This is a genomic window from Mucilaginibacter inviolabilis (genome assembly GCF_011089895.1).
GTDB lineage: Bacteria > Bacteroidota > Bacteroidia > Sphingobacteriales > Sphingobacteriaceae > Mucilaginibacter > Mucilaginibacter inviolabilis.
Genome location: NZ_JAANAT010000002.1, coordinates 574,947 through 632,617, shown reverse-complemented (window position 1 = coordinate 632,617; position 57,671 = coordinate 574,947). Strand labels below are relative to the sequence as shown.

Here is a 57,671-nt window from a genome sequence, read left to right as displayed (position 1 = left end):
GCCTTAGCATCCGCAGCCCCACCAACATGAAACAAGGTATTCAGCAGCGGGCTCAGCAAACCTAAAACAGAAGTACTAAATACAACATATAGCAGGGTAAAGATGATATAGGGAATTGCAAATTTCTCGATTGGTTTTGCAAACGACAATAGTCTGAAATATGTTTTCATTTAAAAAGTTAAGCTGCAAAATTAAGTAAATGGCAGCTATTATGCGTACAGTGTTTTTATAAGGACTAAACGTCCCGGTTTTTATCTTATTATTATTTATTAACTAAGCCAAGCATTTATCCGCTCCAAAACCATATCAACGGTAATGCTGCTCAGATCATCAGAGTTGCTTTCTATATGCTCTGCTTTTATACCTAATGGCGCCCAGCGGGTAGCATGTATACCTATGGTAATGGGGAATAAACCCAAAGTATGTATTCCCGAAGCGGCTGCCACATGCAGTGGTCCTGTTCCGGAAGCCAGCAAGCCATCGGCATGGTAAATGAATGCGATAAGCTCATCCAGTGTCAGTTTTCCGCTTAAATCAATCACAGATGCTGGTAATTGAGGCATCCATGTTTTAAAAAGTTCATGTTCTTTTTGTGATCCTGTTATAAAAACCCGGAAATTATCGTGAGGTAAAAGCTTAATAAGATCGGTGAAATTATCCAGATCCCACTCTTTACCATTACCGTTTGATTTAGCGTGAATAATCAGGTTGAATTTATCATCTTTCAACTGATCTTTAATTTGTGCAGGCAGCTCCGTTGTTGGCTTAAAATTACCTTTGAACAAATTGGAGAGAGTCCCCAATGTAGGTACATGCGTAACCCCAAGCGGTTTACACAGATAAACATCCTGCTGTGCTTCATGCAGGTTTGACCGTCTGCGGCTTAATCTTACTAATTTATTACAGGTAAAAAAATGATAGTTCCTGCTTGTTACGCCAATCCTGATTTTTATGCCAGCTTTTTTCGCGGCTTCAGCAATTTCCCTTTGGGGGAATTCATGTACAATGGCATCGATAGCTTTTTCCTTAAAAATATCGGCAATTTGATTTATGGATAAATCTTTAAGCTCATCATAATTGATAAAATGATCAACAGCCTTACAGGCATCTATAACAGGTTTGGTATAGCTGCGCCCCAGGAAGCTGATGATTACATCCGGAAATAGCTGTTTTAAATAAATACAGGCTGGCAGTTGGAGCACAACGTCGCCCATGGCATCAATCCTGTTTATTAAAATGTGGGTTATTTTTTTGTTATCAACTATTGGCATTTAACTTTTATATAGCATATCAATAAGGCAAAAATAGAACAATAGTTTATTAAAGGCTATAGTACCTCTTTATTGCAGCCAGCCTTCAATTTTCTCTTTAACCATATCAACAGAAATGCTGCTCAAATCGTCGGAATTACTTTCTATATGTTCGGCCTTTATACCTAGCGGAGCCCATCTGGTAGCATTGATTGATTTGGAAACCGGGAATAAACCGAGCGTATAGATACCCGAAGCGGCGGCTACATGCAGTGGACCAGTACCTGAAGCAAGTAAACCATCAGCGTGATATATAAACGCTATAAATTCATCAAGATCCATTTTTCCGCTCAGATCAATTACAGAAGCTGGTAACTGAGGTATCCAGGATTTAAATAGCTGATGCTCTTTGAACGAGCCCGTTATAAAAACACGAAATTTATCCGGGGGTAAACTATTAATTAACGCTGTAAAATTATCCATATCCCATTCGCGCCCGTTACCTCCCGATTTGGTATGAACAATCAGGTTAAATTTATCATTCTGAAGCAGGTTTTTAAATTGGGGCGGCAACTCCACCAAAGGTTTAAAGTTATCCTTATAATAACGGGCAATAGTGCCAATGGTTGGTATATGGGTAACTCCCAAAGGTTCGCACATGTAAATATCCTGCTGTGCCTCATGCAAATTTGATTCTGCCCGGTTTAGTCTGATTAGCCTGTTGCAGTTAAAAAGGTGATGAATCTTACTGGTTGCCCCTATCCTTATTTTGATGCCCGCCATTTTAGCAGCTTCGGCAATCTGGCTTTTAGGGAATTCATGCACAATGGCATCAATATGCTTTTCTTTAAACAGCGTGGCTATTTCTTTTTTTGATAAAGGCTTAATGTCATCATAATTGATAAAATGATCAACAGCTTTGCATGCATCAATAATAGGCTTGGTATAGCTTCGCCCCAGGAAACTGATGATCACATCGGGATATAATTGTTTTAAATAAATGCAGGCAGGCAGTTGCAGCACTACATCGCCAATGGCGTCAATCCTGCTTATTAAAACGTGCTTTATATCTTTATGATCAATTATTGGCATCTATCTTTATTAAAATAATGGTTTCAATCTGCAAAAATACAACAATAGAATTTAGGGGATTAACTCATATTTAGTAGTTACAAGCCCAGGCATTCGGTATACAGATCAAGATATTGCCGGGCTGTTTTTTCCCAATCAAATTTAGCTGCATGTTGCATGATACTTTCGGCCATATTATTTGTTGTGTATTCATCCATGCCCCTGGCAAAAGTTGACTGCATGGTTTCGGGCTCAAAATTATCAAAATACCAGGCCGCGTCGCCGCCAATTTCTGGCAGGGAGGTGTATCTTGATAAAAAAACAGGTTTACCAAAATGCATGGCCTCAATAACAGGTAATCCAAAGCCTTCGGCTATAGACGGAAATGCAAATGCTTCACAATTTTTGTAATACCAGGCCTTGTCGTCATCACTAATAAGACCTATTAGTTTTACCCGGCTGGTACAATTGTATTTATTTGCCTCCTCCATGATTCGCTGCTCATAATCGGTTATTTTACCGGCAATAATCAGTTCCAGCTCGTTATTCTCCAGCAAAGCCGGTAAAACATGAAAATTCTTTTTAGGAGCAAGGCTACCGATGGTGAATATAAATTTACGCGCTGGTTTATACGGAGGTTCATGATGTTGTGGTAAAATAAGCTTATCCGCACCATTATAAATAACTGTTAACTTACTTGCTGCCTGCGGATAATATTTAACAATATCACCTGCTACAAAATTAGATATGGTTACTATCTTATCGCAGTTATCTATATAACCACCCAGGCGAGTTAGATATTTTTTATAACGTGCCGGTGAGCGCGTTTTTTCATGAACCGGGTTCATATCATGAATAGTAAGTACTTTTTTTGCTTTTACCCGCGCAGGCTTTAGTTTGCAATACTGATTGGTAAAATGTACCAGGTCAAACTGTTTATATGCCGGGAAAAAGACCTTGTGCAAAGGCGACATTAAAATAGTACCTGCAAGTTGTTGAAACCAGTAAATAGACTTTTTATGCAGGTATCCAAATATGGTGAAGCGGCCTTTATTCTCCTTCAGGATCTCCTCGCCTAAACTTCTTTCAAAAAAAAACATGCCTGATGTTGCACGTTTTAACGAATCGAAGGTAATGAGAATAGTGGGTTTCAAATGGCGATGATCTTTTATACTAAACCAAAAACTACAACAACAATTATCCTAATTTATACCGGGTTATCTGCTATCAGCAAAGCTCAATAAGCGCAAATATACGATTTTGGTGAATTACGTACTTTTTACATTGCTTTATTAAAATAACAAATCCGGTGGCAAACCACCGGATTTGTTATTTTGTACTAATAATTAATTGCCACCCATTTTTATATAATGAATATTTTGATTTTACAAATCACAGTTAATAAACAAAACTAACACCACCAGCACCACCTGATGTAGTATAGTTTTTAAAAAAGCTACCATCATTGGGGCTGTGTACACCACCAATGGTCCTGGTTGAGGCTAGAATTACAGTTACTGGTCCAAACGTAGCCATTCCATCAGCTATTATTTCTAAATCTCCGTCATTGGTTAGTACCAACTTAGTGTTTCTTGGATTTTTAGTGCCGCATTTGTAAAAGTAGGTTTGGGATTCAAAAAGTCCAACGCCATTAGGATCGTATGCAACCAAATTAAGATCATCTTGTAACTGAACTTTTGTTTGCTTGCCAAAGGTGTTGCTGCTTCCCCATAATGCCTCGTTTCCGTGATAAACTACCAAATTGCCATCAGGCTGGTTATTAAATGCATAAGCACCTGCATGCCACGTGCTTTTGGGTATAACTACCCCACCCCCATTGAAACCAGGAAAATTGGCTATTACAGTATAATAACTTGATGCATAAGGCGAGGCATAAGTTTTTGAATAGGCACATGAAACATTGTTTATAACTTTGTTTCTTCCGTTTTTAGTTGTGTCGGTTTTACTTAAAGTATCAGCATCAACCTTTGCTGTAATATTCAAATCATTCGATTTCTTCTGATCTGCATTAGTTGGTGTATTAGTATTTTTGGTGCAACCAAATAGCGCAACAAAGCAGGTAATTATTAAAAGATTTTTTTTCATGGGATAATAAGGTTAATCTATGGGCAGGATATAATTATTAGCGTTCAAAAATAACGTTTATATCATCTAAATAGCATTATTTTATATTATATAATTATAAATAACGCTTAAAATTAAACAGGAGCAAACATATTAACCTTATTACTAATAATAGCTTTCGTGATATTATTTGCACCTAAGCCGTTTTTGAAAATAACCTAGAAAGAAGTATTGAATTATTAAGAAATTAAAAATTTAACAAAACCACACATGTAATTAGATACAGCCGTGGATTACTAATCAATCTGCTTTTAGCCGATGACAGCAAAATAGCAATTTCAGCTATCATTGATCTAGCTTTGCCTTATCTTTGGATTGTACCGGATTACAAGATCAGGATGACCATGCCTTTTAACAGTTCACAAGTGGTTCTTTAGGTGCCCGTCGCCCAAAACCATATTCTTGCAAGCCGCAAGTGTTCAAAAGAGTTGCATATTCATTAATCAATTGCCCGGAATTACTACTGACCGAAAAAGCATACAAGCTGATCTGTTAAAATTTAACGCAACATATTGATAAAAAAAGCTTCAGCAGAATATTGCTGAAGCTTTTTAAGATGAAAAATTCAATCTGTATAGTTTTGTAGATACTTATGTATAGTTTATGATGAATTAACAATTCAATAACAATTGAAAGATGTGATTAAATTACTTTCATTGTAAAATAATTGTCAAAATCACCTTTAACTATTCATAATTTCTTCAATATGGGCGGCCTCTACCGGGATGTTGGCCATCAAATCGCGGTTACCATCCTGGGTAATTAAAATATTGTTCTCAATCCTGATACCTAAACCTTCTTCGGGTATATATATTCCCGGTTCGCAGGTGAGTATATTACCTACTTCAAATGGTTTATAGCGGCTTGCAAAATCATGCACATCCAAACCTAAGTGATGTGAGGTACCGTGCATAAAATATTTTTTATAAAGAGGCAGATTCGGGTCTTGTTTTTCTACATCGTGCTTATCCAGCAGCCTCAAGCCTATTAGTTCGCTGGTCATTATTTTGCCAACCTCTTCCTGATAATCATTCAGGCTGGTTCCGGATACTATCATTTTAGTAGCCTCACGCATAACCCTTAAAACAGCATCATAAACAGCACGCTGCCGTGCAGTAAAACGCCCGTTTACAGGTACAGAACGGCTCATATCAGCATTATAGTTAGCGTATTCGGCACCAAAATCAAAAAGTATCACATCGCCATCCTTACAAACCTGGTTATTATCGGTATAATGTAACACTATAGCATTTTTACCTGAGGCCAAAATGGGATGATAGGCGTGCCCTGTTGCCCTCTGCCGCAAAAATTCATGCGTAATTTCGGCTTCAATTTCATATTCGGTAACGCCAGGCTTCAGAAATTTCAGCACACGCACAAACGCATCATGAGTAATATCACATGCTTTTTGGGTTAGTGCTATTTCAACGGGCGATTTGATAACGCGGAGGTCGCGCATAATTACCGCCGAACGCTCATATTTATGCAGCGGATATTTTGCTTTTAATGCTTCATACATCCGTAAATCGCGGTAGGGTACCTGGTGGCTATAGCGGTCATTTTCGTTTGTGTTAATGTATACATACTCTGCATGATATATAATACTTTGCAAAATAGTTTCATATTCGCTCAACCAATAAACGCTTTCAATACCCGAAGCTGCCCTGGCTTCTTCTTTAGTATATTTATGCCCTTCCCATATAGCGATATGTTCATTGGTTTGTCTTAAAAAAAGTACTTCTTTGTATGCTTTATTAGGACAATCGGGAAATAAAACCAGAATGCTCTGTTCCTGATCTATACCTGTCAGATAAAAAAAATCGGAATTTTGCTTAAATAAGAAGGATTGATCGCCGCTTCTTGGAAATTCATCACTTGCATGGAAAATAGCTATGGAGTTATGTTTTGTTCCTGAGACGAAATTTTTTCTATTATTAATAAATAAACAATTATCAATTGCTGGATATTTCATATTTATCTGCTGATTATCTTTTTTTTTTCTTTATTTGTATAACTATTACAATTTTTGGAACAATGTTTGGTCAGGGTTTCAAACATAATTACTAAATTTGAAAAAAATCACAATTAAAATCGTTTAATCTTAAAAACTATGAATTATTCTACATTAAAGAAAACAGTCGCATTGTCATTTGCTTCTTTGATGGTTGTGGGAATCGTAAATGCACAAACGGATTCTACCAAAACAGCCACAGCAACTACAACGTCGTCTGAAACTACTACCCCCAAGGTATTTGGTGGTTTAGGACAGTACAAAAAGTTTAGCATCGGTGTAAACGTTGGCGCTACCGCTCCTTCAGTTGCAACTGGTGGTTCAAACGACTTTACCCACAATAAAGTTCAGTTAGGTTACGGCCTTTCATTCAGAGAGCAACTTGCACACTCTTTTGGTTTACAATTGGATTTCCATGGTGGTAAAGTAGAAGGTGATAACTCTAAAGCACCTGGTCAAGGTTACTCTGCAGCATCTTTCCAAACTAAATTTTGGTCAGGTACTTTAAGCGGTGTAGTAAATGTTGCTACAATCGACTTCTTAAGACGCAAAAATTCAGTTAACTTCTTCGTTACAGCCGGTGGTGGTTTAGCTTTATACGCTCCTAAAGTTACTTACAAAAACGGTACTGTAGTTGATTATGAAGGACACGCAGGTAACTCTGATGGTTCTGGAACAAACAAATACGTTAAAGAACTGATCATCCCTGTTGGTGCAGGTGTTAAATTCAGATTAAGTGATGTTGTTGCCTTAAACTTAGGTTACACTGAAACATTTACTGATGGTGACAACTTTGACGGTGTTAAAAGAGCTTATTTACACAAAGATAAATACAGCTACGGATACGCTGGCTTAGAGTTCACTTTAGGTTCAAAATCAAAACCAAGCTTAGAGTGGGTTAACCCTGTAGCTTTAATGTATGACGAATTGTACGATGCTGCATTACGTCAGGAAGTTGAAGCTTTAAAAGGTCGTGTTACCAATGTTGAAAATGCTGTTAATGATCTGAAAAAAGATTCAGACGGTGACGGTGTTGCTGATCAATTTGACAAATGCCCAGGTACTGCTGCTGGTAGCGTAGTTGACGGTTCAGGTTGCGTTATCGTATTCCCTAAAGCGGATACTGTTGCTGCTGCTAAAGCTGATGCTTACTCAAACATCCAGTTTGAATTTGATAGCTCAGTATTACGTACTTCATCTTACCCAGTGTTAGATGCAACTTCAGCTGACTTACGTTCATCTGGTAAATCTGTTGAAGTAGATGGTTACGCTTCATCTGAAGGTACTGCTGCTCACAACATGGCTTTATCAAAAGACCGCGCTAACTCAGTAAAAACTTACTTAGTTAACTCTGGTGTTGATGCTAAAAAAGTTAAAGTAAAAGGTTACGGTGAAACCAACCCAATTGCTGATAACTCAACTGAAGAAGGCCGCGTATTAAACCGTCGCGTTCAATTCAAACAAAAATAATATCAATTAAATATTATTGCGAAGGCTCCGGATAACCCGGAGCCTTCTTTGTTTGTACAGGTTTTGTATAACCCAAATCAATACCTTTCTTATTGGGCTGTAACATCAGGATGAATGTCTGCTCATTTATTAAATAAAGCCCGGCTATGTTTTAACCGCCAATCGGTGTACCCGTCGCAATGTACGTACAAGCATAAATAAGCCTTACGAAGGCCATTCCCTGATATTAGTCAATTGAGCCGATATAAAAAGAATGGATAAGTTCCTCTCCCTGTGTTTGAACTTTGATTAAACGAATGACAGGATTCCGGATCTGTAGTAGAGTATAGATATAGAGAATATGCCCTTGATCAGGAAATCAAAACATATCCGCACATTTGCATATCTGCAAATCCGCACATCTATTTTACGCTCTTTTTAAGCACAATAAAATATCCGCCAATAAAAACAAGCACGGAGATGCTAATACCAACAAAGATGTCCTTTGTAAAAATATCAATGATTATTTGAGGAGCCTCACCTCTATTGGTATTATGCGGCATTAATTTTAACGCCAGCATAGGATGTGAGTACGGGTATAAATAACAATACTCCCAGCCCTTTGATGCAGTTATAACACCAATAATGGTAGCTAAAAAGCCAACACCCATCGGCTTTAAAAAATCCGACCATAGTAAGCTGAGTAAAAACTGAATGGATAATATACCCAGTGAAGATAAGAAAAGCTTAAAATAAAGTTTGGCCAGCGTATCCTCCATATGGTAGTTATCAAAGCGTAGTTCGGGCTTTACCAAACTCAGCAAATTACCAAACCCTATGGTAAATAATACAAAAAGGGTAAGACACATAAATATCAGAAACAGGGCATAAAAATATTTGGCTGCATATACGCTCAGGCGCGAAATAGGGAGGCTAAACAAGTTTTTCCAGGTATCGGCTTTGTGCTCTATGCTATTTACCGAATAAGCAATGAAAACAACAAACATGGGTAACAGCAATGATCCCATTATAGACAGAATGGCGCCGGAAAACTGAAGCCATAGCATCATAGGGGACATACCTGCCAAACGTTCGCTTTTGGTGTAAAAACCCACAAACAGCAGCAGGCATATAAGCAATGGCAATAATATAGCCGCCCAAAAGCCTAGTGTTTTACGACTTTTAAAAAACTCTGACCGGAATGATAAAATAAATCCTTTCATATCGATCAGGCATTTTGAGTAATAGATAAAAACAATTTTTCCAGATCTTTTTGCTGCTTGCCGATACTGAATACAGCATATTCGTTTTGGATAAGAAGCGCATTGATATCACCCATCTGTTCTTTTGAAGTATAGGGCACATACACATAATCGTCCGTCACATCTGCAACCGGATAATTCTTGCGTTTCAATAAATTGGCAGCGTCAACAGTATTATCGGCCTCAATACGTATTAAAGGCTGACTTAACGCCTCCAGCTCAGTAATGCTACCCTGAAACAATAATTGCCCGCCATCAATAATACCTACATGCGTTGCCATGCGTTCAACCTCGGCCAGCAAATGGCTTGATATGAACACTGTTTTACCATGTTGCTTAACCAGTTTCAGCAGCAGCTCACGTACTTCAATAATGCCATTGGGATCAAGGCCATTGGTGGGTTCGTCCAGTATCAATAATTTAGGGTTGGTAAGCAGGGCCAGCGCTATGCCCAGGCGCTGTTTCATCCCCAATGAGTATTGGCCCGCTTTTTTATTAGCAGCAGCGCCCAGATGCACCAGGTTAAGCATCTCATCAACACGTTTAGCGGGTACCTGTAGCAGTAAAGCCCGGTTTAATAGATTTTCTCTTCCGCTCAGATGGTGATAAATGGCCGGCTGTTCAATAAGCGCCCCCACCTGGGCTAGTATGCTGATACGATTTTTTTGGAGTTCCTGTTCAAAAATGTGGATGCTACCGTGTTGGGTTTGGAGCAGGTTTAAGAGGAGTTTGATAGTAGTGGTTTTCCCGGCGCCGTTAGGGCCAAGAAAACCATATATACTTCCTTCGGGTACCTGCAGGTTTAATGATTTAATAACCTGCTGACTGCCGAAGTTGAAGGATAACCCTTCAGTACGAATTACCATACATGGTTATCCTTGGCTACTGAGCAAACAGTTTTAACAAGGGTAACACCTTTGTAAAACAATGATGTGGCATGAACGGATGCCCCAACAATTGCCGATTCCTTCTTTTGTTCAAACTGATAGCTTACACCTAATATAAGGGCAAACATTACCGGTATCAGTAACATGATAAAAGGATTCGAATTTTTGATAAGCGTTTTCATCGTGAGTGTTTTGATACAACAAAGGAATATTAATTATTTTACCTGCTAAAAAGTATTAGACCAACGGTCTGTGTTTATAGATGAACGGTCAATTAACCGTATTAACCCGTTCATCGATTTTAAATGCCCGTTCATCGATAAAATGAAATACTATATATAAATGTATCAGCATATCCCCGTCAAAATATTAAATTAGACGGTGGGTTGAGAGACAAGAAATAAAGAAGCAGGAATCAAGACAAGCTGCAATCAAACTGATTAAATTACTGTCTTGATTCTTGGTTCTTGAATTCCTGATTCCGCTTAGCTCTTGATTCTAAAGAAATGTCATCAGATAAACAAACACGTATTATAAAAAGGGGCTGGCAAATATTTTGGCATTTACTTTTTTGGCTGGGTATCATCTCCCTCTTTTTGTCCCTCGCGCACAGCAATACCAAACTGAGCAATACGGAACTGATGATCCTGTTTTTGCTATATCCTGCCATCAACATCAGTTTATTTTATATTAACTTCCTAGTTTATATACCCCGGTTTTTAGATAAAAAGCGTTACTGGGCCTACGCCTTGTTTATTATTGTTACCATTATTGCTTATGGCCTGGGAAAATACGGTGTGGGCCTGATGTTTAAGCAATATGTACTGGTACGTCAGCATGGCGAGGTTATCTCTTTTCCATCATATTTTTTAAGTACCGTTTTCACCAGTTTAATATTCATTTTTTTAAGTACCGTACTTAAATTTACTACCGACTGGTTTTTGAATGAACGCATCCAGCACGACCTGGAAAACCAACGCCTGAGTGCCGAACTGGCCTTTCTAAAATCGCAGATTAACCCCCACTTTTTATTTAATTCACTCAACAGCATCTATTCCCTGGCTTACCAACGCTCCGAAACCACGCCCGAAGCTATTCTGAAATTATCCGAAATTATGCGGTATATGCTGTATGAATGTAATGATAACAAAGTTGATTTAAGTAAGGAGCTGCAATACTTGCATAACTACATCGACCTGCAAAAAATACGGTTTGGCAACAAAGCTTTTATTGATTTTAAAGTAATGGGTGAGGTAACCAACCAGCAAATTGTGCCCTTACTATTAATAGCGTTTATCGAAAATGCTTTTAAACATGGCGTGGCCAGTGATGTAACATCGCCCATTAAACTATTGATCAATGTGGATGAGAGCAAGCTTCATTTTTACATACAGAACAAAAAGCATACACACAATCGTGATACAATAGGTGGCATTGGTTTAAACAATGTACAAAGACGGCTTAACCTGCTTTATCCATATAAACATACCCTGAACATCAGGGATGAAGCTGATACGTATACCTGCGAATTATCCATCGTATTATAACAAGGCATTACTGCGTTATTGAACAGGAAACAAAAAAATTAACGATAAATCATTAGAACACTTATTTTTACAACATGATCCGATGCCTGGTAGTTGATGATGAGCCTTTAGCGCTGCATATATTGGAAGATTATATTTCCAAAATGCCTTTCCTGCAATTGGTAAAAGCCACCACCAATCCTATCGAAGCGCTAACCATTGTACAGGGTGGCAATGTTGACCTCGTGTTTTTAGATGTGCAAATGCCAGAACTTACCGGCATCCAGTTTTTAAAAATATCTAATGGTAAAGCCAAAGTAATTTTAACCACAGCCTACCCACAATATGCCTTAGAGGGTTACGAACTGGATGTGGTTGACTACCTGCTTAAACCGATAGCACTCGACCGTTTTTTTAAATCGGTTCAAAAAGCACAAAGTATTATACAACCGGTTATTAAAACTGTTCAACAGGCCGAGCCCGTTCAGATGGATGATTTTTCGACCGATTTTATTTTTGTTAAAACCGAGCACAAGATCCAAAAAGTTTACCTGCACGATATTTTATTTATTGAAGGCCTCAAAGATTATATCTCCATTTTTACTACTGCCGAGCGTATCATTACCCTGCAGGGAATGAAAAAAATGGAGGATGCCCTGCCCGAAAAACATTTTATCCGCGTACACAAATCATATATCGTGGCCCTCAACAAGATCGACAGCATCGAACGCAGCCGCATCCAAATAGGCGACAAGATCATCCCCGTGGGTGACACTTACCGCGACGATTTCTTCCGGATGATTGAGGATAAGAATATTTGAGCCCCCTGGGATTAATTATTGAATTAGTGATTTATTGATTTTTTTTCTGTCAGTAGATAAGCCTCTATTAATTATTGAATTAATGATTTAGTGAATTATTGATTTTTTTTCGTCAGCAGATAAGCCTCTATTAATTATTGAATTAATGATTTAGTGAATTATTGATTTTTTTTCGTCAGCAGATAAGCTTCGGGTGAAAGTGGGCAGAACAATGGTGGGCGGTGCGGTTGCAAGGGCATAGCAAGTTTTTGCTGAAGCCTGGGGCTGGAGCGAACGAAGTAGGGCAAAATAATTGCAGCCCTGGTTCTGCCTGCTTTGCTGGGCAAAGGCCACGTGCGGCAAAGAAGCATTTCTGCTGACTTGATTTTTGGTTACTTTTCATCAAGGAAAAGTAACAGCCTCAGCGGCAATTGAGCGCTCTACGATATGCGTTCTTCGCCCTGTATAGTATAGAGATTGCTTCGTCGTTCCTCCTCGCAATGACATGATTCTATTTTTCCTCTCCCCCGTCAGCAGATAAGCTCCATTTAAGTCCCCATTTATGCAAGTCATCAATAACTTTTAATAATTCAAGGCCCTTATCCGAAATATAGTAATTGATACGTTGCGGAGGTTTTTCCTTAATAATCATTTTAAGGATCAATTCATCACTAACTAATTCTCCAAGCCTTTTACCCAGGATCTGATCAGAAAGAGAGGGGAAAGCATGCTTCAATGTGCTAAATTGACCAACCCCAGCTGCTATCTTATGCAAAATTTGCATTTTCCATCTCGGGCTAATATCTCTTAACACGTCATTTACCTCACAGGCCAGGCTTAATGCAGTAATATTACAGGCGTTGGATGTACCTGGTTTTAGTTCAGTTGACATAATCTCATTTTTCAGATGTTCCTCACTTTGGGGTGAGTTATTGGATTGCAAGTCATCTTGAGTCACTTTTGCACAAAAATAACAGATTATGAAATCATATATCATTAGTAAAAAGTCATTTTACATCCTACTGATCCTCATTGTATCAGTATTCAACGTTAATGCACAATCCGCGGGTAAGCAACCTATTTTTGTTTTGGTACATGGAGCATTCCATGGAGGCTGGTGCTGGCAGAGGGTAAGTAAGGAATTGCGTGCCAAGGGCGACCTTGTTTATACCCCGACTTTAACCGGACTTGCAGAACATAAAAATACATTAAACGATAAAATCGATTTAAATACCCATATAGATGACATCGTAAACTTCATTATTGCCGAGGACCTCCACAACGTTATTCTTGTGGGCCATAGTTATGCAGGAGCGGTAATAGCAGGCGTAGCGGACAGAATACCGGAAAGACTATCAAAATTGATTTTTCTTGATGCGATGCTTATGGAAAACGGCCAAAGTGCCCTCGATGTAAGTCCGGACGATATCAGAGCCTATTTTATTAAGGCGACAACCGACTATGATAAAGGGCTAAGCATCCCATTTTTTACCAGCGATTTTTTCGGTGTAACAAATGCCACCGACATTAAATGGGTAAATGAGCGCCTTACCAATCAGCCATTCAAAACTTTCTCTCAGCCTTTGGTCCTAAAACACGCTTATGGTAATCACTTACCCTTAGTCTATATTGCTTGTACCCAACCTGAGCTTCGGGCAATCAAACCTTTTGCTGACAAAACAAAAAGCAGCAAGGACTGGAAATATCTTGAACTTAAAACAGGGCATGATGCAATGATCACTATGCCGGTTGAATTATCCAATATGCTACAATCATTAAACTAATGATCTAAAAGATCACCGCTTAACTAATTTCCCGTCCCTCTAAAACTATATCATTGCGAGCGTCACGAGGACAACCAACTGAAGGGAGCTCATCAATACCTTAAAAGATCCCGTCCCCTCAGGGTCTCTCGTAGAGGACCCTGAGGCTCTTCGCCATACATGTTCATGACCAGATCCTTCACTGCGTTCAGGATGACAAATTAAAAGGTATACCCTACTTCACCCCTATCTCTTCAACCGTATCCTTCTCTCCTATTTGCTGGCGCCACATGGCATAATAAAGCCCTTTCTGGCTCAACAGATCATGATGCTTGCCCGATTCAATGATGCGGCCTTTCTCCAGCACGTAAATACTATCGGCATGCATAATGGTCGACAAGCGGTGGGCGATCAATATAGTGATGTGATTTTCCAGCTCAGATACATTGCGGATGGTTTCGGTGATCTCCTCCTCGGTGATGGAATCCAGCGAAGAGGTAGCCTCATCAAACACCAGGATATCGGGCCTACGCAGCAGTGCACGGGCTATCGAGAGGCGTTGCTTTTCGCCGCCGGATACTTTTACACCTCCTTCACCAATTACAGTGCTCAAGCCTTTATCGGCACGCGCCAGCAAGGTTTGACAGGCGGCACGCTGTAACACGTTCATACATTCCTCATCGGTAGCATCCGGACGAACAAACAGCAGATTTTCGCGAATAGTTCCGGAAAACAGTTGGGTATCCTGTGTTACAAAACCAATTTTTTCGCGCAGCTGATCAAGGTCAATGTCCCGGCTTAAAACATTGTTGTATAAAACATCACCATCCAAAGGTTGATACAAGCCCACCAATAATTTTACCAGTGTAGTTTTACCAGATCCTGACGGACCAACAAAGGCAATGGTTTCGCCGGTATTGGTTTCAAAACTGATATGATTAAGGGCATTGCGGTTGGCGGTTAAATGTTTAAAGGTAACATCCTTAAAGGTTAAAGTATTTACCTTTTCCAAAAGCACCGGTTTCTCGGGCTTTTTATCAATAGGCGTACTTAATATCCCCTTAAAATTACCCAATGACACTTCGGCCTCGCGCCATGATAAAATCACGTTGCCTAACTCCTGCAATGGGTTGAACAGGAAGAAGGAATAAAACAAAAAGCTGAAATATTGCCCGGGCGAAATGGTTTGTTTAAAAATAAGCAGCAATAGCACCACTACCATTACACTCCGCACCAGGTTTACCGTAGTACCCTGCACAAAGCTCATGCTGCGCACATATTTTACCTTTTTAAGCTCCAGATCCAATATCTTATAAGTGGTATTGTTTAAACGGGCAATTTCCTGTTTGGCTAAGCCTAAACTTTTTACCAGTTCAATGTTCCTTAACGATTCGGTAGTTGAGCCAGCCAAAGCGGTGGTTTCTGTTACTATCTTTTTTTGAATGGTTTTTATTTTGCGGCTCATGGCCATACTCACAAAAGTGATAATAGGTATGGCGGCAAAATATACTAATGTAACCTGGTAGCTTACACTTACCGAGTACACGATAACAAATACCATCCCGATGAGCGATACAAAAAGAATAGAGATAAACGAGGTGATAAACTTTTCGCAATCGAGCCTTACTTTTTGTAAAATGCCCAATGTTTCCCCACTTCGCTGATCTTCAAATACCTGGTAAGGCAATTCCAGCGAATGTTTCAGTCCATCGGCATACATTTCGGCACCAACCTTTTGGGTAATGATATTGGTAAAATAATCCTGAAAGTTTTTGGCTATACGCGATACCATAGCAACGCCAATAGCCGCGCCGATGAGTATAAGCACCTGGTGCAGGTATTCCTGATATTGAAGCGTATTACGCTTTTCAATAACACGGTCAACAATGCGGCCGGTTATCCAGGGGTCGAGCAGTGAAAACCCTATATTCATAGCCGCCAGGAAGAGTGCCAGCACAACTATCCAGCGGTGTTTTTTTAAGTAAGAAAGTAGTATATTCATGTTTTATGTAAGCGTATCAAGTAGTTAGTATCAAGTATCAAGACCGATACTGTTAAGTTCAGATATTAAGGACAGGTAAAATCTTGATACTTGATACTCGCTACTTGATACTAACCTGGTCAAAAATAAAAAAAGGGAATGGCTAAGTAGCTCATTCCCTTTTAATTTGACATAAGGTTAATATTTAAACCGTCATGATATCTTTTTCTTTAGCTTCTGAAAGCTGATCGATCTTGATAATATAGGCATCTGTTAGTTTTTGAACATCAGCTTCACCTACTTTTATCTCATCTTCAGAAACACCTTCTGATTTTAATTTTTTGATCTTTTCGTTAGCATCTTTGCGGATGTTACGGATGGCTATTTTACCGGTTTCGGCTTCGCCTTTTGCTTTTTTAACCAAGTCACGACGACGCTCTTCGGTCAACGGCGGTACATTGATACGAATGATAACACCATCATTTTGAGGATTAAAACCAAGATTTGATTCTTTAATGGCTTTTTCGATAGCACTTAATAATGATTTTTCCCAGGGTTGTACAATAATAGTACGCGCATCGGGTGTGTTAACGTTACCTACCTGGCTTAACGGGGTTGGGGTACCGTAGTAATCAACCATAATATCATCCAATAAAGATGGGTTTGCTTTACCGGCACGTATCTTATTTAATTCACTATCGGCATGCTCAATGGCTTTGTCCATTAAAGCCTTTGCATCAGTCACTTGTTTTTTAATGAGTTCGCTCATTGGTTTTAAATTTTCACAAAAGTAATAAAATCTATCATTTTCCTGAGTTTTGGTGCAAATCTATTGTGGGGCATTGGCTCCGCCCGGTATGCGCTTCGCTGGGCGGACTGAGTAGACCCTATAATTTCCCTCTTCCAATTCCGCCAATTTTTCCGTATCTTTATAACAAACAACGGCCCGGCTTTCTGCAAAAACAGGAAGCCGGGCCGTTTGGTTAAGATCAAAACAAGGCCAAAAAACGGCCATTTACCATATAGTTATTTGACAATCAACAAATTAATACTTTTTAAACTTTAAAAAATCGCTCAAAACTGCTTTGAAATTTGTTAAAAAGTGTTAAAATGAGGCTTTTTTGAGCAATTTTGATACGATTTTTGCCTGTTTTTGAGCCGAAATTTGTTAAAATCCAAGGTTTAAAAAGTCCTACCGACTGGTCATCAAATGTTAAATAACATTTTTTAACATTTGGGTTTTCTCCTATTACTTATATTTATATAAACCTGTGTCTCATGAAATCAATTTGGCTATTTATACTTATGATAGGTGGCGTTGCCCAATTAAAAGCACAACAGTTGACAGCACCACTACCTGGCAAGAAATCAGACAACACTATTTATCAGTATTTTAAGGTAAAACCTGAGGATGGCATATTAAAATCAACACCAGCTATACCCAATGCGCTGGAATCTATACCCGCTGTACCCACCGCAAAAAATTTAGGCATAATCGATTTTACCGACAATATGCCTATAGCTAAATTACGATCAACCGATAAAATGCCGACTGTAAAAACGGATGAATCCAATATGCGTTATACTATGCTCATCAAACGGCTTGGCGAAACAAAATCAGATTCGTTAATAAAAACTGTTCGCCCCTAATTGTCAGTTGGTTAAAAATCTTTGTTCAGCACTTTTTCCAGTTCGGCAAAGCTGATATTCATTTTAACACGGCCTTGTTTGGCATAGGATAGCTCACCCGTTTCTTCGGATATGATGATGGCAGTAGCCTCATTAGCCTCGGTTACGCCAATACCGGCGCGGTGGCGCAAACCAAATTGGGCAGGCAAGTCTGTTTTTTCGGTAAGTGGTAAAATACAACTAGCCGATTTTATTTTATTTTCGGATATCACCACAGCCCCATCATGCAGCGGGCTTGTTTTCTGAAAAATACTTTCCAGCAGGCGTTTAGAGATCTTGGCGTCCATTACCTCGCAGCTGTTCTGGTAAAACTGCTCATCATAATACTTGGCAAAAACAATGAGGGCACCGGTACGGGTTTGTTTCATACTTTTGCAGGCATCAATAATGGGTTTTATACGGGCGTAGTTATTTTTCTCGGCCTCGGCCTTACCAAAAAAGTATTGCCACCAGGCCTTATTGCGCTGCAGCGAAGCATTTTTGCCTACCAGCAGTAAAAAGCGCCTTACTTCTTGCTGAAACACTACGATAACTGCAATAATACCCACATCCACAAACTTGCCCAAAATGGCGGTGAGCAGCTTCATGTGCAGCGCATTTACCACAAAGTTCAGCGCAAATATTACGGCAAAACCGATAAATATGTTGGCGGCTATGGTACCCCTGATGAGGTTATACAACTGGTATATGATGAAAGCCACCAAAACCACATCGAGGATATCAAAAAACGTGATCTTGGGGAAGCTGAGGAATATAGATTGCATTTACGAAGTTAATAAGTTTAAGGAGAAGTTATAGCTATGCTATTCCCGTACAATAAACAACGTTCTTTTTTAAATCGCTATGACAATTCAGGGGATGTAAGGCCCGCCAACTACTCCCCAGCCCCATTTGGGCATCGGAACATCATTAGGTTCTGTTACCGCATCTGTTTTGGAATTAATGACTGCTATGCGGGTTCCCCATTCCAGGTAAGCTACGAAGGCCGAGCGAAACTCAGGATCATCGGGTAACGCAAATTCGTCGGCGGTTTGTAGCAACAATTCGATCCAGCGTTTACGGTGCGCTTCGGTCAAATATTTTTGAAGGTGTTTACTGATCATGATAAAATGGCTTCCCTCCTGCTCACTATAGGTTTTGGGGCCACCTAATACTTCGGCAACAAAATGAGCTACATGCAGGCGATGCTGTGGACTCATGTGCTTAAATACAGGCTCCAACAAATCGTCGGCCAATACTTTATCATAGAATTTATCAAAAAGATTTTCAAAGGCTTTTGTACCACCGGCCCATTCAAAAAGCGTGGGTACGCCTGGTTTATTTGCTGCATCCATCATAAAACATGTTTTAATCGATGACTAAAGATAGCATAGCCAAACCAAAGTTAAAAGCATAACCCGGTGAATAGGATAAAGTGTTTATTTATTACGCTCGGTGGTAAACCTTACCAATTGCTCCAATCCTCGGTGCGAATCGCTATCGGGGAAGGTGTTGAGGATTTCAAAAGCTTCGTCCTGATATTTTTTCATTTGTGTTTCGGCATATTGCAAACCGCCGGTATCATTTACAAACTTAACTATCTGGGTAATTTTCGCAGGGTCGTCGTTATGATTTTTAACCAGATTGATGATCCTTTTCTTTTCAGAATCAGAGGCGTTAGCGAGGGAATAGATCAATGGCAGGGTAACCTTTTTCTCTTTGATATCGATACCAAGGGGTTTGCCTACATCATCGGTGCCAAAATCAAACATATCATCCTTGATCTGAAAAGCTATACCGATCTTTTCGCCAAACAGACGCATTTTTTCAACTACCTCGTCGGATGCCCCGGCTGATGCAGCGCCACAAGCACAGCACGAAGCTATAAGCGAAGCCGTTTTTTGCCTGATCACCTCGTAATAAACCGGCTCGCCAATATCCATGCGACGTACTTTTTCAATCTGCATCAGTTCGCCTTCGCTCATTTGCTTTACCGCGTCAGATACGATACGAAGTAATTTGAAATCATTATTGTCGATAGATAATAACAGGCCTTTTGAAAGCAGGTAATCACCTACTAAAACAGCAATTTTATTTTTCCATAAAGCATTAATGGAGAAAAAGCCGCGACGCTGGTAAGAGTTATCAACCACATCGTCGTGTACTAAGGAAGCCGTATGCAACAGTTCAACCAAAGCGGCTCCACGATGGGTTGATTCGTTAATGCCTCCGCAAATGCTGGCTGCAAAAAACACAAACATCGGTCTGATCTGCTTTCCTTTACGCTTAACAATGTAATGGGTTATCCTATCGAGTAGGGGCACCGAGCTTTGCATAGAAGCTTTGAACTTCTCTTCAAATACATCAATATCGGCTGCAATAGGTTTTTTAATGTTGTTGATGCTCAGCATTTAAACTAAACAAGCTTTTTATGTGTAAAATTACCATACGGCAATATGGAACAAACATAAGCTAAAATTATTTATCCTCATTATCGCCACATATTTTTTACCCAAATTAAACCAAACACATTATTTACACTCTATACCATAAATGCCATATTTTATAAGTTGAGTTAAAGTTTTCGTGAAAGCGAGGCCCTCTTTAAAGAGGACTTCGCTTTTTTATTCCCTTTGAAAGCAATATTATTTTACCTTTGCAATCCCATTTAATCCGGAGAGGTGTCTGAGTGGTCGAAAGAGCACGCCTGGAAAGTGTGTATACGCCAAAAGTGTATCGAGGGTTCGAATCCCTCCCTCTCCGCAAATAAATGATATTAAACTATCAAAAACCTGCAAATCAATGATTTGCAGGTTTTTTGTTTTAGGGAAATCTTATCTTACTGCCCTTTTTCGCATCAAAAAAGTGAGTGATGTGGTGAGTGAATTTCAGCGATTGATATACTCACCGAATCGCATTCAACTATTTGATATACAGCCAGTTCAAAAATTGAACATCTTGACTAACGGTATCTGCAAAGCTAAATTTGTTTCACCTTTAATGTTTAAAAACATGAAAACTAATTTTAGCCTGCTCTTCTATATGAAGAAGCCAAAGAACTACCAAAGTGGCCCTGCCCCAATCTACATGCGTGTTACCGTTAACGGCAAACGATCTGAAACTACCACAGGGCGCGAATGCCTACCATCCCGTTGGAATGCCCAGGCAGGCCGTGCAAATGGCACTAAAGAGGACATTAAAACATTTAACGCCTATCTTGATGATCTGCAAAAGAAAGTCTATGAAGCCCACCGCCAGTTGACCGAAGCCGATGCGCTCATAACAGCAGAAACCATCCGAAACAAATTCCAGGGCAAAACCGAAAAGCCGCGCTCCCTGATTGACATCTTTAAGGAACATAATAAAAAGGTGGAGGCATTACTCGGAAAGGAATATACCAAAGGCACTCTATGCCGTTATCAAACTGCCTTAAAGCATACACAGGACTTTCTGAAGTGGAAGTATAATCTGACCGATATAGACATCAAACTGATAGACCACGCCTTTCTTAGCGAATTTGAATTTTACCTGCGCTCTGAAAGAAAATGCAATAATAATTCGGCTGTTAAATATCTCAGGAACTTCGGCAAGATTATCCGTATTTGCATCGCTAACCGATGGCTCACCTATGATCCATTCCTGAATTATAAGAATAGGATAAAAACAGTTGATAGGGTTTACCTGACCACCCAAGAAATGCAGGTGATGGCTGATAAGGATATGGCTACCGAGCGTTTGACACAGGTGCGGGATATTTTTCTTTTTTGCTGTTTTACCGGTTTGGCTTATGCAGACGTAAAAAAACTGCGTAAATGGGACATTGTAACCGGCGTGGACGGTGAAAAATGGATTGCTATTAAAAGGCAGAAAACCGATACACCATCTCGCATCCCATTGTTACCGACTGCAACTGCTTTGATACAACGCTATGCCGATCATCCGCATTGTGAAAACAGCGGCAGGGTGTTACCTGTATTGAGCAATCAAAAAATGAATGCTTATCTCAAAGAAATAGCTGACGTATGCGGAATTGATAAGCCTATTACCTTCCATATTGCCCGGCATACGTTTGCCACGACTGTAACCCTTTTAAATGGCGTCCCAATTGAAAGCGTATCCAAGATGTTAGGCCACACCAATATTCAGACTACGCAACATTACGCCAAGATATTGGATATTAAAGTTGGTGCTGATATGGCTTTATTAAGAAGAAAGTTTTCTGTCTAAAAAAACATACCGGCCATATTGATGGCCGGTATGTTTTTGCCCTTTATTAGAATGGTAAATATCATATACTTTCAAATTCTTATATTTAAAAAATAAACCTCACACATGAATAATAACTTTGGTGGAGATTGGACGAGCCAAAAAATTGAAATCGTAGCCTCTTATACTCAAGCATATTTAAAAGTAATGAAAAATCAGCCGTTTAAGCTGATTTATTTTGATGGATTTGCCGGCTCCGGTGAAATTGAACAAGACGAAGAAATAATCCAGGGCGCAGCACTTCGGATATTGGCTATTGACGATCCTAAACCTTTTGATCTATATTATTTTGTTGAACTTATAAAGAAATATGCTGATAATCTTGATGCACAAATAAAATCGAAATACCCCCAAAGACGGTGTGTAGTTAAATCTGAAGATTGCAATGTCAAGATAAAGGACATGGCAGATTATCTGCGCAAACCTGCAAACAAGATGACTAAAGTATTAGCATTTATAGACCCAAAAGGAATGCAGGTAAAATGGCAGTCCTTAGAAATCTTAAAGGATTTAGGCATTGATATGTGGATATTAGTTCCGTTAGGGATGGGTGTTACACGTTTATTAAAAAAAGATGGCAATATCGAAGATGCGTGGGTGAAAAGGCTTCAAGTGTTTTTAGGCATGTCAGAAGATGAAATTAGAAATTATTTTTACACCGATGACCGTATGAATTTATTTGGCGAAATGGTCAGCGGACAACGGCTTGATAATACTATCGTCAGAGCTGCTAAGCTATACCAAGAGCGGCTGAAAACTATATTTAAATATGTATCGCAGCCTTTTGTAATGCGAAATTCTAAAAATTCCCCGATGTATCATTTTTACCTGGCGACCAACAATACAACAGCTATAAAGATTGCTAATGATGTAATTAAACCAAAATTCAAATAACTATGCCATTACTGGCAATTCCCGGTATATTTTGCCATCAAGTTCACAGCCACCTTTTGCATGGCGCGGATGTAATTTATCAATCGTGGGATCATTGGAATTAACGTTAAATTTAGGTTTGCCCCACTGTTTAAAGAAAAACGGCACGTTATGATCTTCACATTGCAGACGCACGGATTCTATCCATTCATATTTAACAGGTCTTGCTCCATGACCGGACTCGCCACCGACAATTACCCAATTAATATTTTCAAGGGGAAGATTTCTAACAGGGCCAAGTAACGGCTCAACAGATAAAAACTTTGTCTTTGCGGGTGTTTGACTTAATTCTATAACACGCTGGACGTATTTTTCATTTTCGACAGATACCCCCATCCATATATTTGAAGTCCAATTTAGTTCTGCTGCTATGGATAACAACCTATCAGATCTTTTAGTCAATACTTGATAAGTATGTTGCGGAGTGGCATTCATTACCGAAAAGACTGCTTTTATAAATTCCAACGGGATCTCATCGTGAAATAAATCACTCATGGAATTTACAAAAACCACTTTAGGTTTTTTCCAAGTAAAAGGGATGTTTAACGATTCGGGATGTATTCTAATCTTAAAACCATCCTTATATTTTTCAACCCCCATTGCCTTTAATCGCCTTGACATAACTTCTGCATAGCAAAATTTACATCCTGGACTGATCTTTTTACAACCAGTAACAGGGTTCCAGGTTAGTTCAGTCCATTCTATTGTTGATTCAGCCATATGCTAATTTGCTAATTATTTTAGTCAAAACAAAGAAGTTTGTTCATTGCCGTAATTTTTTGCAATGTTCCAAAATTTATTTCCTTGCTTATCTTTTGAGAAAAACGCTAAATGATACAATAATACAGATTTACCTTTGTGTCTGTATTTAACCGGGTGAAAATCCTCAACTTCATTGTAATCTAACAATTTAAAACCGTCTTTAAGCCTTTTAGTGATAAATTGCGTAAAAGTCTGATCTGCTGTATCAATATCACCCTTATAGTCATTTCGCCAGTTTGGGTCGTCAAGGAAATTTTCAATAGTTTTATTGGTAGGCTTATGATAATTAATTTCGTTTCTTTTAGCAGCCATTCCGGTTGCTATCAAAACCAAAAAATCCATTCTTAATTTGCCAAGCATTTTGAGTGTTTGCAAATGAATTTCCAGTGCAAAAGGGTCAACAAAACAAAAACTTAGTACGCGGTTGGTTTTGCTATACTGCGGAATGTGCTCTATTATTTCCTGTATTTTATTATTGCAGTTCCCATGAATATATATAGGACTTAAATGTGGATAATCGCGTTTTACCCTCGTTTCTAAAGCTTTGATAAGCGTTTCATTTTCATCACAAAAAATATATTTTGTAAATTGATTAGGTAATGAAAGTGCTATCATGGCCGAAGTTTTCACGATTTTTCCGGTCGTTTCAATTTTGGCATAGCCGCTGGATGAAAACAGATCGATATAGACCAAGTTTTCCCATTTTGTTTTCATCGTTGAAGTAAACAAATCCGCATAGTGACCAACAAGACGATATTTTTCTAAGCCCCATTCACCAACTTCTGGCGTTTCAAGGCCATCGTCATTAACTTCGATGATCGGGTTATATTTAGCAGTTCCCATATATTGTGATAAGCGGTTACAGGCAATTAAGCAGAACTTAATTTTATAAATATATTATATTTTAACTGTAATCGAACTTTATATACTCGATAGGATCGATGGCAATATTAGCCTTATTCAATTTTTTTGCAGAAAATCCAATAAATCTTTAGGTTCAACCTCCAATGCCTTAGCCAATTCCGCAGTAGAGAGCAGCGTGATATTTAATTTCCCGTTTTCATAGCGTTGAATGTCGGCGTATTCTACATTACACAATAAAGCCATTTTCCGTAAGGTCAGCTTTTTAGCCTCTCTTAAAGATTTAAGGCGTTTTCCGAATTGTATTAATATTCCCTTGTCTGTTTCGCTAACCATTTCATTATGTAAATAATTAGGAAAATTGAAATAATATAAAATTAACTATTGTTGTGCCAAAACACAACAATAGTTAACTTGCTTACGAAGCCGATAACAAGTTTAATTTCAATTTAAACAGCTAAATACATTCGTATATGGAAAGTAACCATCCACTTTTAGAAAAGCTGGAAGAATTATTTGGTAATGAACCGTTTGACCCTATTGAAGAAGAGCTTTTCAAATGGTTTATGTTTGCCTATACCGGAAGAGGTAGCGGCATTAAGAAATTAGACAGGCTAAATTTTGAATTGTTTAAAAGCAAACTGAATAGTTTAATTGACGCGATTTACCAATGGCAACAGGATAAAAAATAGTCAAATATCCTTGATTACAATGCCTACATTTTCAAGAAATGCCTTTTTTAAGCGGATATGATTTATTTGTTGGGGTATTGAACTGATTACTAACTGCTCATTTTCTTCGCTCATATTCGCACCTAAAATTAATTCTTTAAATGCCTCCGGAGGAACAACAACGGCCCGATCCCCAATTGTTAAAGGATAAGGCCGGAATTTATAGGCCCGATATTCTTTTTCAAATTCCCATTCCCGCAGTTTAAAAAATATCTGAAATATAGTTTGTTGCATGTGGCTATGCTTTGGGGAAGGATGAATTACTGGAAGTTCATCATCATAATGTACAATACCACCCCCTGTTCCTAATCCTCTTAACATTATCTTTGGGTCAAAGCCAATGCAAAATCCACTATGATTAATGCTGTATTTATTCCACATGGTTTCTTCCTTTGGATACGCAGTTAAACTTAGCACACCCGAAAAAGCATCAAATTCTTTAAATGTTTTCTTCTGTTGCTCGTCAACATACTCCTTATTATTGACCATTGTATGATTTGCCCAATCAATAGCAAACGACACCCTTTCTTCGTTGGTAAAGTTCGGATGTAATTGCGGGCAATCATGGTAATATTTATCTAAAATTTCACCGTAGGTTAACAAATCCCACCTTGTCGGATTTTTGCAATCTAATTTATCTTCAAACGAACTTGGAGAGGCGAAGAAAACCTCACGATGTGAAATCATCCTACGATGATTCATATCCCGCCAATCTCTATACTTATAGAGCGTTTCGGGCATTTCCAAATCATCGAATGAACCTTGTACCGCTTCCCCTACTTCTATCATGAATACAATATAGACAACTTACTTATCTATCTATAAATTTATTTTAGGGATATCCCTAAATGACTCAAGTTTATCTTCCTACCCTTCTTTTATTTGCATTTAACCGCAGGGATGACCTGTAATGCAAAAAGAAAAATATGACACCTTTAGATTTAATCACCAAACAAGACCTGGAACAGTTCAAGACCGAATTGTTTGCAGAATTAAGGGCCCTCGGCATCAGTGCATCCACCGAAAAACCCGCTAAACAATGGTTAAGAAGTATTGAAGTACGTAAGTTGTTAAAAATAGCGCCCGGCACCTTGCAGAACTTACGTATCAATGGCACGCTTACCTATACCCAAATCGGCAATATCCATTATTACAGGTACGATGATATTGTAAAAATCCTCGAAAAAAACATTCATAAAAACTAAGCCGATGAAATTAGCACAACAGGCAGACCGTTTTCTACAGAAGGCGGCAAACGATGATCGTTTGCTGCCGTCCCATATAAGCTTATACATGGCCATGTTCTATTACAGCCCTGATAAGCCCGGCGATCACTTCCAGGTCAACCGCAAAAAGCTGATGCGCTTTTCGCGCATCAAGTCCATAGCGACCTACCATAAATGTATCAAAGGACTCGTAGCCCGCGGCTACATTGATTATCAACCAAGCTATGACCCCAACGGTGCAAGTAGCGTGGCGCTGCTCAAATAGCATACGGGCGACAGCCCGATATGCGGTTAAGAGCGTCCTATTTTTCAAAGAAAAATTGGAGCAAGCGGGAATTGGGCAGTGGCCCTATTCGCTTGCCATTTGCCCTGGAAATGGGGTTTGATGTATACTCCGGGTATACATTATGGCTCGTAAAGTACCGGCAGGCCGGAAAAATGTATACAGTGGTGTATACAAAGACAGTAAATTCTTATGAAAGAGCAAAAAGACATCAATATTAAAACGATACGTTTTCCTGTCGCGCTTGATGAGAAGATCATCAAACTGACCAAAAAATTCGGGCGGGGCAAACTCGAAATATTTGGCCAGATGTTAGAATATTTTAGCAAGACCGGGAAAGATCCCGCAGATATCAACGACGACTTATTAAAAAACACCCTGGTCAAAAATCACGATACCTATATCCGGTTCATCAGGGCACAGGAAGAAAAAATCCTTATCCCCATCAAGGTAGAAATTGACCGTATGGTCAGTTCACAGATCAAGATCATTGATAGTTTTAACAGCCAGGTATTAAAAGCAAACAAAGACATTCTATCCGGTCAGAGCAATCAATTTGTTGAGATTGAAAAGCTACTCAAAGCTATTGCCGATAAACTTGATACTAAGGAAAGTCTTAAACTGAAATTCCTTTACATCCTGAATTACTTCTATAAGGCAAGCCTGAACGCCTCGTCGAAAGATAAAGAAACCTTATTACAGGAAGCGCGACAACATATCTCAAAACTTTAAAGCTATGTACATCAATATAACAGACAGTCCAACATCAGACAATAAAGGCAGCAGCCACGACCTTGTGCATTATCTGGAAAAAGAAAACCGGATAGACAAGGAAATCCAACCGGAACTTTGGTTTAATCAGGACCGCATGACAATTTCAGCGTTCGATACGACCCAGGCCATTGACAACAACATTGCCAAACTTAGTAAACAGGATGCCAAATTTTTCCTGCTCAACATTAGCCCGAGCCAAAAAGAAATCGCCTGGCTAAAGGAGCGCTATGGGGACGAAAGCGCAAAAGAGTTGTTTAAAGCTTACGCAATCAAGGTTATGGATGAGTATGCGAAGAATTTTAAGCGCCCAGGCATTAACAGCAGCAAAGACTTGCTGTGGTTTGGCAAGCTTGAAAACTTTCGTTATTACGGCCATAACGACCCTGAAGTTAAACAAGGGTTGAAAAAACGGGGTGAGCGCAAACCCGGTGAACAAATGCATATTCAGATCATTGTAAGCCGTAAGGACATCACCAACAAGATCAAGCTTAGTCCGAAGAATAACTCTAAGGGTAGAAATGCCGAGCATTCCCGCAGAATGGGCCAGTTTGACCGCTCTGCATTTAAACAATCCGGTGAACGGGTATTTGATGAGCAGTTCGGCTTTGACCGCGGGTTTGAGGAAACCTTCAAATATGCGAATGCCAAGAAAAAGGGTTTGCTTGATGAACGGGTAGCCATGCGAACCGAGCGCATCAAAAACAATCCGCAATACAGGCCAGACATCAAACCGGAGTGTAAGACAATTTCCGCAGACAATCAAATAAAGCTTTCTTTTGGCAAAGCTCAAGCCGAAGCAGCGCCTTATATTCCCATTAAAAAAAGGAAGAAAAAAAATAAAGAGCAGGAAGAGGATCAGGGCCTGACATTTTAAATCAATAAAAATAAAAATAAAATCAACACGATAAGTTTAAGGAGGACATTATGAACACAGGTGAAGATACCCAGGGTCTAAGAAAGATCGTAGATTTTACGAGGCTGATCAGCATCTTTATTTTAACCATACATTTTTATATTACCTGCTACCATGCTTTTGAAGCATGGCATTGGACGGCAACCATTACGGACAGGATTATTAGCAATATCGCTAAAACAGGTTTATTTAATGGAATAATAAAGCCGAAACTGGCAACATTGTTATGCCTGGCTATTTCATTAGTAGGCATCAAGGGTCGTAAGGATGAAAAGATAGGCTATAAAAGCATTTTCGCTTACCTCATAAGCGGGATGTTGCTGTATTGGCTAAGTGTACTATTTTTTTATATCCCTGCCAGTATCAACGTTATAGCCGCTTGCTACATTATATTAACCGGCATCGGTTATCTGCTCATGCTAACAGGCGGTGCCTGGCTATCACGCTTGCTCAAAGACAAATTGAACAAGGACGTTTTCAATACTGATAACGAAACATTTCCCCAGGAAGAAAGACTGCTTGAAAATGAATATTCCATCAACCTACCCGCTAAGTATAATTTAAAAGGTAAGGTCAGGGATAGTTGGATTAACGTAATTAACCCCATGCGCAGCCTTTTGGTGTCGGGTTCACCCGGAGCAGGTAAATCTTACTACGTTATTAGGCATGTGATAGATCAGCACCTGAAGAAAGGATTTTCTATGCTAATTTATGATTTTAAGTTTGACGACCTTTCCAAGATCGCTTACAATAAACTGATGACGTACAAGGGTAATTATCAGGTGAAGCCTGCTTTTTACGTTATCAATTTTGATGACCTCAACCGTTCGCACCGCTGTAATCCGCTTGAACCTGATGGGATGCTCGATATTACCGACGCGGCAGAAGCAAGCCGCACGATCATGATGGGCCTTAACCGTGAGTGGATACGTAAGCAGGGGGACTTTTTTGTCGAAAGCCCGATCAATTTTTTGACGGCACTAATATGGTATTTACGCAGGTATGAGGATGGTAAATATTGTACGCTTCCCCACGTGATTGAATTAATGCAGACCGATTATGAACAGCTTTTTGCAATCCTACAGCGTGAGGAAGAAGTGCAAGCCCTGATCAATCCTTTTATATTGGCTTATAATAATAACGCCAAAGCACAACTGGAGGGGCAAATTGCGAGTGCCAAAATTGGCCTTTCCCGTTTATCTTCGCCAACACTTTATTACGTGCTATCAGGTAACGATTTTACCCTTGACCTCAACAACCCTAAAGCGCCTAAGATCATCTGCCTCGGGAACAACCCTCAAAAGCTGCAAACGTATGGCGCAGTACTGTCCCTGTATATTTCACGACTGATCAAGCAGGTCAATCAAAAAGGGAAACTGAAAAGCAGCCTGATATTCGACGAGTTTCCAACCATATTTTTTAATAATATGGATAGCCTAATCGCAACAGCCCGAAGCAATAAGGTAGCGACTACGCTTGCCGTCCAGGATTTTAGCCAGCTTAAAAAGGATTATGGCGCCGAACAAGCGGACGTGATCACGGGGATAGTAGGCAATATTATCAGTGGACAGGTTACCAACGATACAGCAAAAAAATTGTCTGAAAATTTTGGCAAGATTGTTCAGGATAAAAACAGCCTGACGATCAATAGCAGCGATACCTCTTTTTCCAAAGCCACCCAACTTGATTATGCTATACCTGCATCAAAGATCGCTTCGCTGTCATCGGGCGAATTTGTCGGCATAGTTGCCGATAACCCCGAAGAACGCATCAACCTCAAATTATTTCATAGCGAAATTCAAAACGATCATGAAGCAATTGCCAAAGAAGAAGCTGCATACAAAGCTATTCCCCTTATAGGTTACGTTTCCCCTGAAGATGTGGAAGAAAATTATAAACAGATCAAAGCTGAAATCGCCATGCTTATTAAATCGGAAATGGAAAAAGTTGACGCGAGTAAAGTTCAAAACAAAGAAGATACAGCCAACACCGGTACAAAACAGCATGAAAAAGAAATTAGCGAACTGGAAAAAATCAAAGATGAATCTTTAGATATTTCAAAAGAGGAAACGCAATCTGGTGACGAACAATCCAAAATTGAACAGCAAGGTCTTGACCGTCCCGACGATCAGGATATATCGTATTACTTGTAGATGCTCACTCAACTAAAGTGGAACATAAAACGAAGTTTTCATACCATAGGCATGTGATATATGATCTACAGGTAAAAACTGTGTATAGTGGTGTTTCTTATTAAAGCGTTTTAATCAGTATACCGATAATAGCCGCAAACCCGATAATATAAGGTTCCTGTAATTTTTTGATATAGATAAGTGCTACCACAGCAATTATGGCAATTATTGCCGTCGGAATATCCGTAATTGACCGCAACCCGATGATAATTACTGAGCCTACCAGCGCTCCAATTACGGCTGCGGTGATACCTTCCACAAAAGCTTTGATACTTGTATTTTTGGCAATCTTTTTAAAGGATGGTGCTAAGGCTACAGTGAATAAATAACATGGTAAAAATGTAGCTAACGCCGCCACACATGCACCAGGAAAGCCAGCAACTAAATAACCAATAAATCCTACCGTAATCACTACCGGCCCTGGCGTGATCATTGCCACTGCAACTGCATCCACAAATTGATTTTCCGTTAGCCAGCCAAATTCTTTGACCACCCCTGCATGCAGGAAAGGAACGATGGCCAACCCGCTACCAAACACAAAGGCACCCGCTTTGGCAAAGAACCAGGCGATCTCCTGTAAGGCCTTGCCGTCATATTTCCAAAATCCGGTGCTGATCAGAATACCGGCAGGCAAGACCGCAGGTTTTTTGATCCATTGCGGTGGCGCTTTGATCAGCATATACAAGATGCCGCAGCCGAGGAATAGCAGGATTTCTTCTCTTTCAGTGATGACAGTAATCACAATACCAGCGATATAAAAAAGCCACAACAACCACTTGGATTTAATGGCAGCTATCTCAAACTTACTGATGGATTTAACGGTCAGTTTATAGGCGCTCATCGCGATGATACCGATAACGGCAGCACCAACCCCATAAAAAACCGCCTGCATCCAGGCCAACCCTCCATAAAGCTGGTAAGCCATACCAAGCAGTACCACCATAATAAATGACGGAATAACAAAAGCCAGTCCTGTCAGTGTCGCACCGATCAGCCCATAATGAACAAAGCCGATATAAATACCTAATTGGGCAGCTAAAGGACCCGGTGCCAGTTGTGCCAACGCCAGGCCCTCTTTGTATTCTTCTTCCGTCAGCCAGCTTTTTTGCTCCACCAGGTCACGCTGCATATAGCCGACCAAAGCTACCGGCCCGCCAAAACCCCAGGTGCCAAGTTTTAAAAAGTATTTCGTAATATCCAGTAAAGAGTAAGCTGGTTTGGATTTGATTATTTGCTCTGCCATATGTGTTTTTCCTCCTGTACATATTTGGCCCAGCTATACAGGGCATCATAAAGAATTAATCCGAATGCAAGTAGTTCATGGTCATCTTTAAAGTTGTAAGACAGCCCTGCTGAAATGGCCCAAAGCCCGGCTGCTTGTTGTGCCAGATCAAAACGCGCCGTATCCGCACCGCGAACGATCTCCGCGATCTGCAAAAGCGCCGGATCGTTCAGACCATGCTTTTTAATGATATAGTCAAAGGTGCATCGTTGGCCCTCGTGGGTATATTCTACGTCTGCGATATCATAAGGTATGGCATTCAGTATTTTACCTTGCTCAATCACCTGATCTTTAGGCACAAACAAGAACTCCGCCCGAGGATCGACAAAGTTTTTAATAAGCCAGGGACAGGCAATACGGTCAATTTTTGGCCGTTCACGGGTGATCCATTTCATAAGAATTGGTTTTAAGATTTAATTCATTACTACATCTTCATCCCACCCATCGACTTTTCGGGTTTCTTGCCTAAAACATCCAGTGCCGCGCGAAATCCCTGTGCCAAATCGGTCGCCTTACCCCTGCCATAATAATGGAGGAAGATCATGTGCGGATCATCGCCCAGCATGTGATTGTGCACTGCTACCACTTCGAGGTTGTGTGCCCGCAAGGTTTTGATCACAGTATTCACCTCGCTTTGCAGCATGGCTACGTCCCCTGCAATATGGGCATCATCCTGTTTACCAGCAAAGGAGGCCCAGGTGTTCAGCCCTATGTTCGTGGTCATTTCCACGCCCATCGCAATCACCTTTAGATCGGCCCGCCCGATGGTATATTTATAGGTCGGTCCGTTCACCGTACCTGTATATTTCACGATGGCATCCAATGCCGGAATGTCAAAATTCTCTTTGCCGGTTACAGTCAGCGGAGCAGACGGTGCGGGTTGATTAGCCGGAAACAGCTTGCTGTCCCTAATGGTGTCAGCATATTTTTTTGCCAGTTCCGCTACAGTTCCCATGCCATGAATGTGCATGTAAAATATACGTGGTTCTTCGTAAAAGAAGTGGTTATGTATAGCTGCTATCTCCAAACCATTGGCGTGTGCAGCAGATATTAAAGGGTTAACCTCTTCCATCTGCAATACCGTATCGCTCATCACCATCGCGGATTTGCCGTCAACCGTTTTCTTAAACGACACCCAGCCGCCAAAACCAAACGGGATCGGTACGGGTTCGCCTTTAATTTTCATTTTCAGGTCGTTTCTCGGCAGTGGTGTCGTATAAACCTGCTCGGCATCTTTATAGCTGCCTTTTTTGCCCAGGGCAGCGTCAATAGCAGCCATTTCATCGGCTGTAATCGGCGGAGTTTTACCTAAAGGCAATGTTATTGCTTTCGCTTTATCAATAGGTAACAGCAAAGCTGTACCCAATACCGCCGTTGCCTGTAAAGCTTGTCTGCGGGTGAATTTATTGGTTTCCATGGTGGTAATGTTGTTATTTCTAATCAGTAAATAAATTTACAAAGTTTTAAAGCCAGATAATAGAACGGAAATGACTATACAGTAGAACAGATTTTACTTTTTTATCTATTGTTTTACCTGAACAGTTGTGCCTTCTTTCAGCTCTTCATTCGCCTGTGCAACCAGTTGGTCGCCGGGTTTCAGGTCACCCGCGATCTCGGTCTTTTCCTTGCCGGTAAACCCTGTCTTCACATCTACCCATTTGGTTTTTCCGTTCTCCACTCTGATCACAAACTTACGCTCCTGCGTCGTGACAACCGCTTTAAAAGGAACCAGGAACCCGTCTTTGGGGCGACTGACCGGCAATACGATTTGTGCGAACATGCCGGGCTTGAGTAAGCCGTTCGCGTTTGGAAAAGTAAGCTCCCACGTTTCGCTGCGGGTCTGAGGATCAATAGCATCTGATTTCCGGGCAAGTTTGGCTTTAAAGATTTGCCCCGGATTAGCGGAAACCGTAAATGAAGCCTCATTATCCTTTAAGGTAGTTGAATTATATGCTTCCGGCACAGCTACATCCACTCTTAAAGACGAGTTATCTTCTACACGGAACAAGAGCGTTTTACCGGTATTATCCACAAAATCTCCCTTAAAAACATTTCTTGCGGTTACTACGCCATTAAAGGGGGAACGGATGACCAGGTAGTCCTGTATAGCCCCGGTTGCTTGGGTTGCCGAACGGGAAGCCTGGTAAACTGCGCTATCTGTCCGCATCTGATTGCGGGCGATTTCCATTTCATTATCCGCCACGGCACCGGGCGTTTGAGCAGCTTTTAATAAACGCAGGTAAGTTGATTTGCTGGATTCATATTTAGACTTTGTACCCATGCTGTTACTTTGGCTTTGGGCCTGCGCCGCTTTTAATTCCGGTGCATCCAGGATACATAAAACCTGCCCTTTGCTTACTTTCGAGCCGATGTCTACTTTAACCTCTTTGACATAACCGGGCGTACGCGCGTAAATATTGGCACGGTCAAAGGGGATAATTTCGCCGGTCAGGTTCAGTTTATTGGAAACAGGTTCCAGTTTCAGCGTGATCAGTTTAACCGCCGGTTTCTCTGGCAGGCCCTGCGGCGCGGCTTTTTCCGTTTGATTACTTCCGCAAGCTGCCAACAGGCAAACCGGGATGTAGTATAGATATTTTATAGTTTTCATGATTGATTTTCGGTTAAAAGGTGATACTTACTTGCAGGATCATCCGGATCTAAAGAGATCACAGGTACAGGGCGATTCCCGATGGATGACTGGTAAATTAAGGGCAAAACGATCAGGCTGGAGAACATAGAAAAGATCAGGCCGCCGATCACGGCTGTTCCCAAAGGGGATGTCTGGTCGCCACCTTCTCCCAAGCCCAAAGCCATCGGGATCATCCCGGCGATCATCGCCAAACTGGTCATTAAGATGGGCCTGATCCGGTCTTTGATCCCCTGTAAATAGGGCTCGCTTAGTTTTTCACGCCGGTGTTTTTCTGCCTGGGTGACAAACAGGATAGCATTGGCCACCGCCACACCAACCGCCATGATACAGCCCATATAGGATTGAATATTCAGTGTTTTGCCGCAGATCCAAAGCAACAACAGGCTGCCTGTTAAAATGCCCGGAATAACCGCAATGATCACCAGTGATAAACGGAACGACTGAAAGTTTACCGCCAGTAGCAGGAAGATCACCACGATAGCCAGTAAAATGCCGTTTTGCAGCTCCTGGAAAGTCTGTAAAAATACTTCTGCCTGTCCCGGTTGCTGGATCTTCATACCCTCCGGCAGCTTACCTGTTTCATTTATGATCTTATCAATAGCATTGATGGCTGAACCAAGGGCCTTGCCATGCAGGTTGGCGGTAATGGTGATAAAGCGTTTTTGATTCAGCCGGTCAAACTCGCCCTCTGTATTACCCATTTTCCAGGTTGCCACGTCCCGCATATATACCTGCTTACCTCCAGCGGAACTTAAAAGGATATTATCCACTTGCGCCGGATCATTCATAATTAACTCGGGTACCTGCACCTGTACCTGGTAAGCTGTTCCGGCTGCTTTATCCACCCAGTAATTGGGCTGCGTAAAACGGCTGGATGAGGTCGCCGCTGCCAGTGATTTACCGGCATCTTCCACGGTCAGACCTAACTGTCCTAATTTCACCCGGTCAAATTCGATCTTCATGGCAGGGTAACCTTGTGGCGCACTGTATGCCACATCCCGCAGGTAGGGCAGTGTTTTCAGGCGTTCAACGATCTTCTTTCCAAACTCACGATCCTGTGCCAGGCTTTTACCCAAGACCTGCACCTGTATCGGTGTTCCTGTCCCCTGGCTCATGACCTGTTCCACCAAGTCTGCCGGTTCAAAGGAAATATGTGATCCAGGCATTTGTTTGTTTACCGCTTGTCGTATCCTTTCCTTGAAATCATCCAAATGAATACCTGCACCCGAAATGAATTTGACTTTGAGCACCGCTTCCTCTGGCCCGCTCGTCCATAAATGAATGGCGCTGACCGGGTAGCTGGATGGCAGCAGGCCTACATAAGCGGAGGATATGGCGATCTTGTTGCCCCCGGAAATACTGTCGATCAGGTGCAACAATTGTTTGGTACTTTGTTCTGTCCGCTCAATGCGCGTGCCTTCCTTTAACCTTAATCTGACCTGGAACTGCCCGGCATCCACTTTGGGAAACAATTCTTTACCGACCGTAAAGAATAACAATCCAGCTAAGGCGATGGTAAGTAGGATATAAACAGGTATCAAAATATTCCGGGTCGGCGACAGGCGGTGGATCAGCTTTTCATGCCTTTCTTTAAAACGGGTCATGCGTTTACCCTCTCCCACGTTTTCGGCCAGTTTATCTTTAAACAGCCAGTTGGCAATTACAGGTACAAAGGACTGCGATAACAGGAAAGACGCGATCATTGCAAAGCCAACCGATAAGGAAAGCGGCAGGAACATTGCCTTGGGGATGCCCGACATAAAGAAAGCCGGGAAAAATACAGCAAGAATACACAACAGGATCAATAGTTTGGGCAAAGCGATCTCTTTACAAGCTTCCAATATGGCGCGACCTTTCAGCTCGCCTTTTTCCTGGTGATGATGGATGTTTTCGATAGTAACTGTGGCCTCGTCCACCAGGATGCCGATAGCCAAAGCTAAACCACCCAAGGTCATGATATTGATCGTTTGCCCGAAAAGCTTTAAACAGATCAACGCCGAAAGCAGGGCCAGCGGTATGGTTAGCACCACGATCAGTGAGCCACGCCAGTCCCGCAGGAACAGCAGCACCATTAAGCCAGTCAGCAAAGCCCCTAAAATACCTTCGGTCATCAGACTTTTGAGCGAATTGATCACGTAGCCCGACTGGTCAAACTCATAGCTCACTTTAATATCCGGTGGTATAGCGGCCTGCATGTCAGGCAAGGCAGCTTTCACCTTTTGAACCACATCCCAGGTCGAGGCATCCGCCCTTTTAGTTACCGGGATATAAACTGAACGCTTGCCATTGATCAGCGCATAACCGGTGGTCACATCCCCGCCGTTATCTACCTGTGCCAGGTCATGAACGTAAACAGCAGGGCCGCTGCCGGTTTTTACGGGGATATTGCCCAGATCTTGGATATTATCCACGACGGTATTTTGCGGCGCGATCAATAGCTGATCACCGACCCGCAGGTTACCCGCCGGGAGGATGGGATTTCCTTTGGCGATGGCAGTGACCAATTCTTCGGGACTGATACCGTAACTGCGTAATTTATTGGGATCAGCTTTGATCAATACGGAGCGCTGGTTACCGCCGAAAGGTGGCGGTGCGGAAACCCCCGGCAGCGTGGAAAACATGGGCCTAACCTTAAACAGGGCCAAATCAGATACTTCGGCCAGTGACCGGGTTGGACTGCTGAATACCAACTGGCCCACAGCTACACTGCCACCATCAAAACGGGTAACAAAGGGCGACACGGTTCCCGGGGGCATAAAGGCCCGCGCCCGGTTCACCATTGACACCACCTCACCGGTAGCTTGACCCATATCGGTGCCTTCATAGAAATTGAGCTTTAATAAAGTAACGCCCTGTATGGTTTTGCTTTCCACGGATTTAATGCCGGTTACATAAAGGAAATGGTATTCATAATAAGAGGTCACAAAACCTTCGATCTGTTCGGCTGATAAACCGCCATAGGTTTGGGCAACGTAAATAGTTGGTGTACCCAGCTTTGGAAAAATGTCTATCGGCATCGTTTTAATGGAAACGACCGAAAAGAAAACAATGGCGATAACGGCCACGATGATCGTGACCGGCTTTCTCAGGGAGCTATATAGAAACTGGATAATGTTCATTTGCCGTATTGATTTAAAAACAGGTTGAGATTGCCGCTATAAGCAGCCTCGTTTAATAAAGCGCGCCAGGCACCGAAATAAGCGATCTTAACGGTAGCCGCAGACTGAAATAAAAGCTGCTGCGCCTGGATCACGTCGTAATAATTAATCAATCCTGATTTATACCTCGACTGGATGGCTTTGTAGGAATATTCGGCTGAATGAAATTGCTGCGGGGCCAGCCTGGCGGACTGCAATGCCTTCTGAAAATTGGATGCTGCGATCTCCTTTTGCGTGTTCAGGTGCAGCTCGGTTTGTGCCAGCTGTTCCCGGCTGGATGCGGTAATCAATTCCTGTTGTTTCCATAAAGGTTTCTGCCGAAAAACTTCCAGTATAGGAAAAGCAATCTGTGCACCCACGCCGTAATTATACCGCTGAAAGCGCCAGCCGTCACTGGAATTAACTGAACCATCAGCACCTATACCCGAACCCCGGCCATAACCGGTGCTCCACAAAGTCAAACGAGGCAGTATGCTTTTCTTTAAGGATTTTAAAGCCAGCTCATTTGCGCCGACATTAGCCTTTTCCAATAGCACCTCCGGGTGATCGGTTGTTGAAGTATCCGCCAAAGCAATGGCCGGAAGATGGCTGAAGAGCGAAGAATCCGCTGGCAGGCCAGGCGGTAATTTACCGCCGACCAGTTCTTTTAAAGCGATCAGCGTGGAATCCCGTTGCCTTTCAAAAGCGATCAGCTGCATTTCTGCCCTGGTATATTCCGAATGAAAAGAGGAAGAATCTGTTCCCGGCCTTAAACCACTGACCACTAAGGTTTGTGCCTGTTTTAAGTTAAAAGCCGATTTCTCGATATTCGAATGATAAACCTTAATCAGATCGCTGACCAGCAAATAATTTAACCAGGCACTGATTACATAGATCTGATGCTGAAATAAGGTAAGGTTCTCATCCGCCTGCCCATATTGCAAGCGGCCTTTAGCCAGATCAATTTCAGCGCCCCGCTGTCCGAACGTAATAGGTTCCCATTGCAGGTTGAGCGCTGCCGCACTTCCCGGCACGCCACTGTAATTATTGCCCTTACTGGGTGGGCCGCTGATCGGTGTGATATACTGCGGATAAATCATACCTGTAATGTTATTAGCGGTCGCATAATCTACCTGGTAAGAGGCATTCAGCGAAGGGATCAGACCGTTCTGCTTATACTTTACCGCGGATTGCAGGGCCTGTGTTTGCAGCCTTTTGGCTTTGATCAGGGGATAATTGGCCGTAGCCGTCCGGAGCAGGGAATCGAGGTAAGGCTTCCCTTGCTGTGCGGCGGTTCGTTCCGGCAGCAAAAAACAAAGAAGCATGCCTGTAAGCAGGCTGATCTTTGGGATAGTTAATACGGGATGTTTCATAGCTGGAGATCCAGTGCTGTATTTGTAAGCACAATGCTACGGCAATTCCAAATCCCAAAATAGAACGTATTTTACTGAGTAGAACCAGCTTTACTTTTTGGGCAGATTTTTTTTGTATTCAGAAGTGGTCATGCCCATTTGGTTCTTAAAGATCCGGTTAAAATGACTCTGGTCGGAAAATCCGGTGAGGTAAGCGATCTCGGTCAGGGCGTAGTTGGTGGTTTCCATCAGGTGAATCGCTTTTTCCAGCCGCATCTTACGGATATATTCTCCAAAAGATAGATCTTCAAAATACTTGGAAAACTCCCTTGAGAGGTACGTTGGGTTAATCTTCAGTTCTTCGGATACCTGCTGCAGGCTCAGCGCCATATTGGTATCGATCTGGTCCTGGATCATTTCTTTGATTTCTTTGGCCCATACCGGAGGCTTTTTCGAGCCCTGCTGTTTCAGGTACTTATTAAACACCTCCAGTAAAAGGTGTTCCACCGGCTCCTGGACATGCTTTTGCTCATACAGGTATTTGGCCCAGGTGTACAAACCGTCGTAAACTTTCATGCCCAGTTCCAGTAATTCGTGGTCGTCCGGGATATTTTTGGAAAGCCCTAAAAAGATAGCCGACAGGCCCGATGCCTGCGGGGCGAAATCATGCCGGTCGGTGTCCGCACCCCGAACGATAGCGGCTACACGGTCAAGCGCGACATCTTTGAGCTGATGTTTTTTGATAAAGTAATCAAAGCTGCACTGGTCATCATAATGGGTGTATTCTACGCCGGGCAGGTCAAAGGGAACGGCATTTAAAACTGCGGCCTGCGCGATCACCTGGTCAACGGGTACATAAATGATCTCCGCATCGGGATCAATAAAGCGTTTGATCAGCCAGGGACAGGCGATGCGGTCGATCTTCGGATGTTCACGGGTGATCCATTTCATAGCACATCAAAGTTAGAAATCTAAATCTTATTATAGCAGGCTGGTTGCCTGGGCGATGATACCCGCAAATTCTGTAGGAAATCTGTATCAGGTTATATTTTGTTGAACTCAATCAACAGAAAGTAAACAGAAACTAAAGATAAATTTGCTTGTTTAAATACGAAAGCTATGTCCTGTTTTAAATGCCAGTCCGCCGTCCTGTTATTCGCAGGCTTATTATTAACGACCAGTTGCCATGCACAAAATGAAACCGGTGGAAAATACCTTACGCTCGAAAAAGAGATTGCCTTGTCCAATGTAAAAGGCCGCATTGACCATATTGATATTAACCTGAGAGACCAGGTTGCTTATGTTGCCGCGTTAGGAAACAATACTTTAGAGATTATAGACCTGAAAAGCGGCAAGGTTACCGGCAGCATCAAAGAGCTGGATGAGCCGCAGGGTGTTGCTTATATTTCCAAACACGAAGAAATCCTGGTGGCCAATGGCGGAACAGGAGAATGCGGTTTTTATAATGCCGTCACCTTAAAGAAAACAGGCAGCATCAAATTAGCGGATGATGCCGATGACGTGCGCTATGATTCAGATGCGGACAAAATCTATGTGGGTTATGGCAGCGGCGGGATTGCCATTATTGATGGGGTAAGCCATAAACAGGTTGGAGATATTAAACTACCGGCACACCCGGAATCGTTCCAGCTGGATGCCAAAGCCGGCAAGCTATGGGTGAACCTTCCCGGTTCAGGCATGGTCGGTGTAGCCGACCTGAAAACTTTAAAATTGACCGCTAAATGGTCGAAGCTGTTTCCGCGCTCTAATTTCCCGATGGCTTATGACGAAGCACAGCATCGGGTCATTGTTGGCTACCGTTTACCGGCTAAGCTGATCATTTACGACAGCGAAACAGGTAAAGAAATCTTCAGCAGCGCTATGGTGGGCGATGTGGATGATTTGTATTGGGATGCCAAAAGCAAAAATATTTATATTAGTGGTGGCGGTGGTGCCGTGGATATTTTTAAACAAACGGCCGACATTGCCTATAAGCAAACTGCCCATATCAAAACCCAAAACGGGGCAAGAACATCTTTGCTTGTTCCTGAATTGAATTTATTCCTGATCGCTGCCAGGGCTACCGGTGATCAAAAGGCAGCCTTACTGGTCTATAAAATAACACCGTAATATTTGATTACGCAAAGTAATTGTGGGCGGAATGCCGTATTTTAGTAAATATGAAAGTAAAGCCCGGCATTGTGCTCAAAGTCAGCTATCAGGATGTGAATCATTACGTGCAGGTCATCAAAGTTGAACTGACAAATGAAACTTTAACAATCCAGGTATTAGCCGGAAAAACCATGAATATCATTAAAACACCGGCTAAAGGCTGGCATTACGAAAAAGCATCTTTTGATTTAGACGAGGGACTCCTGTTAAAGATCGGTGAGGCCATCGATAAATGTCAGCCTGCTTAGGCCATACTGTTTTTATTCCGTTTCACAAAAAACAGCGATACTACTAAGAGCAACAGGGAAATAATCCCTCCATATAAAAAATCCTTACCTGGAAAATGACTTCCTGTAAACCCGGCTATCGGATAAGCAATAGCCCACCAGAGATGGGAAAAGGCAAAATGCGAGCCGTAAACCTTTCCCTGTTCATTTTCCGCTATATTTTCACCGATCAAAGTTTCTGACGGCATTTCCGCTAAACTCTGTCCTAAACCGGCAAAGACCCATAATATTAACATGATAGGAAAACTCACAAAGTTGGTAATAGAGATCGTGATCGCCAGTATCAATGCGCCAACAATCAGCGATAATCTGCGGGTTTTGGTTTTATCCAGGCTGCCTGCTACAAATGCGGCAATACTGGCACCAATGCCAAATGCCGTCATTACCCAGCCGTAATGCTTATCATCTAAATGCAAACTACTTTTAATATGGCCGACTGAATTAACTAATATTTGGGCGCCCGCAATGGCCGAAACAAATTCAATGATCAGCGCGAAGCGGATAATGGGATTGCCAAATAGCAGTTTAATTCCGTTGATCACATCCTGCCAGGCAGAAAATGTCTTTTGATTTTTATCAACCTTCTTTTGCAGCTTTTTACCCGGCAGCAGCAGTATCAATATACCCGCGATAATAAATGAGCCTGCATCGATAAAAAAGATCTCCCGAGCGCCGAACCAAACGGCTAAAATGCCCGCCAAACCCGGCCCCAATACACCTAATATCTGGAAAGTAGCCGTAGATAACCCTACCGCCTGCCGGTAATGTTCCTTATCTACAACCTGCGGAATCACCGCGCGGTAGGTCGGCGTAAAAAAGGCGTTGAAGAGATTTAGGGCAAATACCAGGACATAGATCTGCCATTCGGCGTGTACAAATGGCAGGCAGGCGACAATACCCATACGGATAAAGTGCGTGGTTACTAATATGGTTTTCCGGCTAACCCGGTCGGCCAATACTCCGGCGAATGGGGAGAAAATAATAAAAGCCGTTACCCGCAGTGTTAGGGCACTGGCTAAGATGATCGCTGACTTTTCCTTGCCAAATTGATAGGACAACAAAGCTAATCCCACCCAGGTTACCGCATCACCCAGCAGGCTTACCGACTGCGCAAAGTATAAACCCGCAAAGACTTTATTTTTGAGCGCGACAAAAGTATCGGCGAATGCTGCCAGCCAGCTACTGTTTTTACTGTTATTCATCCTCCCCGGTGTTTTTCATTTTCATCAGTAAGCTATAAGCGCCTTTCGTCACAAATGTTTGATTCCGCAATTCGGAACTGTTCGCCAGCAATTCAACATAACCCTCCCTGGCTACGCCCGGTTTGATCTCCATGATCTCGTAGGTGTTCTTACCGGTCACTTTAAAAGCGTAGCTCTTGCTCTCAAAGTTTACAATCGCATCTTCGGGTAGCGTCAGGGCGTTGTTAGCCGTCACCTCGATCTCGGCATTCATAAAAGTACCCGGCAACAGGTTTTTATCGTATTGCTCAAAATGGCAGTGCACTTCCGTCTTGCGTTGGTCGGTCAGGTCTTTACCGATCAGGACAATGGTACATTCATATTTTTTATCCGGGTTGCTGTTGGTATATGCGATCACTTTTTGTCCCTGGTGCAGTAAATTCACATCTTTTTCAAATACGTCCAAAGCCAAGTGTATATCCCGAGGATCAACGATCTCAAATAATACATCGCTCGGGTTCACGTATTTACCGATGTTCACATTGACCTTGCTCACATAGCCGTCAATCGGCGAGCGTACTGCCGCACTGCGGGTGATACTGCCATCCGTTACACTGGCCGGGTTCATACCGATCAGGCGCAGCTTTTCCGCTAAAGAACTGACCAGTATTTTCTGGCTGGAATAATCTGCCTGGGCCTGTTGAAATAGCTTATCACTACTGGCCTTACTCGCATTCAGGTCACGCTGGCGCTCAAAATCTTTCTGCGCGTATACCAGTTTGGCCTTAGCCGTCAGGTAATCCTGCTGCAATTGAATAAATTGCTGGTCTTCCATCATGGCGATGGTTTCGCCTCTGCTCACATGCATACCTGGCAACAGTTTGCTCGATTTTAAATAGCCGCCCATCGGAAAACTAATGCTGACCATATTCTGTGGCGGCACGTCAATAGCACCTGTTACTTTCAGTGTTGTAGCAACGGGACGGTTGGCCGCATGGCCGGTATCAATCCCAGCCGTAGTACGCTGCGCATCGGTCAGTGTTACCGTGGTACTGTTTTCCGCTTTTGGCTTGGTTTCCGTTTTGGTTTCAGCCTGGTCAGGTTTACCACCGCCGCAGGAAAACAGCGATAATACGATTAATAGGACCGCCGTATGGTTGATATATATTTTGATAGTCGGTTTCATGTTATTGGTTTTGAAGGGAATTAATTTGAATAATGGCCTGGTTAAGACTGTTGACCGCATCGGTGTACTCGCTGCGCAGGGAAGTAGCCTGATTGATCAGCAATACGTATTCCAGGTAATTGATCTGCCCGCCGGTAAATTGCAGGTTGGCGGTTTTCAGAATTAAAGCGGCATTCGGTAAACCCGTTTTTTCATAGTAGGCCACCGCCTTTTGATATTTAACCACTTCTTCCGCAGCCTGCCGGTAACGGGCCTGCAAAGCTTGTAAGCCAGACTGGTAATCCACCTGCGCCTGCTGTTCTTTAATGCGAGAGGCGCTGACCTTGTTCTTCTGTGCGCCAAAGAAAAGCGGTACCGAAACGCCCAGTTGTACCGAAGAAAAGCGGTTGCTGCCATCGAACGTGCGGCTGGCACCGTTTACGGTTTGCGTGCCGTTAAAGCTTTGGTTGTAATAACCCAGGTTGAGGTCGGGTAATAACTTTGCCTTTTCCAGTTCGGTTTGGGCCTTGACAACCTGTTGCTGCTGACCTAAATACTGCAACTGCGGGTGGCTGCTGAATGCCGTATCTGTGGTTAATGGCATGGGTAATTTAAAATCCGTGGCCTGTGGTTCGTAGGCGGTATTTGTATTTAACAAAACCAGGAACCGTTCCCGCGCGATAATCAGGTCGGAGTTTACCATTTCGGTTTGCCTGGCAATCTGCGCCCGCTGGGTTTCAGCAGTCGTCTTTTCCAGGATATTACTTTCACCTTTTTCCAGACGCAGGCTGGCATTTTTGACAAACAGCGCATAGGTGCTGTCGGCATTTGATAACAAACCTAATTTCTGCTTCATGTAAAGGATGTTGTAAAAATTTTCGGTGACCTGTCTTTGTAATTCCCGTTGCCTAAGATTTACATTCAGTTCTCCGGCACGATACTCTGCATTTAGTAAAGCCTTTTGCCGGGTATAGACCGTCGGGAAGTTAACCGTTTGCACGACCGACAAGCGGTTGTCATTATAGGCACTGTTGATCTGACCGTATTCCCCGGTGATGTTGGTTTTAGGGATGGTAACACCTGTACCGGTATTTTTTTTCAGGTATTCAGCGTTCAGTTTCTCGCTTTTCAGGTTCAGATTATTCTTACCTGCCGTATCAATCGCTGCTTTCAGGCTGATCGGTGTTTGCGCTTTCGCAGTTCCGGCAAACAGGCCCAGCGTGGTAAGTAATAAGATCACCGCGGATTTGGCGGGTACTTTCATGGATTTTCCTTTTTCAAACAGGATATATAAAATGGGCAATACAAATAAGGTCAGGAACGTGGCAGTAATCAGGCCGCCGATCACTACGGTCGCCAAAGGCCGCTGTACTTCCGCACCAGCGCCGTTGCTTAAGGCCATTGGCAGAAAACCGAGCGAGGCTACAGAAGCGGTCATTAATACCGGTCTTAACCGGTGTTTGGTGCCCTCAAAAACAATATCGCGCAGGTTATTCCAGCCTGCCGCCCGCAAGCGGTTAAACTCGGAGATCAATACCAACCCATTCAGTACCGCAACACCAAACAGGGCAATGAAACCGACACCCGCACTGATACTAAAGGGCATTCCGCGTAACACCAGGGCGATCACACCACCTATCGCAGATAAAGGCACGGCAGAAAAAATAAGCAAGCCTTGCTTCATCGAGCCAAAAGCAAAATACAGCATCAAAAAGATGAGTACTAAGGAAACCGGAACTGCGATCATTAAGCGTTGTTTAGCCGCGATAAGGTTTTCAAACGCCCCGCCGTAAGTGGTATAGTAGCCAGGCGGCAGCTTCATCTGTGCATCCACTTTTTGCTGTAGTTCTTCCACAATGCTTTGCACATCCCGGCCCAATACATTAAAGCCGACGATGATGCGCCGTTGTGCATCTTCCCGTTGGATCTGGTTCGGACCTTCTTCGATCTTTACTTCGGCCACCTGTTGCAAGGGTATCTGATTGCCGGTTGGTGTAGGAATGAGCAGATCCTGCACATCGCTCAACTGCTTGCGCTGTTCACCACCCAGACGTACCACCAGGTCAAAACGTTTTTCTCCCTCGTAAACCGTACCGCTGCTTTGGCCCGCAAAAGCAGTGTTGACGATCTTGTTGATATCCTCCACATTGAGCCCGTATTCGGCGATAGCGGCCCGTTTGTAACGGATCACAATCTGCGGCATACCCGTTACGGCTTCCACATAAATATCCCTGGCACCTTTGATGCCGCCCGCGATAGCGCCTAATTTTTTGGCAAAGATGGCCAGTGTATCCAGGTTCTCCCCGAAGATCTTACACACCACATCTTGCCTCGCACCGGTCATCAATTCGTTAAATCGCATTTGTACCGGGTATTGAAAACCGAAAGTTACGCCCGGCACCGCTTCCAGTTCTTTTGACATCTTTTCGGTGAGTTCATCAAAGCTTTTGGCGCTCGTCCACTTGCTTTTATCTTTCAGGATCACCATCATATCACTGGCTTCTATCGGCATGGGGTCGGTCGGTATTTCCGAACTTCCTGTTTTGCCTACAACCTGCTCGACTTCCGGGAATTTGGACAACAATATTTTAGAGCCTTGTTTGATGGCCTGAACCGAGGTTTGTAAACCACTGCCGGTTAACACCCTGGTTTCTATCGCGAAATCGCCCTCTTCCAGTTTAGGAATAAACTCACCGCCTAATTTAGTAAGGACGAATACCGCAACTATAAAGGATACCGCAGAACCAGCGATCACCGTCTTTGGAAATTTGACAACCCTTTTCAATGCGCTGTGATAAAGCCGCTGGAAAAAATCCATCATCCGATCCGACCAATTCATCGTATTTTTTTGCTTTCGGCTTAAAAACAGGCTGCTCATCACCGGCACATAGGTCAGGGAAAGAATAAATGCCCCGATCAGCGCAAAGGCAACCGTTTGTGCCATCGGTTTGAACATTTTTCCCTCGATACCTTGCAGGGTAAAAATCGGGATGTAAACGATCAGGATAATCAGTTCTCCGAAGATCGCGGCGTTTCGCATCCTTGCCGAAACAGTGATCACATCGTTATCCATTTCCTCATGGCTGACTTCTTTGCGTTTTTGTAAGTGTATTTCGTGCATGATGGCCTCTACGATAATGACCGTACCATCTACGATCAACCCGAAGTCCAGTGCGCCCAAACTCATCAGGTTACCTGATACGCCGAACAGGTTCATCAGGATCACAGCGATCAGCATCGCCAGTGGAATAACGGAGGCTACAATTAACGCCGCCCGAAAATTGCCCAGGAAAATGATCAGCACGATCAGTACGATAGCGATCCCCTCCAATAAATTCCGCTCGACTGTCCCGATGGCGTTATCCACCATTTTAGTACGGTCAAGGAAAGCGTCGATCACGACACCCTGCGGCAGGGTCTTCTGAATCTGCGTTACTTTATCTTTAATGGTCTTGATCACCTCATTGCTGTTGGCACCTTTCAGCATCATCACCACCGCGCCGGAAACTTCCTGCTGGCCGTTCCAGGTCATCGCACCATAACGGGTGGCATGGTCTAAGCCAACTTCGCCGATATCACGGATGAGCAATGGCGTACCATTGGGCAGGTTCTTCACCACGATGCTGCCGATGTCGTCCAGCGAACCGACCAGGCCTTCGCTTCGGATAAACAATACCGTCGGGCCGCGTTCAATGTAAGCGCCGCCCGTATTGTTGTTATTTTTTTGCAAAGCGGTAAACACATCACTGATGGAAATACTGTTGGCTTTCAGGCGGGCCGGATCAACCGAAATTTCGTATTGCTTGAGGTAGCCGCCAAAGCTGCTCACATCAGCCACGCCCGGCAAACCTAATAGCTGTTTACGCACGATCCAGTCCTGTATGGTACGCAAGGCCATCGCATCGTATTTCTTCTCGTAACCGGCTTTTGCCCTGACGGAATACTGATAGATCTCCCCTAAGCCCGTAGTTACGGGTGCCATTTCGGGCTTGCCATATTCGGTAGGAATATCGCCCGCTATATCGGTAAGGCGTTCAGCGACCTGCTGCCTGGCCCAATAGATCTCGGCTTTTTCCTCGAATACGATGGTTACTACGGATAAACCGAAGCGTGAAAAGCTGCGGATCTCTTTGACATCCGGGATATTGCGGCAGGATTGTTCAATAGGAAAAGAAATAAAGCGCTCTACATCAGGCGCACCTAATGAGGGTGTGCGGGTAATGATCTGTACCTGGTTATCGGTAATATCGGGTACGGCATCTATCGGCAGGCGCTTGACCTCGTAAATACCGAAGCAGATCAGGCCGAATATAAACAGGCCGACGATGAGCTTATTCCGTACGGAAAACTCAATAATTTTATTTAACATGAAGAATAGGAATTACTGTTAATGCTTAAAAGACAAAGGCGTAGCCTTACGCTGTGAGAACAGCAGGTATTAACAGTTTACAGGAGGGCCGCGAAGAATGGTTTCATCAGTAACCCAACCTGGTGGATAGGGCTCATCAGGCAGGATGACCGGCTGAATAGGAATTGTTATTGGAAAATGTATAAAGCTGTATTCCGGCTTGTAAACGATTTCTGGAACAATCGCTTGCAAGCCGTCAAAATGATAAACCTGTGGAGAAAAGATATGATCTACTTTTGCATGCTCCAGCGCATCGTTGTCATGATGGGTGATATGATCTTCATGGTCATCATCGTGATGGTGAGCCACTATATTATGGAACAGTAACAGGGTTAATCCTGTTATAAAAAAAATTCTGCTGATCCATAGCTTCATATTTCAAATATAGTAGATAATTGCTTAGAACTGCTACATCAAGTTACAACTGCGGTGTAAAAACTAAAAAATTAATTAAGTATTATTTATGGTTTGAAATATTGATTCGGTTTAATTCAGATGAAGGATTGCCATCAGCTGGTAATAGTTCTAACAGAGGAAATTAGTTATCAGATTTTTAATATTTACCTTCTCAGGTATTTTTTAGGTTTTTAAAAGTTTATTCTCAATTAAAAGATATGAAAGTAGTTGGTGCTTGATCAATGCTACTCCTACCCGTTTTTTACTAATTCACGACAGCGGCAGGTCGTTTAGTTGAATTAAAACATTAACTATAAAGTAATTTACATGTCAAAATTTGGCGCAAAAACAACCTTTGGGAGTAATTTTGCGTAACACTTAATAATATTGAAGTATATATTAAATCCCCTATTTAATACTGTTACCTATACTATTATGCTATTTGGTCTGCCTGCCCGTGATCAAAAATAGTACTGACATCTATTTTATATACCTATGATAAAAGCAGATATTGTTGACAAAAAATCGGTGGTTCAATTGCTCACCAAAGCATTTGAGGATAACCAAAGTGTAAATTATATCGTCCTCAATGATGATAAAAGAAAAGAGCGCATTGCAGCCTTAATGGATTATTCATTTGAAATGTGTTCCTTATTCGGTGAAGTGTGGCTTTCAGACGACCGAAAGGCATGCGCCCTTTTACTTTACCCTCAGAACAAGAAAACCACATTATCCGCTATTTTACTGGATGTTCAATTGATATTTAAAGCCATTGGAATTGGCGGCATTAAAAAGGCGCTTGACCGGGAAAAGAAGATCAAATCCAAGCAGGCGAAAGAACCAATGGCTTATTTATGGTTTATCGGCGTTGAGCCATCAGAACAAGGAAAAGGCATGGGAAGTAAGCTTTTACAGGAGGTCATCACCCTTGCGGAAACCCGGCAGTTACCCGTCTACCTTGAAACATCAACCCTAAAAAATCTACCCTGGTATGAACGCTACGGCTTTACCACCTATGACCAGCTTGATTTAACCTATACCCTGTATTTTTTAAAAAGATTGGCGCATAAATTTTAGCGGATACTTAGAACAGAATAAACCTAACCACCTTATTATATGCTCGTCTTCAGAACACAAATTCATATCGTTACTTTCATTTTTATTGTACTGGAACTTATGATGCTCAGTTTCCAGTTTTTTTACTACCTCTTCAGACCGGAGGACAGAAACCGTTTATGGTACTTGATATTGCTGGTGCTAATGCTTTTCTATAATATCACCGGCGGGCTTTTTCCAGACCCGAACATCAAAATATCCATTGAGTTGCAGGAAATGGTCGCTTATGGCAGCGGATTTCTAATGGCTTCCTATTTCCCATTCTATTTTTATAAAGCTTTTGAATTGAAGTCACTACGTTGGCACGCCTACTATGGCGTTCCTTTATTCTTGATGCTTCCCTACGTCATCTTCTTTGTAATTGATTATGCGATAAACGGACATCTCCAAATAGATTTAAAGTATGGAATGATCGTACCATTTATCTACGCGCTGGTATTGCTTTGGGTGATGTTTCGAGCGATCAGACAGAAACAACAAGAAAGCCGGAATCATAAAAAATACCTCGAAGAGACTGCTATGTATCTGGCCATCAGCCCGTGGGCAGCACTGGCGTTTTTCGGTTTTGTCGAACAAAGCCAATTGATTGAAGTATTGTGTACCAACACAGGTATCGTTGCGATAAGTTGTTTATTTATCTGGAAATCTGTAAAAAGAGCACGTTGTGAATACCGGCGTATATTGAAGTTAAATATGGATGGCACTACACCGGAAATTCTACAGGAAAATTTCATTAGGTATCAACTAACTAAAATGGAAATAGAAATAGTACAGGCGATATTAAAAGGATTGAGTAATAAAGAAATAGCCGATACCTTACATATTTCTGAAGAAACCGTAAAAAAGCACATCTACAATACTTTCCGAAAAATGAAAGTTAAAAACCGCGCAGCTATGATCTATAAGTTGCAAAACCTGCATTTTAATATCTTCTTGGCACTTTTTATATAAAATTACCACTTTTTTAGTAGCAGATTTACACCTTTTTGGTATTTTTTGTATTGTTCTTCGATCATAATTTTGGTTTCCTTTTTTGCTAATCAGTTTAAAATGAAACCTATGGAAAAAATTTACGCATTTCCTGCCTAAGTGGAAAGTTGTCGCCAGTGAACGGGCAAGGCAGGTCTTACTTAAATAATATTTCTAAATGTTACAGGAACAAAATTCCCGGCTGTTAAATCAGTTGGAACAGGATTTGGAACATTTATCGTTCCAGAATCATGAGCCGCTTGAAAAATTGACAAAGGCATTAAAGCTGATCAGGCAGGCCCTAAACAAATTGAAAGAGTTTTTAGGAACCCACCCATTTAAAAATGTAGAAGAGCAAATCAACTTTTTCAAGTACGTCAAACCATCTTTTTATCAATGGCAGATCTACTTTACGGAACTCTACACGATTGAAACCGGTTTTCCAATCGGCGATACAGATAAGCAAGTGAATTATCTGAATCAGGAACTACACTATTTTGAACGTTTCTTTCAGCAGTACGCATTTTTATATCAATACTATAAACTGGATGCCGATGAACTGGATAATATCTACTTTATACGCGGCGAACAAGTTCAAAGCGTTCTCCTGCCCGAAGTACCGGACGTAAACCCAACTTTTGCAACAAGTTGCGACTATCTTTTCTCTAAGTTCAAAGCTTTTGAAATGCTCAAAGCATGGGTCATAGAAAAGTTGCTTTACCTCAAGAAAAATCCCGCTTCACCTTTACAGTTGTCGAGCGAACCCGATGAAATGAAATGGACAGGCGACACCATCAATCTTGCGGAGATCGGCATCGGCATCTTTCATACAAAACAACTCAACAACGGCACGGCCACCCTGACTGAAATCTTCCGATGGTTGGAAGATAAGCTTCAGGTTAAAATTGGCATTCCTTCTAAGCGGCTTTCCGAATTACGCCGCAGAAAAAGACTCAGCCGGACGAAATACCTGGATGAAATGAAAGAAAGTGTAATCCTGAAATTGGATAAAGATGACGAGTTTGAATCAATCAGGTAAGGACATGACCATTGAGCTTAAAAAGCCATCGCATAATCAATTAATTTTCAATCGCTTATTGTTTATTTAAGGGATATCCCTCAATGGTTCAAACCAAAATTTGCAGTCTTTGAAAATTTGCTTTTGAAAATCCCGGCATAATGGTGTGCCGGGATAAAAAGCAAATTATTATGGTACTACAACATTTCACATGGCAGCAATTTTTAGTTGCCGCCACCATCCTGACAGCGATCTGGTACGCGGTTATTATCCAGGTCTTTTACCGGCAACGGCTACAGGATCTGCTGCAAGGTAAGAAAAGGGATAACGACCCGCCGGAACCATTGGGCCATGCTTGGGACGAGGATTTTGAGGAAGAGCCTGAAAACGAGCAGGACGACTTGGTGGGTAAATCAGCGATGCCAGAGGGAATGACAAAGGTTAGCATGAGCATGTTTGGCTTTGCACCTGGCGTAAGCGAAGAAGCTCAGGAACAGGAAACAGTAGCAATCAGGCATGAGGAGGATCAATTTAAAAATGACGCCGGGGACGATGACCGGGAAAGCCAGCAAGGCGTAATACCTGATGTGATCGAAGAACTCAAAAGTATCTTCCACATTCTGGAAACAGAAAAAGGCACAAAGGCAGATTTTTTATCCCTTTTTGCTTTAGTAAGCTCCAAGTATCAGCGTATTCGCGGCACTTCAAATCAGCAGGCATTAAATGATTATATCCGCGAATACCTGCCTTTCAGCATCACCGACGAAGAACTTGACAGCCTTTGGGCCTAAGTGCTTCACCCCAATTTTAAAAAAGTCATTTTTTATCTAAAAAAATTAATAATGAAAAATCACATCCCATATACCCTGAAACAACAGGCCCTTTTAAAAACATTAATGTTTGCTGCAGCGCTGTTCACCATTAATTACTGCTTCGCTCAAGACGGAAATTCCGGCATCAATTCAGCTACCACACAGGTTAAAAGCTATTTTGAAAGTGGCTGTAACCTGATGTATGCCATTGGTGCCGTAGTCGGCATAATCGGCGCTATAAAGGTTTTTAACAAATGGAATGCGGGTGAGCCCGATACCAATAAGGTTGCCGCCGCCTGGTTTGGTTCATGTGTTTTCTTAGTCGTTGTTGCCACCGTCCTTAAATCATTTTTTGGCCTTTAAAATTCAAAGTTATGTCACTCTACCAGATCAATAAAGGCGTATCGAAGCCAATAGTTTTCAAGGGGCTGAAAGCACAATACATCGCCTATTTGGCTATAGGGCTGGTCGTTCTGCTGATCAGTTTCGCCATCCTGTATATATGCGGGTTGAGCCTTTGGGTCATTCTGCCTTTGATCGTCGGGTTAGGTACAGCTTTGTTTTTTACCGTTTTTCGTTTAAGCAATACATACGGCGAACATGGCCTTTCCAAACATTTGGCCAAACAACAATTACCCGAATATCTCACGTTCAGGTCAAGGCAGGTATTTATAAATCTTAAAAAATAACATCATGGGAATAGAAATAGGAAAAATTCTGCCCTTAACCAAAGTCGAGAACGGCACGATACTTTCTGCCCAGGGAGATATCACTATCGGGTTTGAGGTGACATTGCCGGAAATATTTACCCTTTCCGACCGCGATTACGAAGCCTATCATCAGGCTTGGGTTAAGGCCATAAGATTACTGCCACAAGGAAGTATCTTCCATAAACAAGATTGGTTCACCGAAAGCAGCTTTAAGGCCGATTTTGAAAAGGCGGGTAAAAGTTTCCTTTCACGGTCAAGCGAGCGTTTCTTTAACGAGCGTGAATGCCTGGAGCATCATTGCTATATCTACCTGACCCAAAAGCCAAAGGACAGGAAATTAGGGTCATCCGTGTACAGCAACCTGTTACGCAAAAGCATCGTACCGCAGCAAACGATCAATCCTGTTAATTTTAAGGACTTTCTGGACAGCGCGGGTCAATTCGAGCGCATTTTAAAAGACAGCGGCTTTCTTACGCTTGCACGTATGAATAATGATGAACTGGCGGGGACAACGGAAAAAGCCGGGGCAATAGAGCGCTATTGCTTTCTTTCCACTCCCGGCAAACGACCGGTATTGCAGGATATTCACATTAAGGACGAGATCAGGATCGGAAACAATCATTGCGAACTTTACACATTGGCCGATGTAGAAGATTTGCCCGCGCTTTGCGGCAGCCGCATCAATTACGATAAATACAGCACCGACCGGACAAAGTTCAGTATCGGCTTTGCTTCGCCGTTGGGCCAGTTGCTTAACTGCAACCACATCCTCAATCAATACGTATTCATTGAGGACAGTCAAAAAACGATCAAGCGTTTGGAAGCAAAGAAATTACGCCTGCAATCCTTGTCGGGTTATTCCCGTGAAAATGCGATCAGCCGCGATGCCGTCAACGATTTTCTGAATGAGGCCATTGGCCAGCAGCGCTTGCCTGTCAAAGCCCACTTCAATGTTTTAGCCTGGTCGGATGATGAGGCCAAAGTAAAAGACCTCAAAAATCTGGTCAGTTCGGCTATGGCCCAGATGGATGCGACCGCCAAACAGGAAACCGACGGTGCGCCGCAAATATGGTTCGCAGGGATGCCGGGCAACGAGGCGGACTTTCCGATGAACGAAACATTTGATACGTTCGTAGAGCAGGCCACATGCTTTTTTAACCTGGAAACCAATTACCGCGACAGCATAAGTCCCTTTGGCATCCGCTTAGGTGACCGGCTTACCGGGAAGCCTGTTCATGTGGATATTTCGGACGAGCCGATGCGTTTAGGATGGACAACTAACCGCTCCAAGTTTACATTAGGGCCGTCAGGTTCAGGCAAAAGTTTTTGGACAAATCACCTGCTCCGTTCCTATTTCGAGCAGGGTGCCCATATCGTGGTCATGGATATCGGTCACAGTTATCGCGGTTTGTGTGAACTGGCCGGAGGCTATTACTTTACTTATTCGGAAAGTGACCCGATCAAATTCAATCCTTTTCATCTGGCCGATGGCGATGTACTGGACACGGAGAAAAAGGAAAGTATTAAAACTTTGCTTTTAGCGCTTTGGAAAAAGGATGATGAACCGTACCGCAGATCAGAATATGTGGCCATATCCAATGCGCTTACCGGCTACTATAAACACCTCGACACCTATCCTGATATTTTCCCTTGCTTCAACACTTTCTATGAATACCTGATGGAGCATTACCTGCAAGTACTGGAAGATGGCAAGGTTAAAGAAAAAGATTTTGACGTGGCCAACTTCCTGTATGTACTGAACCCTTACTATCGCGGCGGTGAATTTGACTACCTGCTCAATGCAACGGAAAACCTCGACCTGCTGCATGAAAGGTTCATTGTATTTGAAATAGATGCCTGTAAAGACCATCCTATACTATTCCCGGTAGTTACCCTGATCATTATGGAAATGATCATTTCTAAAATGAGAAAACTACCCGGCATCCGCAAGGTTGTATTGATTGAGGAATGTTGGAAAGCTATTGCAAAAGAGGGAATGGCTGAATATATCAGGTATTTATACAAGACCATGCGCAAGTTTTATGGTGAACCTATCGTTGTAACTCAGGAGGTTGAGGATATTATCAGCAGCCCTGTAGTCAAACAGGCGATCATTAATAACAGTGACTGTAAGATCTTGCTTGACCAAAGTAAGTATCAGAATAAGTTTGACGCGATACAGGAATTGCTGGGCCTCACGGACAAGGAAAAGGCAATGATACTTTCTATGAACAAGTCCAACGATCCAAGGCGCAAATACAAAGAGGTCTTTATTTCGTTGGGGCAATTCTCTAAAGTTTACCGGACAGAGGTAAGTTTGGAGGAATATTTAGCCTATACAACGGAAGAAAGCGAAAAGGTAAAAGTACATCAATACGCCGCTAAGTACGGCAGCATACAAAAAGGCATTGCCATGCTGGCAATGGAAATGAGAACCAAAAACTGAAGATGATGAAAGCAACATTTAAGATCATGGCAGCTTGTTTATTGTTACTGGCTGCCTGCCAAAACCCAGGCAAAAGCAAGCAAGACTTCATTCCCGGCACTTATGTGCAAAATTCCAAAGGTGAATACGGTGTTGCTGACGACACGCTGATCATTCAACATGCCGATGGAACCAGTTACCAGATCACCCAAAGAACCACTTACCAGGCGATCAGGGACGGAAAGCTGCTGCCAAAAAAACATAAAGTTCAACATCTCGATGCTGCCTGGGACGAAACCAAACAGGAATTAGACGAAACGACAACCGGCAGGATCTATCACGTTGACGTTAAAAACAATGCCTTGACCATCAAGGGCTTTGCCTATCACAAGGTCAACTAAAATCAATTAATCAAATTTATTAACCATTAAATAACGCCCCTTTTTAGGGGCGTAAGGGAGGCTTATGAATATTCCCAGAGGGATTTTACATGCCATTAAAAAACTAAATATCATGAAAAAGTACATGGTCATATTGCCCTTGTCGGCTGTAACCGTATTCGTATCGCTGCCGAAAGGCGCGGATGCGCAGGCCATCATCGGATCGGTACTTGGCGAAACCGTAGGCAGGGTTATCCGTGCTATCGATCTACAGGTACAGCGAATGCAGAACCAAACGATCTGGCTGCAAAACGCACAAAAAGCGCTCGAAAATCAATTATCCAAACTGAAGCTAACGGAAATATCCGATTGGTCGCAAAAACAAAAAGATCTTTATGACGGCTATTACAAGGAGCTTTGGGAGGTTAAATCCGTCATCGCCTATTACGAGCGTATCAAGGGCATCACCCAAGAGCAGGCGGCTTTGGTCGGCCAGTATAATCATGCCTGGAACCTGCTCAAACAGGATAAGCATTTTAATGCCGAAGAACTCAGCTATATGCAATCCGTTTATTCCGGCATCTTACAGGAGAGCGTAAAAAACCTCGATGAAGTTTTGGTCGTCATCAACTCTTTTAAAACGCAGATGAGCGATGCTAAAAGGTTGGAACTGATTGACAAGGCGGCCGACCGTGTGGACACCAATTGCAGCGACCTCAAACAATTCAACAATCAAAACTACCTGTTGAGCATACAGCGGGCCAGGGACGAGAATGAAATCAGCACCTTAAAACGCTATTATGGAATCGACTAAGCTAAGAGCAATGCTGATCTGCCTGCTTTGCGCCCTTTCGGTTTCTGTCAGGGCACAGACATTTGCGGAATGGTTTTCCCAAAAGAAAACGCAAATCAAGTACCTGACACAGCAAATCGCTGCACTGAAGCAATACGGCTCATACGTCAAGCAAGGCTATGCGATCTCACAAAATGGATTACGTAACATAGGCGGCTATATTAAAGGTGAGTACGGTTTGCATAGCGACTATTACACATCGCTTAAAACAGTAAATCCAACTATAAAGGGCAACTCCAAAGCGGATAGCATCATGGCCTATGCCACACAAATTCCGGCGCGGTTTGACCACCTGAATAAGTTAGCGGGACTTGATGAAGATAACCGTGATTATATCGCCAGTGTTAAAGCAAAGGTGCTGGACGAATGTAATAAAGACCTTTCAGAACTGCAATTGGTCATTACCAACGGCGAGGCGCAAATGACGGATGATGAACGTATAAAGCGGCTCGATATGATCTATGTACGCATGAAAGATAAATATGCTTTTACACTATCGTTTTGCGCGCAAGTCAGAACACTCTTATTGCAGCAGCAACAGGAACTTAATGATATAAACACTTTAAAACAACAGTATGGAATCGATTAAAAGACCTGTTAAGCC

56 protein-coding genes and 1 tRNA gene (2 of these 57 cut by a window edge) are annotated in these 57,671 nt (G+C 42.2%); 27 read left to right on the top strand and 30 right to left on the bottom strand.

Features of this window, described 5'->3' with window-relative positions:
• From G7092_RS19065 to G7092_RS19040, 6 genes are all read right to left on the bottom strand, one after another.
• Positions 1–170: the 5' portion of an ABC transporter ATP-binding protein gene (locus G7092_RS19065; RefSeq protein ID WP_166091467.1), read on the bottom strand. Its footprint begins 1,669 nt before the window's first position; 170 of the gene's 1,839 nt are visible here — the first part of the coding sequence; the start codon lies at positions 168–170; its stop codon lies beyond the left edge, outside the window.
• A gap of 99 nt (positions 171–269) precedes the next feature.
• Positions 270–1,271, bottom strand: coding sequence for a glycosyltransferase family 9 protein (locus tag G7092_RS19060; protein ID WP_166091466.1), 1,002 nt, complete (start codon positions 1,269–1,271; stop codon positions 270–272).
• A gap of 69 nt (positions 1,272–1,340) precedes the next feature.
• Entirely contained in the window at positions 1,341–2,342 is a 1,002-nt protein-coding gene (locus G7092_RS19055; protein WP_166091465.1) for a glycosyltransferase family 9 protein, read from the bottom strand.
• 77 nt (positions 2,343–2,419) lie between these two features.
• Positions 2,420–3,475 carry a glycosyltransferase family 4 protein gene (locus G7092_RS19050; protein WP_166091464.1) on the bottom strand — a complete coding sequence of 352 codons (1,056 nt, stop codon included), beginning with the start codon at positions 3,473–3,475 and terminating at the stop codon, positions 2,420–2,422.
• 244 nt (positions 3,476–3,719) lie between these two features.
• On the bottom strand, positions 3,720–4,427 hold the full coding sequence (locus tag G7092_RS19045) for a hypothetical protein (protein ID WP_166091463.1): 708 nt from the start codon (positions 4,425–4,427) through the stop codon (positions 3,720–3,722).
• A 721-nt stretch (positions 4,428–5,148) separates the two neighbouring features.
• Positions 5,149–6,438 (bottom strand): aminopeptidase P N-terminal domain-containing protein, encoded by a 1,290-nt coding sequence (locus G7092_RS19040; protein ID WP_166091462.1) that lies wholly within the window; start codon positions 6,436–6,438, stop codon positions 5,149–5,151.
• Positions 6,439–6,576: 138 nt separating this feature from the next.
• On the opposite strand from G7092_RS19040, the gene G7092_RS19035 reads away from it, so the two are divergent.
• Complete coding sequence (locus tag G7092_RS19035; protein WP_166091461.1) at positions 6,577–7,947, top strand: OmpA family protein; 1,371 nt, start codon at positions 6,577–6,579, stop codon at positions 7,945–7,947.
• Positions 7,948–8,348: 401 nt separating this feature from the next.
• Here G7092_RS19035 and G7092_RS19030 read toward each other — a convergent pair whose 3' ends face one another.
• The 3 genes from G7092_RS19030 to G7092_RS19020 are packed head-to-tail and all read right to left on the bottom strand — an operon-like array spanning position 8,349 to position 10,257.
• A complete protein-coding gene (locus G7092_RS19030; RefSeq protein ID WP_166091460.1) occupies positions 8,349–9,149 on the bottom strand; it encodes an ABC transporter permease in 801 nt (266 codons plus the stop codon).
• Between the two features lie 5 nt (positions 9,150–9,154).
• On the bottom strand, positions 9,155–10,054 hold the full coding sequence (locus tag G7092_RS19025; protein WP_166091459.1) for an ABC transporter ATP-binding protein: 900 nt from the start codon (positions 10,052–10,054) through the stop codon (positions 9,155–9,157).
• Positions 10,048–10,257: a hypothetical protein gene (locus tag G7092_RS19020; protein ID WP_090471301.1), complete on the bottom strand. Its 210-nt coding sequence runs from the start codon at positions 10,255–10,257 to the stop codon at positions 10,048–10,050. The genes G7092_RS19025 and G7092_RS19020 overlap by 7 nt, the downstream gene beginning before the upstream one ends.
• A 324-nt stretch (positions 10,258–10,581) precedes the next feature.
• Between G7092_RS19020 and G7092_RS19015 the strand changes: the two genes are divergently transcribed.
• Both G7092_RS19015 and G7092_RS19010 read left to right on the top strand, forming a co-directional pair.
• Positions 10,582–11,622, top strand: a complete 1,041-nt coding sequence (locus G7092_RS19015; RefSeq protein WP_166091458.1) for a sensor histidine kinase — start codon at positions 10,582–10,584, stop codon at positions 11,620–11,622.
• Between the two features lie 74 nt (positions 11,623–11,696).
• Positions 11,697–12,422 (top strand): LytR/AlgR family response regulator transcription factor, encoded by a 726-nt coding sequence (locus tag G7092_RS19010; protein ID WP_166091457.1) that lies wholly within the window; start codon positions 11,697–11,699, stop codon positions 12,420–12,422.
• 490 nt (positions 12,423–12,912) lie between these two features.
• Here the strand turns inward: G7092_RS19010 and G7092_RS19005 are convergent, their stop codons facing one another.
• Positions 12,913–13,293 carry a winged helix-turn-helix transcriptional regulator gene (locus G7092_RS19005; protein WP_166091456.1) on the bottom strand — a complete coding sequence of 127 codons (381 nt, stop codon included), beginning with the start codon at positions 13,291–13,293 and terminating at the stop codon, positions 12,913–12,915.
• Between the two features lie 88 nt (positions 13,294–13,381).
• Between G7092_RS19005 and G7092_RS19000 the strand changes: the two genes are divergently transcribed.
• Positions 13,382–14,185, top strand: a complete 804-nt coding sequence (locus tag G7092_RS19000) for an alpha/beta hydrolase (protein ID WP_166091454.1) — start codon at positions 13,382–13,384, stop codon at positions 14,183–14,185.
• A gap of 214 nt (positions 14,186–14,399) precedes the next feature.
• Here G7092_RS19000 and G7092_RS18995 read toward each other — a convergent pair whose 3' ends face one another.
• Positions 14,400–16,166, bottom strand: a complete 1,767-nt coding sequence (locus G7092_RS18995; RefSeq protein ID WP_166091453.1) for an ABC transporter ATP-binding protein — start codon at positions 16,164–16,166, stop codon at positions 14,400–14,402.
• A gap of 184 nt (positions 16,167–16,350) precedes the next feature.
• Positions 16,351–16,914, bottom strand: coding sequence for a ribosome recycling factor (frr, locus tag G7092_RS18990; protein ID WP_166091452.1), 564 nt, complete (start codon positions 16,912–16,914; stop codon positions 16,351–16,353).
• Positions 16,915–17,423: 509 nt separating this feature from the next.
• Between frr and G7092_RS18985 the strand changes: the two genes are divergently transcribed.
• Positions 17,424–17,795 carry a hypothetical protein gene (locus tag G7092_RS18985; protein WP_166091450.1) on the top strand — a complete coding sequence of 124 codons (372 nt, stop codon included), beginning with the start codon at positions 17,424–17,426 and terminating at the stop codon, positions 17,793–17,795.
• Between the two features lie 11 nt (positions 17,796–17,806).
• On the opposite strand, the gene cdaA is transcribed toward G7092_RS18985, so the two are convergent.
• The 3 genes from cdaA to G7092_RS18970 all read right to left on the bottom strand — a co-directional run bounded on the left by cdaA (position 17,807) and on the right by G7092_RS18970 (position 20,224).
• A complete protein-coding gene (cdaA, locus tag G7092_RS18980; protein ID WP_076375400.1) occupies positions 17,807–18,598 on the bottom strand; it encodes a diadenylate cyclase CdaA in 792 nt (263 codons plus the stop codon).
• Between the two features lie 87 nt (positions 18,599–18,685).
• Positions 18,686–19,171: a group II truncated hemoglobin gene (locus G7092_RS18975; protein ID WP_235953893.1), complete on the bottom strand. Its 486-nt coding sequence runs from the start codon at positions 19,169–19,171 to the stop codon at positions 18,686–18,688.
• 81 nt (positions 19,172–19,252) lie between these two features.
• Entirely contained in the window at positions 19,253–20,224 is a 972-nt protein-coding gene (locus tag G7092_RS18970; protein ID WP_166091449.1) for a polyprenyl synthetase family protein, read from the bottom strand.
• A gap of 264 nt (positions 20,225–20,488) precedes the next feature.
• Between G7092_RS18970 and G7092_RS18965 the strand changes: the two genes are divergently transcribed.
• From G7092_RS18965 to tcmP (G7092_RS18955), 3 genes are all read left to right on the top strand, one after another.
• Positions 20,489–20,576, top strand: a tRNA-Ser gene (locus G7092_RS18965).
• A gap of 249 nt (positions 20,577–20,825) precedes the next feature.
• Complete coding sequence (locus G7092_RS18960; RefSeq protein WP_166091447.1) at positions 20,826–22,040, top strand: site-specific integrase; 1,215 nt, start codon at positions 20,826–20,828, stop codon at positions 22,038–22,040.
• Between the two features lie 105 nt (positions 22,041–22,145).
• Positions 22,146–22,973 carry a three-Cys-motif partner protein TcmP gene (gene tcmP / locus G7092_RS18955; protein ID WP_166091446.1) on the top strand — a complete coding sequence of 276 codons (828 nt, stop codon included), beginning with the start codon at positions 22,146–22,148 and terminating at the stop codon, positions 22,971–22,973.
• Here the strand turns inward: tcmP (G7092_RS18955) and G7092_RS18950 are convergent, their stop codons facing one another.
• The 3 genes from G7092_RS18950 to G7092_RS18940 all read right to left on the bottom strand — a co-directional run bounded on the left by G7092_RS18950 (position 22,974) and on the right by G7092_RS18940 (position 24,971).
• Positions 22,974–23,732 carry a DUF5131 family protein gene (locus tag G7092_RS18950; protein ID WP_166091445.1) on the bottom strand — a complete coding sequence of 253 codons (759 nt, stop codon included), beginning with the start codon at positions 23,730–23,732 and terminating at the stop codon, positions 22,974–22,976.
• A gap of 24 nt (positions 23,733–23,756) precedes the next feature.
• A complete protein-coding gene (tcmP, locus tag G7092_RS18945; RefSeq protein ID WP_166091444.1) occupies positions 23,757–24,617 on the bottom strand; it encodes a three-Cys-motif partner protein TcmP in 861 nt (286 codons plus the stop codon).
• A gap of 117 nt (positions 24,618–24,734) precedes the next feature.
• Positions 24,735–24,971 carry a helix-turn-helix domain-containing protein gene (locus G7092_RS18940; RefSeq protein ID WP_166091442.1) on the bottom strand — a complete coding sequence of 79 codons (237 nt, stop codon included), beginning with the start codon at positions 24,969–24,971 and terminating at the stop codon, positions 24,735–24,737.
• Between the two features lie 137 nt (positions 24,972–25,108).
• On the opposite strand from G7092_RS18940, the gene G7092_RS18935 reads away from it, so the two are divergent.
• The gene (locus G7092_RS18935) at positions 25,109–25,327 is read left to right on the top strand and encodes a hypothetical protein (RefSeq protein ID WP_166091441.1); all 219 of its coding nucleotides are present in this window, start codon (positions 25,109–25,111) and stop codon (positions 25,325–25,327) included.
• Here G7092_RS18935 and G7092_RS18930 read toward each other — a convergent pair whose 3' ends face one another.
• Positions 25,328–26,155: a DUF2971 domain-containing protein gene (locus G7092_RS18930; protein ID WP_166091439.1), complete on the bottom strand. Its 828-nt coding sequence runs from the start codon at positions 26,153–26,155 to the stop codon at positions 25,328–25,330. It lies immediately after the preceding gene.
• A 137-nt stretch (positions 26,156–26,292) separates the two neighbouring features.
• Between G7092_RS18930 and G7092_RS18925 the strand changes: the two genes are divergently transcribed.
• The 5 genes from G7092_RS18925 (at position 26,293) to mobC (ending at position 30,715) form a co-directional block, all read left to right on the top strand.
• The gene (locus G7092_RS18925; RefSeq protein ID WP_166091438.1) at positions 26,293–26,571 is read left to right on the top strand and encodes a helix-turn-helix domain-containing protein; all 279 of its coding nucleotides are present in this window, start codon (positions 26,293–26,295) and stop codon (positions 26,569–26,571) included.
• 4 nt (positions 26,572–26,575) lie between these two features.
• The gene (locus G7092_RS18920) at positions 26,576–26,857 is read left to right on the top strand and encodes a hypothetical protein (protein WP_166091437.1); all 282 of its coding nucleotides are present in this window, start codon (positions 26,576–26,578) and stop codon (positions 26,855–26,857) included.
• A 210-nt stretch (positions 26,858–27,067) separates the two neighbouring features.
• Positions 27,068–27,607, top strand: coding sequence for a BfmA/BtgA family mobilization protein (locus G7092_RS18915; RefSeq protein ID WP_166091436.1), 540 nt, complete (start codon positions 27,068–27,070; stop codon positions 27,605–27,607).
• A gap of 4 nt (positions 27,608–27,611) precedes the next feature.
• Entirely contained in the window at positions 27,612–28,523 is a 912-nt protein-coding gene (locus tag G7092_RS18910; RefSeq protein WP_166091435.1) for a DUF5712 family protein, read from the top strand.
• Between the two features lie 50 nt (positions 28,524–28,573).
• Positions 28,574–30,715, top strand: a complete 2,142-nt coding sequence (mobC, locus tag G7092_RS18905) for a conjugal transfer protein MobC (RefSeq protein ID WP_166091434.1) — start codon at positions 28,574–28,576, stop codon at positions 30,713–30,715.
• 100 nt (positions 30,716–30,815) lie between these two features.
• Here the strand turns inward: mobC and G7092_RS18900 are convergent, their stop codons facing one another.
• The 7 genes from G7092_RS18900 to G7092_RS18870 all read right to left on the bottom strand — a co-directional run bounded on the left by G7092_RS18900 (position 30,816) and on the right by G7092_RS18870 (position 40,126).
• Positions 30,816–31,997 carry a chromate transporter gene (locus tag G7092_RS18900; protein WP_166091433.1) on the bottom strand — a complete coding sequence of 394 codons (1,182 nt, stop codon included), beginning with the start codon at positions 31,995–31,997 and terminating at the stop codon, positions 30,816–30,818.
• Entirely contained in the window at positions 31,982–32,431 is a 450-nt protein-coding gene (locus G7092_RS18895; protein ID WP_166091432.1) for a chromate resistance protein ChrB domain-containing protein, read from the bottom strand. Before G7092_RS18895 ends, G7092_RS18900 begins: the two co-directional genes overlap by 16 nt.
• A gap of 29 nt (positions 32,432–32,460) precedes the next feature.
• On the bottom strand, positions 32,461–33,453 hold the full coding sequence (locus G7092_RS18890; protein WP_166091431.1) for a DUF1259 domain-containing protein: 993 nt from the start codon (positions 33,451–33,453) through the stop codon (positions 32,461–32,463).
• Positions 33,454–33,558: 105 nt separating this feature from the next.
• On the bottom strand, positions 33,559–34,644 hold the full coding sequence (locus G7092_RS18885; protein WP_166091429.1) for an efflux RND transporter periplasmic adaptor subunit: 1,086 nt from the start codon (positions 34,642–34,644) through the stop codon (positions 33,559–33,561).
• The gene (locus G7092_RS18880; protein ID WP_166091428.1) at positions 34,641–37,805 is read right to left on the bottom strand and encodes an efflux RND transporter permease subunit; all 3,165 of its coding nucleotides are present in this window, start codon (positions 37,803–37,805) and stop codon (positions 34,641–34,643) included. Before G7092_RS18880 ends, G7092_RS18885 begins: the two co-directional genes overlap by 4 nt.
• Positions 37,802–39,196, bottom strand: coding sequence for a TolC family protein (locus G7092_RS18875; RefSeq protein WP_166091427.1), 1,395 nt, complete (start codon positions 39,194–39,196; stop codon positions 37,802–37,804). Before G7092_RS18875 ends, G7092_RS18880 begins: the two co-directional genes overlap by 4 nt.
• Positions 39,197–39,286: 90 nt before the next feature.
• Positions 39,287–40,126 (bottom strand): chromate resistance protein ChrB domain-containing protein, encoded by an 840-nt coding sequence (locus tag G7092_RS18870; protein WP_166091426.1) that lies wholly within the window; start codon positions 40,124–40,126, stop codon positions 39,287–39,289.
• Between the two features lie 168 nt (positions 40,127–40,294).
• On the opposite strand from G7092_RS18870, the gene G7092_RS18865 reads away from it, so the two are divergent.
• Both G7092_RS18865 and G7092_RS18860 read left to right on the top strand, forming a co-directional pair.
• A complete protein-coding gene (locus G7092_RS18865; protein WP_166091425.1) occupies positions 40,295–41,305 on the top strand; it encodes a YncE family protein in 1,011 nt (336 codons plus the stop codon).
• 50 nt (positions 41,306–41,355) lie between these two features.
• Positions 41,356–41,595 carry a hypothetical protein gene (locus G7092_RS18860; RefSeq protein ID WP_166091423.1) on the top strand — a complete coding sequence of 80 codons (240 nt, stop codon included), beginning with the start codon at positions 41,356–41,358 and terminating at the stop codon, positions 41,593–41,595.
• Here the strand turns inward: G7092_RS18860 and G7092_RS18855 are convergent.
• The 4 genes from G7092_RS18855 to G7092_RS18840 form a co-directional block, all read right to left on the bottom strand.
• Positions 41,592–42,836 (bottom strand): MFS transporter, encoded by a 1,245-nt coding sequence (locus G7092_RS18855; RefSeq protein WP_166091422.1) that lies wholly within the window; start codon positions 42,834–42,836, stop codon positions 41,592–41,594. The two genes, G7092_RS18860 and G7092_RS18855, sit on opposite strands and share 4 nt — an antisense overlap.
• Positions 42,829–44,001 carry an efflux RND transporter periplasmic adaptor subunit gene (locus tag G7092_RS18850; RefSeq protein ID WP_166091421.1) on the bottom strand — a complete coding sequence of 391 codons (1,173 nt, stop codon included), beginning with the start codon at positions 43,999–44,001 and terminating at the stop codon, positions 42,829–42,831. The genes G7092_RS18855 and G7092_RS18850 overlap by 8 nt, the downstream gene beginning before the upstream one ends.
• A gap of 1 nt (position 44,002) precedes the next feature.
• Positions 44,003–48,349 carry a CusA/CzcA family heavy metal efflux RND transporter gene (locus G7092_RS18845; protein WP_166091420.1) on the bottom strand — a complete coding sequence of 1,449 codons (4,347 nt, stop codon included), beginning with the start codon at positions 48,347–48,349 and terminating at the stop codon, positions 44,003–44,005.
• A gap of 69 nt (positions 48,350–48,418) precedes the next feature.
• On the bottom strand, positions 48,419–48,763 hold the full coding sequence (locus G7092_RS18840) for a hypothetical protein (protein WP_166091419.1): 345 nt from the start codon (positions 48,761–48,763) through the stop codon (positions 48,419–48,421).
• A gap of 516 nt (positions 48,764–49,279) precedes the next feature.
• Here G7092_RS18840 and G7092_RS18835 point away from each other — a divergent pair.
• From G7092_RS18835 to G7092_RS18785, 11 genes are all read left to right on the top strand, one after another.
• Positions 49,280–49,861, top strand: coding sequence for a GNAT family N-acetyltransferase (locus tag G7092_RS18835; RefSeq protein ID WP_166091418.1), 582 nt, complete (start codon positions 49,280–49,282; stop codon positions 49,859–49,861).
• Positions 49,862–49,900: 39 nt separating this feature from the next.
• The gene (locus G7092_RS18830; RefSeq protein WP_166091417.1) at positions 49,901–50,851 is read left to right on the top strand and encodes a response regulator transcription factor; all 951 of its coding nucleotides are present in this window, start codon (positions 49,901–49,903) and stop codon (positions 50,849–50,851) included.
• A gap of 196 nt (positions 50,852–51,047) precedes the next feature.
• Positions 51,048–51,908: an RteC domain-containing protein gene (locus G7092_RS18825; RefSeq protein WP_166091416.1), complete on the top strand. Its 861-nt coding sequence runs from the start codon at positions 51,048–51,050 to the stop codon at positions 51,906–51,908.
• Between the two features lie 170 nt (positions 51,909–52,078).
• Positions 52,079–52,678, top strand: coding sequence for a hypothetical protein (locus G7092_RS18820; protein ID WP_166091415.1), 600 nt, complete (start codon positions 52,079–52,081; stop codon positions 52,676–52,678).
• Positions 52,679–52,729: 51 nt separating this feature from the next.
• Positions 52,730–53,062 carry a DUF4134 domain-containing protein gene (locus G7092_RS18815; protein WP_166091414.1) on the top strand — a complete coding sequence of 111 codons (333 nt, stop codon included), beginning with the start codon at positions 52,730–52,732 and terminating at the stop codon, positions 53,060–53,062.
• Between the two features lie 11 nt (positions 53,063–53,073).
• The gene (locus G7092_RS18810; RefSeq protein ID WP_166091412.1) at positions 53,074–53,388 is read left to right on the top strand and encodes a DUF4133 domain-containing protein; all 315 of its coding nucleotides are present in this window, start codon (positions 53,074–53,076) and stop codon (positions 53,386–53,388) included.
• A 4-nt stretch (positions 53,389–53,392) separates the two neighbouring features.
• On the top strand, positions 53,393–55,855 hold the full coding sequence (locus G7092_RS18805; RefSeq protein WP_166091411.1) for a TraG family conjugative transposon ATPase: 2,463 nt from the start codon (positions 53,393–53,395) through the stop codon (positions 55,853–55,855).
• A gap of 5 nt (positions 55,856–55,860) precedes the next feature.
• Positions 55,861–56,235 (top strand): hypothetical protein, encoded by a 375-nt coding sequence (locus G7092_RS18800; RefSeq protein WP_166091410.1) that lies wholly within the window; start codon positions 55,861–55,863, stop codon positions 56,233–56,235.
• A 112-nt stretch (positions 56,236–56,347) separates the two neighbouring features.
• Positions 56,348–57,028, top strand: coding sequence for a conjugal transfer protein TraI (locus G7092_RS18795; RefSeq protein WP_235953892.1), 681 nt, complete (start codon positions 56,348–56,350; stop codon positions 57,026–57,028).
• A complete protein-coding gene (locus G7092_RS18790; protein ID WP_166091408.1) occupies positions 57,015–57,656 on the top strand; it encodes a hypothetical protein in 642 nt (213 codons plus the stop codon). Before G7092_RS18795 ends, G7092_RS18790 begins: the two co-directional genes overlap by 14 nt.
• Positions 57,643–57,671, top strand: the start of a protein-coding gene (locus G7092_RS18785) for a TerB family tellurite resistance protein (protein WP_166091407.1). It continues 646 nt past the right edge of the window; only the first 29 of its 675 coding nucleotides appear in the window; its start codon is at positions 57,643–57,645; its stop codon lies beyond the right edge, outside the window. The genes G7092_RS18790 and G7092_RS18785 overlap by 14 nt, the downstream gene beginning before the upstream one ends.

Coding starts and splice junctions, on each gene's coding strand:
- G7092_RS19030 (WP_166091460.1), bottom strand. CDS start 9,149: ATGAAAGGATTTATTTTATCATTCCGGTCAGAGTTTTTTAAAAGTCGT.
- frr (WP_166091452.1), bottom strand. CDS start 16,914: ATGAGCGAACTCATTAAAAAACAAGTGACTGATGCAAAGGCTTTAATG.
- G7092_RS18910 (WP_166091435.1), top strand. CDS start 27,612: ATGTACATCAATATAACAGACAGTCCAACATCAGACAATAAAGGCAGC.
- G7092_RS18915 (WP_166091436.1), top strand. CDS start 27,068: ATGAAAGAGCAAAAAGACATCAATATTAAAACGATACGTTTTCCTGTC.
- G7092_RS19025 (WP_166091459.1), bottom strand. CDS start 10,054: ATGGTAATTCGTACTGAAGGGTTATCCTTCAACTTCGGCAGTCAGCAG.
- G7092_RS19020 (WP_090471301.1), bottom strand. CDS start 10,257: ATGAAAACGCTTATCAAAAATTCGAATCCTTTTATCATGTTACTGATA.
- G7092_RS19055 (WP_166091465.1), bottom strand. CDS start 2,342: ATGCCAATAATTGATCATAAAGATATAAAGCACGTTTTAATAAGCAGG.
- G7092_RS18985 (WP_166091450.1), top strand. CDS start 17,424: ATGAAATCAATTTGGCTATTTATACTTATGATAGGTGGCGTTGCCCAA.
- G7092_RS18935 (WP_166091441.1), top strand. CDS start 25,109: ATGGAAAGTAACCATCCACTTTTAGAAAAGCTGGAAGAATTATTTGGT.
- G7092_RS18920 (WP_166091437.1), top strand. CDS start 26,576: ATGAAATTAGCACAACAGGCAGACCGTTTTCTACAGAAGGCGGCAAAC.
- G7092_RS18875 (WP_166091427.1), bottom strand. CDS start 39,196: ATGAAACATCCCGTATTAACTATCCCAAAGATCAGCCTGCTTACAGGC.
- G7092_RS18895 (WP_166091432.1), bottom strand. CDS start 32,431: ATGAAATGGATCACCCGTGAACGGCCAAAAATTGACCGTATTGCCTGT.
- G7092_RS18795 (WP_235953892.1), top strand. CDS start 56,348: ATGAAAAAGTACATGGTCATATTGCCCTTGTCGGCTGTAACCGTATTC.
- G7092_RS18970 (WP_166091449.1), bottom strand. CDS start 20,224: ATGCTGAGCATCAACAACATTAAAAAACCTATTGCAGCCGATATTGAT.
- G7092_RS18800 (WP_166091410.1), top strand. CDS start 55,861: ATGAAAGCAACATTTAAGATCATGGCAGCTTGTTTATTGTTACTGGCT.
- tcmP (WP_166091446.1), top strand. CDS start 22,146: ATGAATAATAACTTTGGTGGAGATTGGACGAGCCAAAAAATTGAAATC.
- G7092_RS18870 (WP_166091426.1), bottom strand. CDS start 40,126: ATGAAATGGATCACCCGTGAACATCCGAAGATCGACCGCATCGCCTGT.
- G7092_RS18995 (WP_166091453.1), bottom strand. CDS start 16,166: ATGAATATACTACTTTCTTACTTAAAAAAACACCGCTGGATAGTTGTG.
- G7092_RS19015 (WP_166091458.1), top strand. CDS start 10,582: ATGTCATCAGATAAACAAACACGTATTATAAAAAGGGGCTGGCAAATA.
- G7092_RS18820 (WP_166091415.1), top strand. CDS start 52,079: ATGGTACTACAACATTTCACATGGCAGCAATTTTTAGTTGCCGCCACC.
- G7092_RS18850 (WP_166091421.1), bottom strand. CDS start 44,001: ATGAAACCGACTATCAAAATATATATCAACCATACGGCGGTCCTATTA.
- G7092_RS18880 (WP_166091428.1), bottom strand. CDS start 37,805: ATGAACATTATCCAGTTTCTATATAGCTCCCTGAGAAAGCCGGTCACG.
- G7092_RS18855 (WP_166091422.1), bottom strand. CDS start 42,836: ATGAATAACAGTAAAAACAGTAGCTGGCTGGCAGCATTCGCCGATACT.
- G7092_RS18830 (WP_166091417.1), top strand. CDS start 49,901: ATGCTCGTCTTCAGAACACAAATTCATATCGTTACTTTCATTTTTATT.
- G7092_RS18925 (WP_166091438.1), top strand. CDS start 26,293: ATGACACCTTTAGATTTAATCACCAAACAAGACCTGGAACAGTTCAAG.
- G7092_RS18825 (WP_166091416.1), top strand. CDS start 51,048: ATGTTACAGGAACAAAATTCCCGGCTGTTAAATCAGTTGGAACAGGAT.
- G7092_RS19060 (WP_166091466.1), bottom strand. CDS start 1,271: ATGCCAATAGTTGATAACAAAAAAATAACCCACATTTTAATAAACAGG.
- G7092_RS18890 (WP_166091431.1), bottom strand. CDS start 33,453: ATGGAAACCAATAAATTCACCCGCAGACAAGCTTTACAGGCAACGGCG.
- G7092_RS18840 (WP_166091419.1), bottom strand. CDS start 48,763: ATGAAGCTATGGATCAGCAGAATTTTTTTTATAACAGGATTAACCCTG.
- tcmP (WP_166091444.1), bottom strand. CDS start 24,617: ATGGGAACTGCTAAATATAACCCGATCATCGAAGTTAATGACGATGGC.
- G7092_RS18815 (WP_166091414.1), top strand. CDS start 52,730: ATGAAAAATCACATCCCATATACCCTGAAACAACAGGCCCTTTTAAAA.
- G7092_RS18790 (WP_166091408.1), top strand. CDS start 57,015: ATGGAATCGACTAAGCTAAGAGCAATGCTGATCTGCCTGCTTTGCGCC.
- G7092_RS18885 (WP_166091429.1), bottom strand. CDS start 34,644: ATGAAAACTATAAAATATCTATACTACATCCCGGTTTGCCTGTTGGCA.
- G7092_RS18810 (WP_166091412.1), top strand. CDS start 53,074: ATGTCACTCTACCAGATCAATAAAGGCGTATCGAAGCCAATAGTTTTC.
- G7092_RS18900 (WP_166091433.1), bottom strand. CDS start 31,997: ATGGCAGAGCAAATAATCAAATCCAAACCAGCTTACTCTTTACTGGAT.
- G7092_RS18865 (WP_166091425.1), top strand. CDS start 40,295: ATGTCCTGTTTTAAATGCCAGTCCGCCGTCCTGTTATTCGCAGGCTTA.
- G7092_RS18960 (WP_166091447.1), top strand. CDS start 20,826: ATGAAAACTAATTTTAGCCTGCTCTTCTATATGAAGAAGCCAAAGAAC.
- G7092_RS18805 (WP_166091411.1), top strand. CDS start 53,393: ATGGGAATAGAAATAGGAAAAATTCTGCCCTTAACCAAAGTCGAGAAC.
- G7092_RS18940 (WP_166091442.1), bottom strand. CDS start 24,971: ATGGTTAGCGAAACAGACAAGGGAATATTAATACAATTCGGAAAACGC.
- G7092_RS19045 (WP_166091463.1), bottom strand. CDS start 4,427: ATGAAAAAAAATCTTTTAATAATTACCTGCTTTGTTGCGCTATTTGGT.
- G7092_RS18930 (WP_166091439.1), bottom strand. CDS start 26,155: ATGATAGAAGTAGGGGAAGCGGTACAAGGTTCATTCGATGATTTGGAA.
- G7092_RS19010 (WP_166091457.1), top strand. CDS start 11,697: ATGATCCGATGCCTGGTAGTTGATGATGAGCCTTTAGCGCTGCATATA.
- G7092_RS18835 (WP_166091418.1), top strand. CDS start 49,280: ATGATAAAAGCAGATATTGTTGACAAAAAATCGGTGGTTCAATTGCTC.
- G7092_RS18975 (WP_235953893.1), bottom strand. CDS start 19,171: ATGATGGATGCAGCAAATAAACCAGGCGTACCCACGCTTTTTGAATGG.
- mobC (WP_166091434.1), top strand. CDS start 28,574: ATGAACACAGGTGAAGATACCCAGGGTCTAAGAAAGATCGTAGATTTT.
- G7092_RS19040 (WP_166091462.1), bottom strand. CDS start 6,438: ATGAAATATCCAGCAATTGATAATTGTTTATTTATTAATAATAGAAAA.
- G7092_RS19005 (WP_166091456.1), bottom strand. CDS start 13,293: ATGTCAACTGAACTAAAACCAGGTACATCCAACGCCTGTAATATTACT.
- G7092_RS18845 (WP_166091420.1), bottom strand. CDS start 48,349: ATGTTAAATAAAATTATTGAGTTTTCCGTACGGAATAAGCTCATCGTC.
- cdaA (WP_076375400.1), bottom strand. CDS start 18,598: ATGCAATCTATATTCCTCAGCTTCCCCAAGATCACGTTTTTTGATATC.
- G7092_RS18860 (WP_166091423.1), top strand. CDS start 41,356: ATGAAAGTAAAGCCCGGCATTGTGCTCAAAGTCAGCTATCAGGATGTG.
- G7092_RS19000 (WP_166091454.1), top strand. CDS start 13,382: ATGAAATCATATATCATTAGTAAAAAGTCATTTTACATCCTACTGATC.
- G7092_RS18950 (WP_166091445.1), bottom strand. CDS start 23,732: ATGGCTGAATCAACAATAGAATGGACTGAACTAACCTGGAACCCTGTT.
- G7092_RS19035 (WP_166091461.1), top strand. CDS start 6,577: ATGAATTATTCTACATTAAAGAAAACAGTCGCATTGTCATTTGCTTCT.